The sequence below is a fragment of the Clostridia bacterium genome (assembly GCA_035628995.1).
In the GTDB taxonomy this organism is placed as follows: Bacteria; Bacillota; Clostridia; order Lutisporales; family Lutisporaceae; genus BRH-c25.
The window spans coordinates 57672-99571 of sequence record DASPIR010000035.1 but is presented as its reverse complement, the minus strand read 5'-3'; the positions used below and the strand labels follow the sequence as shown (position 1 = coordinate 99571).

Here is a 41900-nt window from a genome sequence, read left to right as displayed (position 1 = left end):
AGCCTTAGAAAAGTCGTATGCGAGGCAGGACGCCGAAGCAAGCCTTCCACGTCCACGGATGGATATTGGAAGGCGTTAGACTTTTCTTAGGCGGAGAGAATTAGTGCCATCAATTTTTGTATACTCATATGTGGCTATGACGTGGCTGTTCTTATTTTGGATAGCTTGTCATTAATAAAACATTAATAGTAAAGGAATAAATATCTCCCACTTACTAAGACTACTAGTATATTATTTTGAAGGGTGATGCTATGTTTACAGATAGAAAAGACGCTGGGAGAAAGCTGTTAAAGGAATTGGAAAGGTTCAGAAGCGAAAATCCGTTAATCCTTGCTGTGCCTAGAGGCGGTGTTGTAATAGCTCATGAAATGATAAAGGAGCTTGCCCTGGAATGGGATCTCATCATTCCTCGGAAGATTGGCGCACCCCATAACAAGGAAGTCGCCATAGGAGCAGTATCCTACGACGGGAGCTATTTTACCGATGAAGGCTATGTTGATATGCTCGGCGTCTCAAACAGATACATAGAGGAAGAAGCTGCATTTCAATTGGATGAAATCAAACGGCGGATGAGAGAATATAGGGGAACTGATGATTTTCCCAATGTGAAGGATAGAACCGTCATAATTGTTGATGATGGAATTGCGACTGGCTTTACTATACTCGCTGCGATAAAGTCTATCAAGAAGCAAGGGGCGAATAAGGTTATTGTTGCAGTTCCTGTAGCACCTCGGGATACAGTGGAAAAGCTTTCGAGGGAAGTTGATGAGGTAATATGCTTGGAAGTACCTGAAGAATTCTATGCTGTCGGTATGCACTATAAAAATTTCAGCGAGGTTAGCGACGAAGAGGTTGCAGAGATTATAAATGACTTAGGGAGGTAGACTATGCAATACAAGATGGTGGCTATAGATATGGACGGCACCCTGCTTACACCGGAGCTTAAGATATCCAGGGAAACAATCGAGACAGTACGGAAAGTAATAGACCTCGGAGTGATTGTAACACTTTCTACCGGAAGAATGTACCCTGCTGCACTGCCTTTTGCTCTTGAACTTCAGCTGGATGTTCCTTTGATAACCTGTAACGGCGCATTGATCAAGTGTTCAAGAACAGGCCGGGAATATCACAAAAAGGCTCTTTCACAGGCGCATTGTATGGAAATACTTGAATACTGCATTTCCAGCGACCTTAATTTAAGCTTATACAAGGATGATGAGATATACACGAGTGGATCTCATAACCTGCACATACATGAAGAGATTGACAAGTCGGAGCCCAGGATAATCGATGACCTGAAATCAGCAGTTGATGATTCTGTTATAAAAATAATGGTAAGCTGCAAGAATACATCAGCCCTCGAATATCACTCCGAAACTATTTATAAAACTTATGAGGATATTTTGAACATCTATTCCTCACTGCCCTGGTTTATCGAGGTAGTGCACAAGGAGGCCAACAAAAGCCATGCTCTTAAATTCCTTGCAACCCACTTTAACATCAAAAAAGAAGAAGTCATCGCAATAGGCGACAACTTCAACGATATGGACATGATGCAGTATGCGGGGCTAGGCGTCGCAATGGGCAACGCTCCCGATTACCTTAAGAAGTCAGCAGATTATGTTACCCGTTCCAATGATGAGGATGGAGTAAGGCATGTATTGGAAAGGTTCATATTAGGTGCTGCAAACTAGAGCTTTATTGTTAATACATAACTGTCCTTTGTACAGTTTGAAATATTCCATGTAGAGGTTTCCGGAAGACTCAATGTCACCCCGACCGCATTAAAGTCCTGCTTATTGATGTATTGGACAGAATAATTGCTGCCGCTGCTATCACTGAAGCTTATTACCTTGTTTTTCTTCAGATATTCTACATATTCCTCAAGACACATGTTATTTGCCTTCATGATCTCCGAATGAACGCTCCCGACATATCTGACATGCCAAGGCTCGTATATTATACCGGTAATCTTTGACTTATCTTCTGGATATCTGACTACGAAGCCATATTTCCAACTATTATCCTCCAGCCACTTGCCCTGCTTAGTATTTGCAAAATTACTGACCAACCCTACTCTCTCACTGCATATATCGGCAGCAAGACCTGTCTGGTGTTCGCTGGAGCCGGGTATTGCCACTACCTTCGAAGCCTCTTCCATTGCAGACTTACGATTCATTTTTCTGGACAGTATGCTTGTCTTATTATTAAAAAGGCTTGTCTGCTTGTCGAAGGTCCTAAAGGCGCTTGTTATTACCATCCCCGAAACTCCATCACGATAAGCAGAGTCCAGCATATAATTCAGCTGCTTCATTGCTTCTTTGTTCAGCCTCAAGTTGACGGTTGTCCTGCCTCTTAAAGGATTTGAATAAATCAGACCTGGAGGAAAATAGCTCTGGTCTAAGGTATTGTTCTTATTTACCAGAAGCATGGTATTATCCAAGTTACTGTCAACATTCTTCTTATTTATTGCATGGATGCTTGTCCCAGATTTTCGCACAACAAAATGTGCCGTACCATCTATAACCTCCATTGTAGCCTCAGCCAATACAGCGACAACCTCTTTGCCGGAGAAAAACACTTGTGGGTCTAGCACACTCTTGTATGAATCCTTCGCTGCATCCTGTCTGCCTATATATATGAAAGCCTTGAAGCGGTACGGAATAGACATGTCCATTCCCTTGATATTATTAAGCACAAAAGCCGTTTCATTGACCTCAATATTATCGTCCAGCACTTTAATAGAAATCCTGTATTTACCGTCCACTGCATATATAAATTCCGTATCCGGATTGTAGGAGAAGCTTAAGGAGCTCCCCCTGGACATCTCTGAAAGCTTTATTGTAATAGAATCACTTGCAAATTCGGGGTCTACTGAAAAGGCAGCTAAAATGTTCTCTTCTCCATTATTAACTGATTCATCTGCGAATACGATTGTATTAAATATCAAAAAAACTGTCAATAGTAGTATAAATACCTTCCTCATTCGCCCCTCCAACGATATTCGACATAAACCACCTACCTCTTCGATTATATCAAAAATTTCGCCTATTTACCATTGTTTTCTTGCCATATCCCCACCGGTTTTTTTGAAGAAATACAAGCTTGGAAGCAGTGCTGCTGCCGCGAAAGCACTGCATATTACAAAGGTCAGCTGTATTGACTGATTTGCTGATTTTCCAATTGCAAGGTTTATAACCACTGATACTATATCTATGGTCATTGCATATGCTGATAGAATTGTCGCCCTGTCCGAAGTGCTTATTGATTTGTTCTGAATGTCGGATGAAATGGGCATTATAATAGCATTGGAAAGACCGACAAAGGCAATAAGCAGTACGCTCAGCAAAGGGCTGTCAGTGAATACCAGCAATAATGTGCTTGCACAAATTGTACCTGCCATAATACCTACTGTTTTCCCCTGCCCGATTGCTTTGGTTATAATGTGTGTTTTGGCTGAAAGCATTGTAAGCAGCTGTATCAATGCCATGAATAAAATTCCAGAACTATGATACAAATTATTTCATATTATGCCAGCATTATATAATTTAGTCCTTTACCAAAAAGTTCTCTGCTGACTTTTTGAGTTTTCTCTTTGAAAATGCGGTTAACTCATATATAATCAATTATGTATGAGTTAAGAGAGCTTTCAAAGAGAGGAGTCAAAAATGAGCATACTTACAGTTAAAAATCTAAGCCATGGATTTGGCGACCGTGCGATATTCAATAATGTTTCCTTCAGATTGCTGAAGGGAGAGCATATCGGACTCATTGGTGCAAACGGAGAAGGCAAGTCCACTTTTATGAATATAGTCACAGGAAAGCTTGAGCCTGATGATGGTCAGGTGGAATGGTCAAAACGTGTCAGAGTCGGCTATCTTGATCAGCATACTACTTTAGAAAAGGGAATGACCATAAGAGATGTGCTGAAAACCGCATACAAATATCTTTTCGACCTTGAGGCAGAAATGAATGAAATATGCGACAAAATGGCCTCTGCATCACCAGAGGAATTGGAGCAGCTCCTTGAGGATATGGGAACCATACAGGAAACTCTGGAGCATAACGATTTTTATATAATCGATTCAAAGGTTGAAGAAACAGCACGTGGATTAGGCTTGGTGGACATAGGACTTGATAAGGAAGTGCAGGAGCTGAGCGGTGGACAGCGTACAAAGGTACTCCTTGCAAAGCTTCTTCTGGAGAAGCCTGATATACTTTTGTTGGACGAGCCTACCAACTATCTTGATGAAAAGCACATTGAGTGGTTGAAGAGATATCTTCTGGAATACGAAAATGCTTTCATACTTATATCCCACGATATTCCATTCCTCAATAGCGTAGTTAATCTCATATACCACATGGGGAACTTGGAGTTGAACCGTTATGTCGGAGATTATGATAATTTCATGCAGGTATATGAGGCTAGAAAATCTCAGCTTGAGGCTGCCTACAACAAGCAGCAGCTTGAAATCGCTGACCTCAAGGACTTTGTGAACAGAAATAAAGCCAGAGTCGCCACCAGGAACATGGCAATGTCCCGACAGAAGAAGCTGGATAAGATGGAAGTAATCGAGCTGGCCAAGGAAAAGGCAAAACCTGAGTTCTATTTTAAGGAAGCAAGAACCTCAGGCAAGCTGATTTTTGAGGCTCAAGATCTGGTCATCGGGTATGACGAGCCTCTGTCAAAACCTTTGAACCTGAAAATGGAGCGAGGTCAGAAAATAGCTCTTGTGGGAGCGAACGGACTTGGAAAGACTACACTGCTGCGAAGTATACTTGGTGAAATAAATTCAATCTCCGGCAGCGTAGAGCTCGGAGATTACCTGCACATAGGCTATTTTGAGCAGGAAATAAAGGAAGCCAACTACAGCACCTGCATCGAAGAGGTATGGAAGGACTTCCCGTCCCTCAACCAGTACGAGGTACGTTCAGCCTTGGCAAAGTGCGGCCTTACCACAAAACATATCGAGAGCAAGATTGTGGTGCTGAGCGGAGGAGAGCAAGCGAAAGTACGTCTATGCAAGCTGATAAACAAAGAGACTAACATACTGGTCCTTGACGAGCCGACCAACCACTTGGACGTGGATGCCAAGGAGGAGCTCAAGCGTGCTCTTATGGAATATGGCGGAAGCATGCTGCTTATATGTCATGAGCCGGAATTCTACAGCGATATTGTGAGTGAAGTATGGAACTGCGAGACCTGGACTACGAAAATAGTATAAATAGCTTGGCTCTGCTAGTTTTGCCTCGTGCTTCGTGCCGCGTGCCACGTGTTTTTTACGTAAGACTCTGAAGCAGGACAATAGGCAATGGAATTAAGTATCACTTCTTAGAGCTTTCTTGAATCGCGAAACTCGAAACTATACCCTATAGGAATACCAAAGAATGCACGAAGCACATAGCAAAAATATATCTATTGACCTATACAGCGTTTCATGTTATTATATTAAAAAGTTTAAATTTTCTAAATTCTATGAACAAGATTAGTATCTGCGATATTGAGTTTTCAGCGAGTCGGGAATAGTGCAAGCCCGGTAACAGGATATGCAGTGAATGGACTTGTGAGAAGTCAGGCGAACCTTCCGGAGCTTCCGGAGGAATTAGCCGAAGCCGGGGGATTCCCGTTACAGAATCGGGATATCGAGCTGAATTATAAGCTCCGTATCTAATAAGAGAGACAGATCTTTTGTCTAAACTGGGTGGTACCGCGGAAATATACCTTCCGTCCCTTTATAGGGATGGAAGGTTTTTGTTTTTTGTATTTTTATATTTTTATTAGGGGGTGAGTGCAATGTTGTGAACTTTTAATAATACCAGTAACAATATCAAATCAAATAAATTATTAAAAGGAGAGATATATTATGAATTTGAGAAAAAATATTCTTATAGCATTGCTGCTTTCCATAGGCTATATAATGCACCAGATAGTACCGGGTACAATAGGAAATATGAAGTTTGACCTAATGCTTTCCTTCATATTTGTTGCTCTGTTAATCAGCAGGGATTTTAAAAGCACAATACTTACCGCTCTTCTTGGCGGTTTCATCACTGCATTGACCACTACCTTCCCGGGTGGGCAGATAGCAAATGTTGTAGATAAAATAGTGACCTGCCTCTGTGTATACTTGATGATAAAGCTATTCGACAAACTGAAGTTCAAGCAGATATCAACAGGCATAATCGCCTTTATAGGAACTATAATAAGCGGCACTACATTCTTGTATACCGCACTGATTATGGTCGGGCTGCCAGCGCCATTCTCAGTACTCTTTGCAGGTATAGTGCTTCCTACTGCAGTAACAAACATATTTGTTACACTAGTTGTTTATAATACTGCGAAGCTCGCAATTAAAGCAACTGGAGCCAAATTCGTTCAATCGAAAGAACTATAAAATAATGTGATATAGAGAACGGGAGTACGGGTAACACTAAAGACACGAAAATCCACGGAACACACGGCGGGTAAAAATATAATAATTAACCGTGTTATTCCGTGAAATATCCGTGTGCCCAGTGTTACCCGTACCTGTACCTTTAATTAAAAAAGCTTTTCAATAATTAACGTCCCGCCAATTGCAAGCAGTTGTACTGCATTTATGATTAAAAAGTTCTTAACAGCTAATACAAATGTATCTTTCTTGCTCTGATTCTTATAGAAGCTGCTGATATTCCTGTTTACAGGTATGAAGGTAAGAAGCGTAAGCGCTGTTGCGGCAGGAGTTATACCCAAAAGCAAAAGTATTATCAAGTCATAATAGGTTATGTAATACAAGGCTTTAAATATTGATAGTGCTTTTTCCCTTCCCACATAGATTGGAAGAGTGTAACGCCTGTTCTCCAGGTCATCCTCAATATCGCATATGTTGTTTGCCAGCATAATGTTTGCAATACCGCTCACCGTAGGTATTGAAAGCAGAAAGATATAAAGCACTTCCTTCAGGTTGAAGCTTAGACCAAGCATACTTCCGTCAAAGGCTAAATTAACTAATCCCATATCATAAACATGTGCATATATGGATATGAATACAATTAAGAAGCCCATGAATAAGCCTGAAAGCATTTCTCCCAGAGGCGTCCTGGATATAGGTACAGGTCCAAAGGAGTATAGTATTCCTACAGCAAAGGACAAAGCCCCCAACAGCAAAGTAACAGGTGTGGTATTTAAGAACAGCAAAAAGCCGAATACAGAGGCAACAGCCAACAGCGAGAATATTGTAAATAAAACCGTTGACTCCTTCAAATTATAGCTTACTATGGCATTATGGCTCTCGTAACCATAGCCATGGGTTTTATGCGCTTTCTTGTAATCATAGTAATTATTTATTGCTGTTGTAACCATATCAAAGGATATCAGTGCTATAAACAGCATTATAAAATTCTTGGGATTGAACCTTCCAAAGCGGTAGACGGAATACAGCGTACCCAATGCAAAGGGTATAACACTTGCCACCTTCGTCGGTATTTCTACTAGCTTCAAAAAGCTTACCAATGACATTTTTATTCTCCTTTATGTAAATATCTCTATTGTTTTTCTGGTTCTTTGCTTTTCTTATCACTAAAAAACCTGTCATACAAGTATTTTATATCCTCATCAATAAACCTGTGCTTTGTTTCCTTAATATTGAACTTGAAGATTTTAAATGCAAACTGTACAAAATATCCGGCAGACAATGCCATAACAACAGTTCCTATCCCTACCGAGCCCCCAAGGACATAACCCATGGTAAGAACGCTGAATTCGATGCAATTTCTTAAGAACCTGACTGATTTGGTGGTCCTTTTTGTCAGGGCGACCATCAATCCATCCCTTGGACCGGAGCCCAGTCCGGCACTTATATAAAAGTAGCTCGCCATACCAATTGTAAACATGCCCAGAAGCATCTCAATAAACCTCGGAGCTAGCGACTGAAATACCGGAACCAAGTGGTTAAGCATTAGTATATCCAAAAAAACTCCTATAAATATCATGTTTGACAGTGTCCCCCAGCCCAATCTTTCTCCAAAGAGGCTGTCCAGTATCACAAATACTATTCCCACATATATGCTTGCTTGCCCCATTGTTATACCTATATTCTTTGAAAGCCCCTGGTGAAATACCTCCCACGGTGCGAGACCCAGGTTGGCATTGATAGTCATTACAATCCCCAAAGCATATAGAAAAAGTCCTAAGTACAGCTTTGCTATACGTTTTATTATCTTCTTCACTTGCATCCCCCTTCAAACGTGTTATATCTAGTTTACCGTAAAGTGAAAAAGATGTCTATGATTAGACATCTTTCTTATTAAAGGGCATCTATTCTATCTGTAGCTTTCTCGAATAATAAGCTCTGTAGGAAGTATGACCTTTTTGGCTATATCCCTTTTTTCCTTTATTCTCTCCAGCAGCAGTCCTACTGCAGTCACTCCCATGAATTCCGTATGTACTCTAACAGTGCTGAGGGGAGGTATCAGATACTTGGAAGTATGAATATCATTAAAGCTTACTATGCCGACATCATGAGGTACATTTAAGCCCGATTCGTACAACGCCTGTATGACACCCATTGCCATTGAATCACTGGCCACAAAAAATACAGTAGGGATTTCCCCTTTTTCAATGGCTTTCTTCATCATGCTGTAGCCCGCCTCCGTTGTAAAAGAACCAATATAGATATTCCTCTCGTCATATATGCCTTTATCCTTGGTAAAATCACGGTATGTCCTTTCCCGCTCATCCACTAAAGGTTCCTTTTGCTTGCCCACATACTCCCTTCCTCCGATAAAGCCTATCCTTCTGTGTCCGCGACCGAACATATGCTCCAGCACTTCCCTGGTTGCGCTCTTTATATCAACGACTACTGAATCATATACCTTTTCATTGGGTGAGGAATCAATAAAGACTATGTTCTTGGAAAACATTGAAAGTCCCTGTATATCCTCTTGACTGAACTTTCCTATAGCAATGAAGCCGTCCAGGTCATCAAGCTCACCTGTGGCATATTTTTCCCCATCTTTAAAAATAGAAGCAAATTCAACCTTCTTATTGAAGCATTCGTTTTCAATTCCCTTAGCCACAGAAAGATAATAGGGATCTCCAAGCTCGTCTTTTTGCGAATACCAGTGAATGACTCCTATTCTAATCCTCTTATTGAGGTTTCTGCTTCTTTGCCTCATAGTCTGGTATCCCAATTCTTCTGCTACTTCAAAAATCTTTTTTCTTGTATCATCAGAAACGTTGAGACTTGCATCATGGTTCAATACCCGAGATACTGTTGCCAATGATACTCCTGCCAGTTTTGCAATGTCTTTCAAAGTAGCCATTTAAACTCTTCCTTTCAAAGTTATCCTGCTCTCAAATGGTTTATATATTATATCGCCATACACAATTTCCCTATCAGTATGATTGCACATGATAAGCCACTCTTCCCCATCACAATCTCTTGTATAAGCTTCCAGCCCTTCCGGGGATTCCAAATGGCGGATGCCGCAATATGAAACTATTTCCTTGGCAATGCTCTTCAGTGTCTCACCATCTGCTCCACCGCCTATATAGTAAACCTTTCCCTTAATATACTCATTTACCGTTATACAGGCATTCTGGCTGTAAAATCTGTCAGAGTAATTATACAGAGCTTCTGCGGATTCAGTGGTTATTATATCACGCCATACCCGGCAGTATCCGCTCCTGCCATTATGCTTTCCCTGCCCAAGGATTTGCACTTCCTGTCCTGCCTGTAAGGATTCTGCTTCCTTTATACAAATTCCTGCAAAATCTCTTATATTACATGGAAATACTTGCCCAAAATTTATATTATTATTCCTGTCTTTAACTCCTGACCTGAAGGAAAATAGGACAGTGCCGCCCTTTGCCGCAAATTCCCTGAGGCGTTCGGAAAGCTCCTCATCTATAATCTGCATCACAGGTACGATAAGCACCTTATAGTCAGAAAAGCCTACTCTAGTGCTCACTACATCCATGCCTGCATTCAAGCTGTAAAATGGGGTATATAATCGCACCAGTTCATTGGTGAAATCAAATTCGGAAGACTGCTGCTGGCAATGCCAGGACCAGATATTATCAAAATCATACAGTACCGCAATATCTGATTTGATTTCACTCTGCAGCACCCTTTCATACTTACGCACATCTTCCATAAAGGACTGCACTTCATAAAACTTCCTGCCTGTCTCATTGTCCTGATCTATTATTCCTAGGCAGAACTGTTCCGCTCCCCGTGTCATTCCCCTCCACCTGAAGAAAAGCAGATTTTCACAGCCATGGGCCATTGCCTGGTAAGCCCACAGCTTAGCCTGCTCAGGTCGGGGCAGGTAGCCTATCACATTATGTCCTTGAGCACCCATGAGTTCTTCCACAATCCAGTAATTTTTCTTCTTTAACCCTCTGATATAGTCATGAGTCATGGCAATATGCGCCGGTGCCAGCGGTTCCATCAAGCCTCCCCAGACAGGGTAGTTGTCATAGGCTGCAAAATCCAGCTCCGCCGCCATTATATTCAGATCATACGACTTGTCAAAGAAACCTCCCGAAAAGTTATGAGTGACCTGCTGATGGGCTCCCTTATGCTCCTTTACCAGATTAATCTGGAGCTTTCCAAAGCTGTTTACTGAGTAACATCTAAATCTTGCCCAATCCAGTCTGAGTGAAGGATTATGGGTAGTAATTGTTGGCTGGGGCATCGGAATCTCATCAAAGGAATTATAGGTCTGTCCCCAGAAAATTGTTCCATAAATCTTATTCAGTGTTTCAACATCCTTGTATTTATCCTTCAAAAACTTCCTGAAACCGTCGCAGCACTGTTCACAATAGCACATATCACTGCCTTCATGACCGAATTCATTGTCAATCTGCCATGCAATTACAGCTTCCTCAGTTCTATAGTGAGAAACCAGCTTCTCTACAATTTTGCTGCTGTATTCTCTATAAGTCTGTGAATTAAAGCAATACTGCCTTCTGCCCCCAAACACCCTGATATGACCATATTCATCCTTTGATAGAATTGACGGGTGTTTTGCAGCAAGCCATGCAGGAAATGTGGCCGTGGGAGTCCCAAACATTATCTTGAGATTATGCTCCTTGGCCTTACTGATAACCATATCAAAAAATGAAAAGTCAAAGTGTCCCTCCGAGCTCTCCATCATATGCCAGGCAAACTCTCCGATACGGATGATATTAGCTCCCATTTCACCCATCCGTCTCATATCATCATCCACCATGTCTCTATCCCAATGTTCAGGATAATAATCCACTCCCAAGTACACTATAATACCTCCAGTTTGAACACCGTTCTTTCATTATAGCTGCTGCCCGCAGAAAGCACCGCTGAATTAAAACCCTCATGGTTAATACCATCCGGCTCATACTGGGTCTCAAAGCATATGCCGTCATACTTGCTTCCTGCTTTATCATACTTAAGCCTCTCATTATTAGCAAAGTTGTAGGTGTATATAACTACACATGGGTATGTAGTACTAACAGTCATCTTTCTGCCGCTCTGCTCATCATGCAATTCCACTTGTGCTTCCTTGCAGGAAAGCAGCCATGGGTGGTCATAACCGTTGGCAATTCGCAGCGGTAAATAATCACTCTCAATATCTCTCCCAATAAGCTTCTCACTGTTGAAGTCCATGGGAGTATCCTTAACATCCAGTATTTTTCCCGTAGGGACCAGATTGTTGTCCGTCTCAAGGAAGCTATCAGACTTTACCTTTAGATGCTGTTCCGTGACTTTTCTCTTATAATTCCCTGAAAGGTTGAAATAACTATGGTTAGTTAGATTGCAGATAGTGTCTTTGTCTGAAAGCGCTTGATATTCAATAATCAGCTCATTGTCTTCAGTCAAGGTATATATTACTTTAGCCTCAAGGTTCCCAGGATAGCCCTGTTCCATATCCTTACTGACGCATGTGAACTCAACGCTTGCTCTATCTTCCTTTTCGGATATGCTATAATCCCAGTTTTTGAAGCTGAATCCCCCTGAGCCCCCATGAATATTATTAATACCTGCATTTTTGTCCAATTGGTATTGTTCCCCGGAAAGCTTGAAGCTTCCTCCTCCAATTCGTCCTGCGGTCCTTCCGACTATAACTCCGAAATAAGGGATATTTTTGATATAGTCATCCATATTCTCATAAGTAAGTACGATGTTTTCAAGTCTACCTTCTCTATCAGGAGTGTGAAGCTCGACAATTGAAGCCCCATAGCTCATAAGCTTCAATTCAATGTTATTTTTGTTCCTCAAGGCTATCAGAGCTATATCCTTATCTTCCATTCTTTTGATACTCCCTATACAATACATTCAAAACACCTACCTTATTGAATTAATGAATCTTGAGAAAGCTTCCAGACCTTTGCTGTCCAGCTTGAATACCCCTGCATCCAGAAGCACCTTCTCAAATACCTTCCCGACTTCCGTTCTCAGCACTTTATCCATATCAATATCAGTATTGCCATATTTCTCCTTAAGCTGCAGGAACCAATGCCTATGCTGCTCCAGCTCTTCATGCTGCTCAATGCTTTCAGTTCCCATAAGGCAAGCTTCCAGAAGCTTCAGCTCATTTATAAGTCTGGCCGGCAGCACTGCAAGTCCCATAACCTCTATAAGTCCGATATTTTCCTTCTTTATGTGGTGAACCTCGCTGTGAGGATGGAATATTCCAAGGGGGTGCTCCTCATTGGTTCTGTTATTTCTCAATACCAAGTCCAGCTCAAACTTTCCCTTCGAATATCTTGCTATCGGCGTAATGGTGTTATGCGGCTCACCCTGTGTTTCCGCTATTATGTCAACACTTTCGTCACTGTATTTCCTCCAAGCTTCAAGGATTTTTCCTCCCAGCGCTGAGAGCCGTTCTCTATTACCACTTCTTATTCGTATAACTGACATCGGCCAATTGACAATACAAGCTTCTACGTCCTCATAGTCTTTGATGCTGACCTCTTTAAGGACCGATGCGGTTTCCATCGCAAACTTATAGTTGCCCCCCTGGAAATGGTCATGTGTAAGTATAGAGCCTCCTACAATGGGCAAATCTGCATTGGATCCTATGAAATAGTGCGGAAACTTTTCAATAAACTCCAAGAGCCTGTCAAAGGTGGTTTTAGAAATCCTCATGGGTTCATGACTATCCTTGAATACTATTGAATGCTCATTATAATAAACATATGGCGAGTATTGCAAAAACCATTTTTCTTCGCACAGCTCCAAAGGTATAATCCTATGGTTATGTCTTGCCGGATGATTCAACGTGCCGGCAAATCCCTCATTTTCCTTACATAAAAGACATTTTGGATAAGAAGTGGCTCTTATATTCTTTGAGGCGGCAATAGCTATAGGGTCCTTTTCCGGCTTTGAGAGATTTATTGTGATATCCAGTTCTCCAAAAGCTGTATCAGCTTTCCAGCTCGCGTTTTTGCTTGTACGCTCCGTTCTAATATAGTTTGATGCTATTGACATGCCATAGTAATTATAAGTAGCTGTCACCGGGGATTTTTCATAGTCGCTGTAGAACTTTCTTATCACCTCACTGGGTCGGGGCATGAAGCAGTCCATAAGTTTGGTATCCAGCAAGTCCCTATAAGTGACGGTATTTTCACCAAGCACTCCCTTTTCATAGGCATAGTCCAGGATTTCATCCAAAATCGGGTGTGGATTCGTAAGTTTTTCGGTATCTGCCTCAATATCCTCATACTCGTCAAGCTTCAAAATCTCCAGAAGTCTGTTGCGTACATATAGTTCATCTTCCTTATTTATCAAGCCTTTATCCAAACCATAGTTTATAAGGCGTTTTATCTGTTTGTATATGTTCAATTGAAAATCACCTCTATTTAAAAGATGCGGCGAAGGGAACGGGTACCACGGAACACACGGAATTTCCACGGATTCCTACGGAATATCACGGTTAAGTATTATATACGATATAGCTACATTAGTAAATTTCGATACATGCCTCGTTATCGAATATCATTTATATATAAATATTTTATTCGCCGTGTATTCAGTGGGTTTCAGTGTTTTTCCGAAGGAAATCCGTGGTACCCGTTCCTCTACCTGCAAGGAATACCCAAGCTTTGCAGTAATTTATTTCTTCTCAAACCCTGAGGGATTGTTCTTATGCCACTTCCAGGCTGAAGCTACTATATCATCTACCTTATTGAAGCTTGGCTCCCAACCCAGCTTCTCTTTGGCTTTTTTGCTGGAGGCAATAAGGGTGGAGGGATCTCCAGCTCTTCTTGGGCATAGTACTGCCGGTATCGGGTGATTCGTTACCCTCCTGGCTGCTTCTACCATTTCCTTTACTGAAAACCCTTCACCGTTTCCAAGGTTGTACACTGCACTTGCTGACCCTTCTCTCAAGCTGTTGAGAGCAAGGATATGCGCATCCACCAAGTCCATCACATGGATATAGTCCCTTATGCAGGTGCCGTCATTAGTATCATAATCATCGCCATATATAGCAATGCTTTCGCGCTTTCCAAGAGGTACCTGGAGTATAAGTGGTATCAAGTGGGTCTCAGGGTCATGATCCTCACCTATTATCCCATTTTCATGGGCTCCGGCCACATTAAAATATCTAAGCGCTATATATTTTATGCCATGAGCATTATCCGCCCACTTCATCATTTTTTCCATTGCAAGCTTTGTTTCTCCGTAAGGGTTGGTCGGCAGTGTCCTGTCAGTCTCAAGTATCGGAATGCTCTCAGGTTCTCCATAAGTTGCTGCTGAGGATGAAAAGACAATTTTATCAACCTGATGCTTGCTCATAGCCTCTAACAGGACTTGCGTGCCATGAACATTATTGTCATAATACGCCAGCGGCTCCTTCATGCTAACTCCTACCAATGAATTTGCCGCAAAATGAATCACAGCATCAATTTTGTTTTCTTTGAAAACCTTGTCCAGGAATTCCCTGTGCCTTATATCACCTTTATAGAATTTAGCTTTTTTGTGTACTGCATCACTATGACCTGTCTGGAGATTATCAACTACAACAACCTCTTCCTTTTTGTCAATAAGGCCATAAACACAATGGGAACCTATATAGCCTGCACCTCCGCATACTAAAACCGCCATAACAAAACCCTCCCTATAAAACCTTTTTAAATGTGCAACAAGAGGCAGTTTAAAGAAAAACCACCTCTTGCAAAAAACTTATATTTGTCTGGCTCCGTCACCTATTGAAGCCACATAGAAATCTGCCTTGTACCCTATTTTGTCCAAGTATTCCATACCAACCTTTTCAACGAAGCCGGGAATGCCCTCGTTGTGAACCAAACTTACAGTACAGCCCCCAAAGCCTGCACCTGTCATCCTTGACCCTATCGCACCGTTGCTCCATGCTGCCGACACCAAAGTGTCAAGCTCAACGCCGGTAACCTCGTAATCATCCCTTAATGAGATATGTGAAGCGTTCATCAGTTGACCAAAGCTCATTATGTCCCCTTCATCCAATGCCTTCACAGCTTTAATGGTTCGCTGGTTTTCATACACTGCATGCTTGGCACGCTTTCTTTGAGCTTCGTCGACTATCAAATACTTATTCTTCTCATACTCTTCTTCATCCAAATCTCCAAGAGAGGATATCTGGAGCTTCTGCTGCAGTGCAGACAGGGCACCCTCGCACTGGCTTCTTCTCTCGTTATATTTGGAATCCGCCAAACCTCGGCGTTTGTTGGTATTAGCTATGACTATGGATACGCCCTCCATGTTTACCGGAACATATTTATATCCCAAGGTAGTGGTATTCAAAAGCATTGCATGATTTTTTCTTCCCATGCCGCAGGCGAACTGATCCATTATTCCGCAGTTAACTCCATTGAACTTGTTTTCCGATCTCTGGCTAAGCTTTACCATTCCAATCATATCAACATTCAATTGAAATAAACTCTTTATAGCAACGCTGGTTGCCAGTTCAATAGATGCGCTGGAAGACAAGCCTGCTCCATTTGGGATATTTCCAAAGAACATTATGTCCAGTCCCTTATCAATGTTAAACCCTGCATCCTTAAAGGTCTTTACTATTCCCTTAGGGTAATTGGCCCAATCATGAGCTTTATCATAAACCAAGCTGCTTATATCGGCATCAATAATGCCCAGACTCTCAAAATTCTTTGAGAACAGCCTCAGCTTCGAGTCCTGCCTTTTATGAGCAATTGCATAGGTCCCAAAGGTCAAAGCACACGGAAATACGTGTCCACCGTTATAATCTGTATGTTCGCCAATCAAATTCACTCGACCGGGTGCAAAGAACTTATATACATCTTCTATTATACCAAATAAATCTTTAAATTCATCTATCAATACATCCACATTCATTGAAACACCCCTAAACAAAATTCCAGACTATGTTATCTCTTCTTAATATATTTCCTTGTGTCTATAGCTACTGCAGTTATTATGATCAGACCTTTTATAATATACTGCAGGTAAGGGTTAACCCCTATAAATGCTAAACCATAGTTGATTACCTGGAATATCAGAACCCCTATTACAATTCCACTGACTGTACCAATACCACCGCTGAAGGATACCCCGCCTACTACGCAGGCTGCAATAGCATCCAACTCATACATGTTACCGGTGTTGTTGGTAGCACTTCCTACACGGCCTGCTTCCAAAGCACCTGCAAATCCGTACATAGCCCCTGCCAGTGTATATACAATCAGTAAAGTCTTTACAAGGTTTACTCCGGATACAACAGCAGCTTCAGGATTGCCTCCAACTGCAAATATATTTTTACCGAAACGGGTCTTATTCCATAATATCCACATAAATATCGTAGCAATGGTAGCATAAATAACCAGGTATGGTATAAGAAAACCACCGATATTAAAGCTGCCCTGGGCAAAATGCATGAATCTTTCATCAAGACCGCCTATAGGCTGTGCCCCATAAGGAGGACGGTCAAAGTATATTGAGTTTACACCATATATGATAATCATTGAGCCTAATGTGGCTATAAATGGTGTAACATTAAGCTTTGCTACAACAAAACCGTTAATCAGTCCAAAAAATCCGCAAACAACCGCAACAACCAATATTGGCACTATTACTGGAAGCTGTGGCAGATTAGGATACATACGATACACGTATTCAGGTGCCTGCAGCATTGAAGCACTTATGACTGCTGCCAGACCTACCAAACGACCTGCCGAAAGGTCGGTACCCTGTGTGACGATGAGTCCGCCTATACCTAAAGCAATTATAATACGTGTCGATGCCTGGGATAATATGTTACGGAAGTTAAGTATTGTGACGAAATCCGGAGAGATGACAATTATCACTGTTAAAAGGAATAATAGTATAACAAAAATTGCATTGTTCATCACCCATGGCAGTATATCTTTTATCCTAATGTTCTTTACTTTATTAAAAAATGAGCCTAAAACTTTTTTTATTTTATTAAAAAACGAACCTAACACCTTTATCACTCCTTATCCTATAGAAACTTGGCTGTCAAGCGCAAAATCTCTTCTTGATCGGTATCCTTGGCTTCTACTATTCCGGCAACCCGGCCATTGCTCATTACAAGTATTCTGTCTGCAATGCCCAGAAGCTCCGGCATTTCTGAAGAAACCATTATAATTCCCTTACCCTTGTTGGCAAGGTCAATCATCAGCTGGTATATCTCATACTTTGCGCCAACATCAATACCTCGAGTCGGCTCATCCAGCATAAGGATTTCCGGCTCTGTGAGCAGCCATCTTCCCAGTATGACCTTCTGTTGATTACCACCGGATAATGAGTTTATCAATGTCTTTTGTGAAGGCGTTTTCACACTCATACTGTCAATTACCCACTTGGTATCTTCTTTGGCTTTGCTATCGTTAAATAAGCCGGTTTTGTTAATATACCTGTCCATATTAGCGATAGTTGAATTGAAGTTTACATTCAGCATTGCATATATGCCCGTTGTTCGGCGCTCTTCAGTAACTAATGCAAATCCGTTGTCTATAGCATCCTGTGAAGTCTGATTCTTAACTTCCTTGCCATGTATAGAAATTTTACCAGAGGCTTTATGTCTTATTCCGAATAAGGCTTCAACAATTTCGGTACGCTTGGAGCCTACCAGTCCCGCTATCCCCAGAATCTCTCCCTTTCGAAGATCAAAGGAAACATCCTGTATAGAGGGCTGATATGTCGCCGTAAGGTTCTCAACCTTCAGAATCGTCTCCCCCGGTCTATTGGTTTTCTCCGGGAAACGGTTGGTCAGGTCACGGCCTACCATGAGCTTTATAATTATATCTGTTGTTAGTTCACCAGCAAGCTTTGTTGCTACCCATTTTCCATCACGCATAATCGTGACCTCATCAGAGATCTTCAGTATTTCCTCCATCTTATGAGATATATAGATAATCCCTACTCCTTTTTCTTTCAAAGCTCTGATTATCTTGAACAGATGGTTAACTTCCCTTTCAGTAAGGGATGAAGTAGGTTCATCCATTACTATAACCTTTGAATTATATGAAACAGCCTTTGCAATTTCAACCGTTTGCATCTCCGAAACTGTTAATTTGCCTACCTTCATACGTGGGTCAAGTTGAATATCCAAATCTTCGAAAATCTTCTTTGTATCTACATACATCTTTTCTTCATCTATAAAAAGTCCCTTTTTAGGGTAACGTCCCAACCAGATATTATCCATGATATTACGCTGCTTTACCTGGTTCAGTTCCTGGTGCACCATTGATACACCGCTATCCAGCGCTTGTTTTGCATATAAGAAGCTGACTTTCTTTCCTTCAAGGTATATTTCACCGCTGTCAGCATGGTATATACCAAATAGACATTTCATTAGAGTCGATTTGCCCGCTCCATTTTCACCCATCAGAGCATGAACTGTACCCTTGCGCACTTTGAGCTGTACATTGTCCAACGCCTTTACGCCAGGGAATTCCTTGGATATGTTGATCATTTCAAGTAAATACCTATCATTACTATTCATAGGCTACACCCCATTCTATATGCTTCGGGAATCTCGGAGGCTCTGAGCCTCCTCATTTGGGTTTTATCGTTTGCGTCGAGGTCACCCAAATTTGTAAAAACAAGGATGCATGCTTATGCATCCTTGTTTTCATTATAATACTAATTGCTAATTTTTACTATTATTTATAAGCCTCTTCAGCTATGTTCAAGTTGTCCTTTGTGATCTGAACGTATGGTACACGAACAGCCTTTTTGTCGTCGAGCTTCCACTGTGTTCCATCCAATGGATCCTTGCCGTTAGCAGCATTAATAGCTAAATCAGCAGTAGCGCCGCCCTGGTTCTTAGCATCGTTAAGTACTGTACCGAGCATAAGACCGCTCTTTATCTGCTCTAATGCGTCAGGGATAGCGTCAACGCCTACTACAGGCATGTACTTGTCGCCAACGAAGTATCCGTTTGCCTTCAAGGACTGAACAGCACCAAGTGCCATTGCGTCGTTGTTGCAGATAACCATTTCTATCTTGTCGCCATGCTTAGCTATCCAAGCGTCCATTAATTCTTTGCCCTTTACGCTGTCCCACATACCAGTCTGGAGCTCAAGCTCTTCAATCTGGATGCCTGCGTTCTTAACTTCGTCAACTGCAAATTTAGTTCTAGCTTCTGCGTCTGGATGTCCAGGTTCGCCCTTTAAGAGAACATATGACATTTTGCCGTCGCCGTTCTTGTCAAGCTTAGCATTTGCTTTCCAAGCATCAACAATAACTTTACCCTGCATTACGCCGGATTCTGAAGAAGTAGTTCCAACGTACCAAGCTTTGTCATAGCTAGCCAATACATCAGCGCTTGGCTCTTTGTTGAAGAATATAACTGGGAGATTAGCAGCTTTAGCTTTTGAAACTATTGTTGAAGCTGCCTGTGGGTCAACCAGGTTGATTGCAAGTGCTTTTACACCCTTTGAAATCATCATGTCAACCTGTTCGTTCTGAGTTGACTGGTTGTTCTGTGAGTCATTCATTATAAGATCTGCTTTGTCCCCTGCACTCTTTTCTACTGCTCTTCTTACGAAGGACATGAAGTTGTCGTCATACTTATAGATTGTAACACCGATTGTAGGTTTTGTTGCTGCTGGTGCTGCTGCAGCCTCTCCTGGTGCTGCTGCTGGAGCTGGCTTTGGAGCACATGCTGCCAGTGAGAATACAAGAGTTAACGCAAGTACTAATGCAAGAATTCTTTTCACTGATACTTCCCCCTTTATATTTTGGTTACTCATGTTTGAGTGACCTTTCTAATTAAAAATCTACTAAAATTTTAGTTAATTGTCAATATATTTTTTCAATTCAATCATAGTCAAAATTTTTGTTTAAATTTGTGCTATTACAAGTTGACAAACGGCTAGATATCAGCGCATAATAGATAATGTAAAATATTTAAATGTAGTTTTTTCAAGCGAAATTTAGCAAATTATGAGTTCCACAAAATGGAATATTTCACATATATTAATAAAATTCAAGCTATATTTTTAGTAAAACTTTAGTAAAATTCTGTACTTTTTTATGATGATTGGGTAAAAATTTAAGAATACCTCTTCCACCTCATAATAATACCTATCAGCTAGCAACTAATTAATGCCTCTGCTACTTATTTAAGCAATTATTTCTATCCAAGCTTTTTCTTTCAAATTAATATATATGTAAGAATAATGTGTATGTGACGACAAGGAGGATAATTTCTATGTCAGAGGTGTACAAGAATTCTGCCTTTATGTCCTCAGTGAGGACGAAAGACCTGCTTGCAAGAATGACCATCGAGGAAAAAGTCGGACAAATGTGTCAGGTGGATGGAAGAACCGACCCTGAGATGTGGATATTCGAAAGACATATCGGATCATTTCTGCATGTTACTGGAGATGCCCCTATCCGTCTGCAAAAGCTGGCAGCCCAAACCAGATTAGGAATTCCAATATTATTTGGCATTGATGCCATTCATGGTCATGCTTTTCAGAGCGGAGCTACTGTATTCCCTTCACAGCTTGCAATGGCCTCCAGCTGGAACCCCGGACTTTTGGAGGAGGTCGCTCGCATAACAGCGCAAGAGGTCATACTTACCGGACTTCACTGGACTTTTTCGCCAGTTCTGTGCATTGGAAGGGACACTAGGTGGGGCCGTATAGACGAAACCTTTGGAGAAGATCCTCATCTTATTGGCATCCTTGCTTCAGCTATGATAAAAGGCTATCAGGGAAGCAGCCTCAAGGACCCCTTCAGCATACTTGCTTGCGCAAAGCATTATGCCGCCTATGGAGAGACCTTGGGAGGAAGGGATTCCTCAGAGGCAGAAGTCTCAGAACGAAAGCTCCGCTCCATATTCCTGCCTCCTTTCAAAGCAGCAGCAGAAGCAGGCTGTGCAACCTTCATGGCAGGCTATAATGCGATATCCGGTGTACCCTGTTCTGCAAACGAATGGCTGCTAAAGACGGTACTGAAGGAGGAATGGGGGTTTGAAGGCTTCGTAGTCACAGACTGGAATAATGTGGGCTGGCTTCATGCCACCCAGAAAGTTGCTTCAAACATGGAAGAGGCATGTGAAATAGCTGTACATGCAGGCAACGACATGATAATGTCAACGCCGGAATTCTATGATGCCGCATTAAAGCTCGTTAAAGATGGAATTATTAAGGAAGAATATATCGATGAAGCTTGCCATCGTATACTTGAGCTAAAATTCAAGTTAGGCTTATTCGATGACAAGCGTTTCCCTGATACAGCCACAGCCCATGAAATCATTGGCTGTGACAGTCATAAAGCTGCTGCTCGTAAAACTTCGCTCGAGTCAATAGTCCTCCTTAAAAATGAAAATAATATACTGCCGTTGTCAAAAGAAATCAAGAAAATAGCTCTAATAGGCCCTAATTGTAATGATGTACAGGCTCAGTTGGGGGACTGGTCTTTCGGCGCCAGGGATTTATCCAGGGCTGAGTCACCTATGCTGGATTACCATCCTGGATATGATATCAGTTCTATAGTTACTGTGTTTGAAGGTTTAAGAAAGCGCGCAGGGGATACCATAGAAGTGGTTTATGAAAAAGGCTGCGATATACACAGCGAAAATGACCGTCGCATAAAGCAAGCCTTGGAAATAGCTGGGGAGTCAGATGTAATTATTGCTGTTGTAGGTGATGATGTTACACTCAATGGGGAAACTCGCGACAGAGTGGAGCTGAATCTGACAGGAGCTCAGCTGCAGCTGCTTGAGGCACTTAAAAATACAGGAAAGCCCTTGGTAGTGATACTTATAAATGGCAAACCCCTTACTATACCCTGGGTAAAAGAGAATGCAGATGCAATCCTTGAAGCCTGGAATCCTGGAATGGAGGGTGGAAATGCAGTAGCATCCATACTCTTTGGAGATTATAACCCCAGCGGTAAATTGGCAATATCCTTTCCAAGGCATGTAGGCCAGCTGCCGGTATATTACAATCAGCTGCCGGGCTGGCATGGGAACAGCTACGTAGAGATGACAGCTGAACCATTGTTTGCTTTTGGTTTTGGACTGTCCTATAATTATTATAAGTATTCAAATCTTAAAGTTTCTTCATCCAGAATTACTGCAGCTGATGACCTCACAGTATCAGTTGAGGTTCACAACTCAGGAATATATGAAGGTTCAGAGATTGTGCAGCTATATGTCAATGATATTTATAGCTCGGTCACTACCCCCGCAAAGGAGTTAAAGGGCTTTACCCGTGTAACTCTGAAGCCAGGGGAAACAAGGACTGCTGAAATCACAATCCCCATATCCTTGCTTTCCCTTGTTAATAGTGATAACAAGATTGTCATAGAGCCCGGAGAGTTCAAGTTAATGATAGGCAGCTCCTCCAGAGACGAGGATCTTTTGAGTGCTATTATTGAAGTAATATGAAGGTAAGGTGAATAGCAAATGGATTTTGATGCCCATAAATACAGCTATCCTTCAAGAAGGAATATTATATACGGAAGAAAAGGCATGGTTGCTACCTCTCATCCCCTGGCAGCGCAAGCAGGTCTGGAAGTACTAAAAAAAGGCGGCAATGCCATAGATGCAGCTGTCGCGACTGCTGCATGCCTGACAGTAGTTGAGCCTACCTCCAATGGTATTGGAGGAGATGCTTTTGCTCTGGTGTGGTCAAAGGGAAAACTCTACGGATTGAATGCCAGCGGACCCTCCCCCGCCTCTATTCCTCAAGATGTCATTAATAAAGTAGAGAGTCGGGGGATACCCAAGCATGGTTGGATACCCGTCACCGTACCAGGCACCCCTTCTGCATGGGCTGCCCTGTCATCTCGTTTTGGAAGGCTCTCCCTTGCAAAAACCTTAACCCCAGCTGTGGCTTATGCTATTGAAGGGTATCCTGTTGCACCCACTGTTGCAATATCCTGGAGAAAAGCTTATCAGACGTATAAAATAGCTTTAAAAGATGAAATGTTCCAGCCTTGGTTTGAAACCTTCGCACCCATGGGTAGGTCACCCAGGGCAGGCGAGCTATGGGGTTCTCCTGCACACGGAAGAACCTTGCAAGCTATTGGTGAAACAAATGCAGAGTCTTTTTATCGAGGGGACTTGGCTGAGAGAATAACTGACTTCGCCAATAAAAGCGGAGGATATATATCAAAAGCTGATTTGCAGACTTTTGAACCAGAGTGGGTAGAGCCTGTAAGTATCAATTACCGCGGCTATGATGTGTGGGAAATCCCTCCAAACGGACATGGAATTGTTGCTTTAATGGCCTTGAATATCCTCAAGGGTTATGATTTTTCAGAAAAGGATTCAATCGAGACATATCATAGGCAGCTAGAGGCGATGAAGCTTGCATATGCCGATGGATGCAGATACATTGCTGACCGCAGGAATATGAGGGTATCAGTTAACCAGCTGCTTTCAGATGATTTTGCTGCCGCAAGAAGAGAATGCATTGGCAATGAAGCGGTAATGCCTATGCCGGGGCAGCCCGCAAAAAGCGGCACCGTATATTTGGCTGCGGCAGATGAAGAAGGCAATATGGTCTCATTTATCCAAAGCAATTATATGGGCTTCGGTTCAGGTATTGTAATACCGGGAACGGGCATAAGCCTGCACAACAGGGGCTGTAATTTTTCGGCGGATCCTTCCCATGAAAACTGCTTTGCCCCGGGCAAGAAGCCTTATCATACAATAATCCCCGGGTTCCTTACCAAAGGAAACAACCCAATAGGTCCTTTTGGGGTAATGGGTGGCTTTATGCAGCCTCAAGGTCATGTCCAAGTAATAATGAACACTGTAGACTTTCATATGAACCCTCAGGATTGTTTGGATGCACCTAGATGGCAGTGGATTAACGAAAAGAGCATAGACGTGGAGCAGGGTTTTTCACCTGAGGCAATAGAGGGCTTGATAAATAAAGGACATAATGTAAGAGTAATTTCTGATTCTGAAAGTTTCGGAAGAGGTCAAATAATCTGGCGCGATGGGCAGGGCGTAATGGTCGGCGGCACTGAGCCTCGGGCCGATGGTGCAATTGCGGTCTGGTGATTTTTAAAATAATATCAAAGGAGTAGATGAATTATCATCTACTCCTTTTTACTGCTATTTTAAGCTGTTTCGAATACTGGAAATATCGCCAATCAGCAAGTCCGCAAAACCTTTTTCAATCTTTATACCTGACTGTGCCTTGACCTGGTTAAGCAGGGCATTCAGAATATTCGACCTTGTTTTGTCATCTGCCGCTCCTTGAGCAGCTTCCACCTTTGCCATCAGTCCGTTGTATATTCCATTGTCACTGATGAGCTTTAGCTCCAAGCCTTTGTTCAGAAGCTCATCCAGGTGATTGGTATCCGTAATTACTTCCACTGTAATTGTTTTAATTGCCGCATTACCTGCCCTGTCTATTGCGGTCACATCAATTCTGTGGCTTCCAAGAGCAAGAGTCAGTGGTGCTGCAGTTATTTCCGCACTGACAGGATCTCCATCAAGGGTTACTGTTAGTTTCTGCAGTCCGCTAAAAGAATCAGCAGCTTCAATCCTTGTCTCCAGTGCTTCATAATGATAAATCTCAATTCTATCCGGTGCTGCAATGATTGGAGCAGTCTTGTCAATATTAACTATAACAGCCTGTGTTGCCTCCTCGTTATATACCTTATCTATTGATTTAAACTCCAATACGTTTCTTCCCTCAGCAGCAACAACAGCTTCTATGCCTTCAGCCCATTCACCGCCATTTTGCCGATACAATATGTTCTTAACACCAATGCCTGTATCCGCAGCAGCAAAGGAGATCCTGACATTCTGATTGTTATATATGCCCTCTCCAACTGCTCCTTCTGGCACTATATAGGTTGTAACAGGCGCTGTTAAATCTGTGCTCATTCTTCCATCCGCTTCATAGCGAATAGGGTCAGTAAAACTCTTCGCAAATTCAACAGTGGCAGTAATATCTTCAGGACCTTGCTCAAAATTCTGTCCATATATCTTTATCAGCTTGTATTTATTTGTTGTCTGAGTATACATGTAATTGTTTACTACCAATGAGTATGTTGTATCTGGATCAAGCTTTTTCCCGTCTTCATCATACAAATTAACTATCTTGTTTGTTGCTGTACTCCAGGTATATCGGGCGCCTCCAATAAAGGAATCGGGACCGTAGCTGGGACTAATCATAGCATTTAATATTTCCTCAAGCTGCTGTCCCGTCACGTCTACTTTCACCAGAGTATTTCCAAAGGGCTGGACATTAAACAATTCTCCCCATGTGACAGGTCCGGCATCAATATTATCTCGAACGCCCCCGCCATTCATAAGTGCAAAATCAGCATTCATGACATATTTCATCCCATCTGCTATGAAATTTCCAAGTGCCATGTCACCTATTACTCCCTTTGTAGGGTATCCCTTCAGCATAGGAAAATCCGATGTTGCTACTTCTGCATTTACTTTTGACGCTACTTCCTGTTCATATTTTTCGAGAATAGCAGCAACTTCATTGTCAGGCTCTATCTGCCCCTGTATTACTTCAACAATCTCTGCGGATTTACTCACTACATCCTTTGTAACCGGGTCTATTTCCAGATCGATGTCTGCAAATGCATTGCCATATTCCCATGCCTGAACTATGAGCTTGCTGTCCACCAAACCGTCCACTCTCGTATGGCTGTGGCCTGAATAAACGACATCAACTGCATCACTTATACTATTCGCAATTCCAGAAATTACCCCCTTGACCGAATCCCCATCCTGTTCACCGGAAACATGTGCAATCACTATAATTGCTTCTATTCCCTGGGCTTGAAGCTCAGATACATATTTATCAATAGCATCTGCCTCATCGGTGAAGACCAGGTTTGCTATGCCCTCGGGCATTACATTCGCTGGAGTGGCGGTTGTGGCAACTCCTATGAAGCCTATCTTTACTCCGTCCACTTCTTTTATTTCATAGGGTTCAAAAACCAGCTCGCCACTGTCTTTATACTCAATATTAGCCGCAATTAACGGGAAATTCATTCCATCATAGTCGTCAGTTCCATTCTCATGTTCCCCACCATTAACTATTCGCAGCAGCTCATCTATACCTTCATCCAGCTCGTGATTACCTATTGTTCCTACATCAAATCCAATAGACTCCATTATTTCCACTGTGGGTTCATCCTGCAGCAGTGCCGATACAGGAGAGCTTCCGCCTATCATATCGCCGGAGTGGATGATAAAGGTATTGGGATTGTCAGCTTCTCTCTGCCGCAGGTAAGCTGCAAGATAATCCGCTCTTCCGAAGCTTACGCCCGGACGAACTGTTACCGTTGATGTAACATCTATCTTACCGTGCAGGTCATTTGCTCCCAAGATTTGAACCTTGATATTTTCCTGCACCTCATCTCCCATTGGTGCATACCCATTCGCCTCTGCTTCTTCAGCAGATACGAAGAATACTCTTGCCTCGACAGGTATCTTTGCCCACTCCTCTGGGACTACATACTTCCCGGTATAATAATTGCCCACATACCTCAACAGGCCCTTTCCCTGCTCCCTTGCCCTGAATACGAAAGGCAGCTCCAAGAGAGGATTTGTCTCATTCCAAATTCCCAGTCTTGCATCATAGGCAGTCTTGGCAGCCTGCGAATATACTTCATAATCATCGCCTATAGGCCATATGAAATAGCTTGATGCATAGCCTTCTTCCACCATTTCAAGGTTTATATTCAAGCCATCGGATTTTCTTATTACTTGGGCTAATAGACGCCCATAGTCATCTGTGGCTTCTTCTCCAACCTTTATTATTACTTCATCTCCGGCTTCTAAAAGCGTATTTAGATATGCCTTTGCTGCTTCACCATGTTCCTTCTGACTTATGTCAGCATCCGTTGCCAGAGGATAATCGTATGTCTCCGGTGCATCCACATTTACGAACCTTACCTTAGTTATACCAAGCACCGGTGTTGTCAGATGAAGAGTATCACCATCCACTATACTGGCAATTGCTGAGTTATATTCCCCTGAAGCAGACGGATCCTCCGGTTGGGGATTTGAGGGCACAAGGTCATCAGCTTTTCTTGGGATCAATTGATAGGTATTATACTGGCTTAGAATCCCAATAATTTCATACCAATCATTCAGTTGAATATTGCTTACATCAAGTGAGCCTTCCATAACTCGAAGCGTCGTTCCATTAAAAGCTTCATCTATTATGGAAATGTTGTAGCCGCCTCCCGCTGGAGCTGCCGGTACTTCTTCAATGTATCCCGACACTTTCACCAGCTGGCCTTCCAGGGGCTCTGCCAAAGCGGCATCATTCAGGTCTGCAATGGTGATTTGGCTTACTTCCGGGAGCGGTTGACCAGTTTGAAGCACTTCTATTCCGTCTATCTCAGGAACTATCTCGGTTAGCTCCTTGTATTCCTGGATTTCACCCGTGACACGGATCAGGTCTCCCTCTAGAAGGTCAGGGTAACCAGAAGGGTCATATGCAAAAACATTAATACCTGCGGTCTCATCCTGTATGTAAGTGGAAAGCTTCCCTCCTCCGATTGCTGAATTATCTGCAGTCACTACCCCTTTTACTATAACAGTCTGCCCAACCATGGCTTTTGCATCGACAATCGAAACCTGTTCCGGATCTTCTGGAGGTTCAACGTCTCCGACAAATTCCATTGCAGTTGGATTTTTGAGTCCCGGCACGGAATTATACGCCAGTAAATCTCCGGTGACAAGAATCTTTTTCCCGATATTTCCGGGATTGCTCAATAATCCAAACTCTGCTCTAAATGCTGTTGTTAGTTGAACTGATAAAAGTTTTGCAGTATCATCCTCTGTCGAAGAATCTGCCAAAGCAACATTGTAGTCATTGGCAAAGGGTGCTGTGAAATCAAAGCTCTTGCTTCCTGACGTATGGGCTACAATATAGCCCTCCACCGTTGCTGTACCCGAATTGTTTGCAATGGCTTCTGCAACTGTTATTACTTCCCCCTCAGCCTGTGCAATGTTTAGAGGTGCGTAAAGAAAGGATGCCAATAGGAACACAAACACCATAAACATGCAGATTTGCTTTCTGATTTTTTGGCTCACTGTTATATACCCCCTTATATGTATTTATTTAGGTATTACCTATATTTTATTACATGCCAATCCTTAATTCTATAAAGGTCTAAGGATAATTTTTCGACTTAAACCGCAAGGTGTATAAGTCATATATATGCTTATACCAGCGAATAATGGATAATAAAAAAATATGATGGATATACTCTTCCATCATATTTTTGCACTCAGTCCGAATATCGTATTTTTTTTCTTGTCAAAAAGTCATGAAGCCTTTCAAATAAAAGCCCTCCCAAAAACCAGAACGGAATAAAAGAAAGGTTTATTAACCCATCAATCGTATACGGCCCCATGCCATAATTCCACGGGCATCTCCCTATAAGCCCTCTAAGCATCCAACCGGTTGTGTATTCTATCCCAAATATAAGAATGGTGTAAACACCTCCCCTAAGTACAACCGGTAAATTCCTTATTCGGTTGTGTACCGGCTCGAGCAGAACCATAAGACCATATATAGGGAACATCCATATATAGGTCCAAGCTCGCATAGTCAAGTCCCCCCTAAGCAGGGAGCCGAATCCCGTAAATAACGTCTCTGCTACCCATCCAGTCAGTCCATATATAAAAAATCTTATTTTCATGTAGTTATTTTCTGCATACACATAAAAATAATTCGCGGCAAACAAGTAAGTTTACCGCGAATTATTATTTCAGTTCATCCAACTCAGGCTGATCAAATATAAACTTTTCACCATAATTAATCATTATAAACGGTATACCTACCCTGCCACTCTTTTTTATTTCATCAAATTCAGATCTGCTATCCCGCAGCTTGAGATATATCTTCAGGTCCCTCATACTATCTGTAATATCAATATATTCAAAGTTAACGCCATTATTTGAAAGAAACTCTTTCAAAGGTTCACAGTCCGGTCAATGTTTGCTCCCAAACACACTAATTCTTTTCATAAAAGCCCTCCTATATATAATTAACTTAATTTGCTTATCAATCTATCAAGGTACACAGACTTCATTTGCCTGCTTGCCATGACCTGCTTTAAAGGCGGAAGCTTCAGTATCGCAGACAATATTGCAGCCATGGCTCTATGACTTGCAAATGCGTGGTTGTCAAAAATCAGGTTTTGAAGCGTGCCTTTTTCAATAGCCATTAGGACTATTCTATGCACGGAGTTGACAGGTGTGATAATTTTTTCTGTGCGTCTTTCCAATTCAATAGCACTTCTTGGGCAAGACCTCGCACATATACCACAGCCCAGGCACACCTCTTTGTTTATACTGACTTTGCTATTTGCAGCATCAGCTTCAATTACCCCGATAGGGCAGGCTTTGATGCATTTGCCGCACTCGATGCATTTGTCTCCGCTTACGCTGGGTATAAAGCCTGTGGTCTGGACCGGATGAAGCATGCCGAACTTGCGTGCTGCTACCATCGCCTCGCAGCAGCAGCCGCAGCAATTGCATATGAAGGTAACGCCACTTCTTACATTTTCGCCGCATTGCACAAGCTTGCTTTCATAGGCTTGGTGCAAAAGCTCCATGCATTCAACCGCATCAACCTTTCTTGCATGATTATGCTTAATCAGTGAAGCTGCCGTATTATCGAAGGTCATGCATATCTCCATAGGCGCGTCACATGCCCGTCCTACATGCTGCATTTTGTGACGGCAGTAGCAAGTGCTTATGCCAATGTGAGAGGCGCTATTGATTATATGACTGGCTCTTTCAAAATCCAATATGTTAACTTCATTATCCCTTGAAAGCACTTCCTCTAGTACAAAAACTCTTCCGAGCTTGGTTTCGGTACCAAAAAACAGTTCCTTTATGAAATCCTCTTCCACGTTCAAATACTGATAGTATAGTTCGCCTAAAAGCTTCTGGTCTATGTCACCTCTGGTCCTCATCAGCGAAAATTCTATAAAGCCTGCCATGGGTGGGGGAAGCACATACTTCAGAACTCCCTCATGTTCAGTATCAAGAAGTATAGCCCTACTGGCCAGCTCTTCCAGAATCAGCTGGGCCTGAACCTCATTGATTTTCCATATTGCTGCGGCAGCTTTCGCTGTAAAGGGCTTTATAGGCAGTTGCGCTGCAAGCTCCGCCTCTTTTTCACTAAACAGCATGCTTAGGATTTTATATAGAGTTTCAGAGGGTGGTGCTCCCTGGGGAAACCTGTTCAGTCTCTCCTCCAAGCTCTTATATGCAGACTTCCCGACCACGTGAGACATATAATCACCCCAATACGTTTTGCTATCCAAATTATATCATATTATTTTAAAAATTATTCCATTAAACTTGTAATACGTAGAAAGTATAGGGAGATAATAAAATCATTATTCTATACCGTAATCCCATCTGAAAGGAAGAATTTGAATTGAAAGTAAAAGAGTCTCTAACCTGCACAAAGTGCAATGGCACCCATTTCACCGTAAAACGTGAAGCAACCTATTTGTACAGCTACAACCTTGACACTCCTGATACAGGACAATGGAGCATAGATCCCGAAGCGCTGCCTTTTTTGTTTGACAATAGAGAGCTTATGCAAAGTCATGAGTACCTAAAGTGTGAGCAATGCGGAGCAACCTTTCCCTGCAGCTTGGACGACCGCAACAGTACAATAAATTTTACTATTGAACGTAAAGCCATAAGGGCTGACAATGTGACTAACCCTGACTTTCTTGGATGATAACTCCTACTACAGAAAAAGAGCCTTAAGGCTCTTTTATTGCTTTTTGCTTATAGCTGCTCTGCAAACTAGAATGCAAAGTTGCCATTCCTAAATACAGGCACTTCTTTTCCCTCTGTTGTAGTTCCTGTTATTTCAAGGTCCCGTGATCCAACCATAAAGTCTACATGCATAAAGGAATCATTTACTCCTGCATTCTCCAGCTGTTCCTTTGTCATGCCATCACTGTTCTTTATACATATTGGGTATGCCTTTCCTATTGCCAGATGACAGGACGCATTTTCATCGAAAAGTGTATTGTAGAACAATATTCCTGATTTTGATATCGGTGAGTCATATGGAACCAATGCAACTTCCCCAAGATAATGGGCTCCTTCATCTGTTTCGATAATGCTTTTTAAAGTATCATAACCCTTCTCCGCAGTATAATCCACAATTCTTCCGTCTTTAAAAGTAATTGAAAACCTGTCAATGATACTGCCATTGTAGCTAAGAGGCTTGCTGCTTACTACTCTGCCATTAATCCCTGACTTTTTGGGTAAAGTGAATACTTCTTCCGTTGGCATATTGGCAATGAATTCAAGGTTTTCGGGTGTGTACTCGGAGCCACCCAGCCATACATGACCATCAGGAAGCTCAACTGTCAAATCAGTACCTAATGAATTTTTATAACGCAGCAGCTTAAAGTTATTGGTATTTAAAAAGCCTAAACTGCGCTTAAGATTGCTTTTATGCTCTTCCCACGCAGCAACAGGGTCTTCTGTATCTGCCTTGACTGTCTTAAATATCTCCTGCCAAAGTCTCTCTACCGCTTCCACTTCTGAAACTTCCGGGAAAACCATTTTAGCCCATGCTGCTGAAGGAATTGCTACTACACACCATGGATTTTTGTTGCTCATAAGTCTATCCCTATATTCTTTTACTGCTGTTTGAGTTGTTCTGATGTTCTTCATTATTCTCTCAGGGTTTACATCCTTCATTACCTCTGGATCATCATCCTCAATTGTCAAAAATGCAGCGCCTAACCTGGCATAAGATACATAGAACTCCTTTCTCCACTGAGGAAACTCTTCAAAAACCTCCTCTGGAGCATGTAAGAACCTGATTCTTGAGAATAAATCATCTCTCCAATTAATTACTACATCCTTTGCCCCTTCCTTGTAGGCGATTTCGGCTATTTCCCTTGTAAAATCCGCGCAACTTACGGGTGTACTGATTACGAGTATCTGCCCCTTCTGAAGATTTATCCCGGCCTTTACAATAAGGCGGGCATACTTTTCTAGCATAACTTTATTCATAGCTTAACTCCTTCTATTATTTAATATGGTCTTTTAAAACATACTGTCGGCTTCTCGAATATAGCTTGTCAATATCTTAGCAGATTTAACCAGTAGCTCTTTCTCATCTTCAGACAAATCCAAAATATTCACCTTTTCTATTCCCCTTTTGCCTAGTTGAACAGGGACACTTAAAAACACATCACTTAACCCATATTCCCCCCTCAGCATCGTAGAAACAGATACTATATCCTCTGAAAAGCCCAGAATGCATTCAATGATTTTAACGGCAGACAAGGCTATTCCATAACAGGAATGCACATTGCCAAGCCTTATGTTCCACCCTGCCCTTTCAGTTTCTTTTGCAATTTCCATCTTGTCTTCAGCGCTTATAAGCAGTCCCTTCATATCCAGGTAATCCTCCAACGGAGTGCCACCGACCTTTACCCTGCTCCATAACGGAATCATAGAATCGCCGTGTTCTCCTATTACCTCTGCTTCAATGGTGGAGGAATCAATTCCGAGCTTACTGCTGATTATATGTCTGAACCGCATGGTATCCAATAATGTCCCAGAGCCGATAACCCTTTCAGGTGGAAAACCAGAGAGTTTATATGCCACATAGGTCATCGCATCCAGAGGATTTGTCACTATTATGATTACCGCTTTGGGGCTGTATTTTGCCACCTCCGGAATAATTTCCTTAAATATATTTATATTATTTTTAAGCACATCCATTCTGGTTCCATTCTTGTCTGCCATCGCTCCCACAGTTATAACAACAATTTCCGAATCCTCGGTCGCCTCAAAGCCCCCATATCTTACTTTGATACCTCCTGCAAGGGGTCCGCAGTGGGATAGGTCTGAGGCCTTTGCCGCACCTTTTGTCGCATCTCTGTTCACCAATACGATTTCCGATACCAACTCTTTAAGCATGAGGGCATATGCTACCGTCGGACCTATAGTACCGGCTCCGACTATAGTAACTTTACCTGCTTTATCTGCCACAAATATCACCCCAAAACAACTTTATTAAAAGACCAATCCACTCATTATTATAATTGATTTATATGTGCATGCCTACCAGAAATTCAAGTTTGTGCCAGGCCTTACTCCTTCTTTTTCAAAAGTAACTATATAAATATCTTCCTCAACTTCAGCTTCATCTAATTTCCTGAAGCCCAGCTTTAAGTATAAGCTCACAGCCGGCTGGTTCTTCAATCCGGTGGAGACAATTATCCTTTCTATTCCCTTATTCATATCCTCAATGAACTCTATCATTTGTCTGGCTATGCCTTTTCTGAAATACTCCGGGTGTACTGCAACTCTATAGATGTCCAGCAAGCCTTCCTCCAGCTTATACGAGATCAAACCTGCCAGCACTTCATCCTCATAATAGCCGTAGAAAACTTCATCGCACTGAATTATTGTGTCTATAGTATCCTTCAAGGGAGGAATATCATAAAAGTCAATGAGCTCTGCCTCCATTATATATGACCTTTTCTGCAAATCTACTATTTGTTCTGCTATTTTGCTATCCTTGGTATCTAATCGCTTTATCACTGTATCTCCTCCTTCTTGCTTTTTCTTCTTTTCAATTACTTTACTTCTATGTATACAGTACAAGCTTTTTCCCAAGCTGTCTATAAAAAAAAGATAAGAACTCATAGTAAGCTATTTATAATATAGTGCAGTTATGTAAGTTAAAGAAATATCAATTGTTGTAATATTCGGACTGAATTTATATAATTAAGTTAAGTGAATTAAGATTGACCCAAATGAAAATGGCGAGAGATATCTATAAGGATAGCCGAAGAAGCAATATGAAGAGCAAGCCTTCTTTTTATAGACACTTTCAGGCAAATGGATCGCCATTGGATGGACCTCTGAAGAGTCCGCTAAGCGGCGCCGTAGGAGAAATACATTTTGAGTGTAGAAGCTCTCAGGCAAATAGACAGAGGGATATAATGGCAGGTTTAATTATTATGCTATTATATCCCTTTTTTATTTGCATAATATATAACTATCCATGACATTAATTGATATAAGCAGCATGGATTATTGAACTACACAAAATTAAAAGGAGGAGCATGCTAATGAGTGACCCAAAAAAGACAGCCCTTTACAATGCCCACGGAAAATACGGTGGAAAAGTCATCGATTTTGCAGGATGGGCCCTGCCGGTGCAGTATGAAGGCCTTACAGCAGAACATGAAGCTGTAAGAAACACTGCAGGACTTTTCGACGTATCCCATATGGGTGAAGTTGAAGTCAGGGGAAGCCAGGCAACAGATTTTGTCCAGAATCTGGTCACCAATGATGTGTCAGTAATGAATGAAACCCAAGTTATTTACGGCATGATGTGCTACCCTAGCGGAGGTATTGTTGACGATCTTCTGGTCTATAAGCATACTAATGATTTTTATTTGCTTGTAATCAATGCCAGCAACGTTGATAAGGACTTCCAATGGATGAAGGACAATGTAGGAAACTATGATGTTGAGCTTAAGAACATTTCCCCAGACGTATCGGAAGTTGCTCTGCAAGGACCAAAAGCACAGGAAATACTGCAGGAGCTCACTGATACAGACCTCAATGAAATTGCTTTCTTCTACTTCAAAACTAATGTTAAAATAGCAGGCAGGAACTGTCTGGTATCCCGTACCGGCTACACCGGAGAAGACGGCTTTGAAATCTATATGAAGCATGAAGATGCTGAACAGGTATGGGATAGAATACTTGAAGCAGGTAAAAATAAGGGCGCAATGCCAACAGGACTTGGTTGCAGGGATACACTCAGATTCGAAGCCAATCTGCCCCTTTATGGAAATGAGCTTTCACCAGAAATCACACCTTTGGAAGCAGGCTTCGGCAACTTTGTAAAGCTCAACAAGCCTAATTTCATAGGTAAAGATGCACTTGTAAAACAAAAATCAGAAGGCTTGAAGAGAAAGATAGTTGGATTTGAGATGGAAGGCCCTGGAATAGCGAGACATGGATATGATGTATTATCCAATGGCAAGGTTATTGGCTTTGTGACAACCGGTTACAACTCTCCCACAGTAAAGAAGTCTATCGGTCTGGCAATGGTTGATATCGAATATGCTGTGCTTGGTGGCCCATTAGAAATTCAGATAAGAAAAAATGCAGTGAAGGCCAAGATTATAAGCAGGAAATTCTATAGTAAGAACTACAAAATGTAAAAAAGGCATCAATTAAATATTTTAACGACTAAGGTAGCCTTTTTTGAAACTCGTTTACGGAGCGTGACAGATTAATGTGGAATAAACGCTCCTACTCGTTATAATACAAAATAATAATTTGGAGGAATGTAAAATGGAAACAAAATCAGGATTGCTTTATTCAAATGATCACGAATGGGTTAGAATCGAAGGGGAAAAAGCCTATGTAGGAATTACAGATTACGCACAACACGCTTTAGGTGAAATCGTTTATGTAGAATTACCAGCAGTAGGTGACCAAATCAATGCCGGAGACGTTTTCGGAGTTATCGAATCCGTAAAAGCAGCTTCTGACTCATACCTCCCGATTTCCGGTAAAGTACTTGAGGTAAATGAAGCGTTATCAGATTCACCACAGCTTATAAATGAGGATCCATATGGAAACTGGATTGTAATAGTAGAATTAACAGACAAAGCTAGTATCAATACCCTCATGAACGAGCAGGAGTACAAGGAATTCTGCAGTAAGGAGGCATAATATGCATAGGTATATGCCAAATACCGAATCTGATGAAAAGCTGATGCTTGATAGCATCGGAGCAAAGTCAGTTGAAGATTTATTCATAGATATACCAAAGGAACTCCGTCTTGGGAGAAAGCTTAATATCCAAAGCGCTCTTTCAGAGTTGGAGCTTTCCAGCCATATGAAGAGCCTCAGTGTTTCAAATAAAAGTACTGACGATTTAGTCTGCTTCCTTGGAGCAGGCGCATATGACCACTATATTCCTTCTATTGTAAGACACCTGGCAATGAGATCAGAGTTTTATACTGCATATACTCCCTATCAACCGGAAATAAGCCAGGGTACCCTACAAATCATTTTTGAGTATCAGACAATGATTTGCAGCCTGACCGGCATGGATGTCACCAATGCCTCAATGTATGACGGAGCAACTGCCTGTGTTGAAGCCGCTATGATGGCAGTAGAGCAGGCAAGGCAAAGTTCAATAATTGTATCAAAAACAGTACATCCGGAAGTCAGAAAGGTACTGAAGAGCTACATGAGATTCCGTGATGTAAATGTTATTGAAGTTGATATGGCAGACGGTGTGACTGATGTTGAAAAGCTGAAGACTCTTGCAGCTGCAGGTACCGCCGGTGTTATTGTACAGAACCCCAACTTCTTCGGAATAATTGAGGATTTGACAGAAGTTGAAAAGATAACCCATGAAAACAAAGCAGTGCTAATAGATTATGTAGACCCTATCTCTCTGGGAATACTGAAAAGTCCCGCAGAGTCAGGAGTGGACATAGTCGTTGGCGAAGGGCAGTCCCTGGGTAACACCATGAGCTTTGGAGGACCTTACTTGGGATTCCTCGCCACCACCTCCAAGCTGATGAGAAAGATGCCTGGAAGAATTGTAGGCCAATCTGAAGATGTTGATGGCAAAAGAGCTTTCGTACTGACGCTGCAGGCTAGAGAGCAGCATATCCGCAGGTACAAGGCAACCTCGAACATCTGCTCCAATCAAGGACTTAATGCTCTTATGGCTACAATTTATATGACTACCTTAGGCAAGGAAGGCATTAAGGAGGTAGCAGAGCAAAGCGCAAAGAAAGCGCACTACGCAATGAAGCAGCTTACGAAAAACGGGAAATTCAAGCCGATGTTTAATAAGCCTTTCTTCAAGGAATTCGCGGTAGTTGGCGAAGCTTCCGGCAGCAAGGTTAATAATGAGCTACTGAACCAGAACATCCTTGGAGGCTTTGAGCTGGATAAGGAATATCCTGAACTAAAGAACGGATTACTTCTATGTGTTACTGAAAAGAGGACAAAAGAACAGATTGACAAGCTAGCCCAGGCAATGGAGGTAGTAAGATGAAGAATTACAATAAGCTGATTTTTGAGCTTTCAAAAGAAGGAAGAAAAGCCTATAGCCTACCACCTTGCGATGTTCCGGAAGCTGGACTGGACAGCATAATTCCTGCTTCATTCTTAAGAGAAAAGGAAGTTGACCTGCCAGAGGTTAGCGAAGTAGATGTGGTAAGGCACTTTACAAACCTCTCCAATAAGAATTATGGCGTTGATACAGGCTTCTACCCTCTGGGTTCCTGTACAATGAAGTATAACCCCAAAATAAACGAGGATATAGCAGCCTTTGATGGATTCAGCAATATTCATCCTCTCCAGCCTGTGGAAACTGTTCAGGGAGCACTTGAACTTATGTATAATCTTGATAATATGCTTTCTGAGATAAGCGGGATGGAAAGGGTCAGCCTTCAACCTGCGGCCGGAGCTCATGGAGAACTGACAGGATTGATGATTATCAAGGCATACCACGACAGTCGCGGAGACAGCAAAAGAAACAAGATAATAGTTCCTGACTCCGCCCACGGAACAAATCCAGCAAGTGCAGCTGTTGCCGGTTTTGAAATTGTGGAAATAGAATCTAATGAAAACGGAGCTGTTGACCTTGAAAAACTCAAGGCCGTACTAAGTGATGAGATTGCCGGCTTAATGCTGACAAATCCGAGCACCCTTGGTCTTTTCGAGCAAAACATAAAGCAAATAGCTGACCTGGTTCATGAAGCAGGAGGACTGCTTTATTATGACGGAGCAAATGCAAATGCAATCATGGGAATAGCAAGGCCCGGAGATATGGGCTTTGATGTAATTCACCTCAATTTGCATAAGACCTTCTCTACTCCTCATGGCGGAGGCGGGCCAGGAAGCGGACCGGTAGGAGTCAAAAGTAATCTCGTTAAATTCCTCCCTGTCCCTGTTGTAGAGAAAAAGGGTGACTCCTATGTACTTGACTATGACAAACCTTATTCCATAGGCAAGGTCAAAAACTTCTATGGTAATTTCGGAGTGGCAGTAAAAGCCTATGCCTACATACTCTCTATGGGCGGAGAAGGCTTGAAGGAAGTAAGCCAGAAGGCAGTACTCAATGCAAACTATATAATGAGCAGGCTGAAGAACCATTACGATGTGGCAATAAAACAGATATGCAAGCATGAATTTGTTTTGGGCGGACTTCTGGAAAACGAAAATCATCTTTCTACACTGGATGTTGCTAAACGTCTTCTCGACTATGGCTATCATCCTCCGACAATTTACTTCCCGCTCATAGTACATGATGCTATCATGATAGAGCCGACAGAGACTGAAAGTCTGGAAACTCTTGATACCTTCATCGACATAATGATTAAAATTGCCGAAGAAGCCAAAGTGAATCCGGAAATATTAAAAACGGCTCCCCACGATACAATGGTAAGAAGAGTTGATGAAGTTAAAGCAGCAAGAAATCTTATAATAAAATGGGACGGCAATAAACAATAGACGTTGCAATAATTGCAGAACGATATGAAGGAGGTACGGGAATGCTATTTGCACATGATGGAAATATCGAAAAAGCTCTGAAAGACAGTATCGAAGCATCTGTAATAGAAAGAATAGCAAAACTCTGTGATACCTGAGACGCTGCAAGCGTGCTTGCACATGCCTGGGGCGTGAAAGAGATGGTAGATCCAAGCCAAGCTGCCGAGGTTAAAAAATATATGGAGAGCGCAGCAGGCTCCAATATAACCCTTGACGACAACAGGGTGGCAACCCTGCTTAAGGGCGACGTTAAAGAAAAGGACAATGAAGCGATATTGATTTTCCGTTATCAGTTAATAAGCTAAGTTAAAGTCATTGCGAGCTGCCATATGGCAGCTCGCAATGACATATACGGCTATAAAGGAGTTGGGGGTAATGAAGTTAAATGTATTGCATTTAGGAAGATGCGATTATAAAGAAGCCTGGGATGTGCAGCATGACATCCTGGAAAAAAGGCAAAAATGTGAGATTGGGGACACCCTAATCCTGGTTGAACACCCCCCTGTCATAACACTGGGAAGGAACGCAATAGAGTCTAACGTAGTTGTGCCTGAGAAATATCTTAAAGATAATGGAATCGGAGTATATAATATTGAGCGGGGCGGAGATGTAACCTACCATGGCCCTGGCCAGATTGTAGGATATCCTATAGTCGGATTGAGAGATAAAGGCATCGGCATCAGAGAATTTGTAGAAAGACTTGAGAATACCTTTATTAAACTGCTCAAAGAAAACTATCACATCGATAGTGGAATAAACCCTGAGTTCCCCGGAGTATGGGTAGGAAGCAACAAGATTACTGCTATTGGCTTGGCAGTGAAGCGTGGTGTCACTATGCACGGCTTTGCTTTTAATGTGAACACAAATCTGGAGCATTTCAAGCTTATTGTACCTTGCGGAATATCCGGAAAAGGCGTTACCTCCCTGCAGCGTATTACAGGGAACGATATAGACTTTGATACTGCTAATAAAATGGTACTTGATTACTTTTATAAGACTTTTGATTATGATAGCTTCGAAGAGCTATCCCTTTAATTATACATTGCCCTTCCAGGCAAGGCTTTGCCTGTCAGCGATGCGGCTTCAACCCACGACTGGGTAATATTAAGGAATGTTTTAATACATTAAAACTAGGGGGTGAATTCTGTGGAAATGAAAAGAAAGCCTGAATGGCTTAGAATAGATTTGAACAAAGGACGCAGCTTGGATTATGTAAAAGAGATTCTTCAACGCTTCTCCTTAAACACAGTATGTGAAGAGGCAAATTGCCCGAACAGAATGGAATGCTTCAGCAAAAAGACTGCAACCTTTATGATACTGGGCAGCCAATGCACCAGAAACTGCCGCTTCTGCAATGTTACTCATGCAGAACCACAAGTTGTTGACCCGGATGAGCCGCAGAATGTTGCTAAAGCTGCCCTTGAGCTTGGGCTAAAGCATGTTGTTATAACTTCTGTGACGAGGGATGATTTGCCCGATGGGGGAGCAAAGCACTTTTCCAAAGTGATTAAGGCAATAAAGGCACTAAAAAGTGATATGGTTGTAGAGGTGCTGATTCCTGATTTACGGGGGAGCTTTGAAGCATTGGAGACAGTTGTAAAAGCAAAACCGGAAATATTGAACCATAATGTTGAAACAGTGCCGAGATTATATTCGGAAGTACGTCCCTCAGCCCTATATGAGCGCTCTCTGGAGCTTTTAAAGAGGGTAAAGTCAATAGACAGCAGTGTGTTGACCAAATCAGGAATCATGGTAGGCCTTGGGGAGAAGGAAGAAGAAGTCATTGAGGTATTTAAGGACCTGCGCTTGGCAGGCTGCGATTTCCTGACCGTCGGACAATATCTGGCTCCAAGTGCAAAGCACTATCCGGTCGTAGAGTATATATCACCGGATGTTTTCAAAATGTATAAGGAAAAGGCTCTGAGTCTGGGCTTTTCCTTTGTTGCTTCAGCTCCTCTTGTAAGAAGCTCCTATAATGCAGCTGAGATGCTTGAAGGAAAATAGAAAACTGCGACATAAAGGAACGGGGAGTACTGGAACCACTGATTTCCTTCGGAAAAACACTGAAACCCACTGAATACACGGCGGAAAAAATATTCTGAGACATTAATGATAATCGATAATGAAGTAACCATCAAAATTCTCTATTGTTGCAATATATTATATAAAATTAACAGTGTTATTCCGTAGGAATCCGTGGAACATCCGTGTGTTCAGTGGTACCCGTTTCCCCGTTGCTTTAGACGCATTATTTATTAAATGTAAATATACTTAACTTGGACTTATTTCTTAACGACCGGTACCCATACTTCACAGCGGTAATCTTCAGCCGTAGTATCTCCCAGAGGATAGACCTCAAGTTCGGGCGCTTCCGCATGCTCGTAGCCTGTTGCCGGCAGCCATTCCTGATATATTTTTTCTATTACCTTTTGTATAGCTCCGGGCAGCGGTCCGACAGAGGTAAATACAGCCCAGGTTGCAGCTGGTATTGTTCTCACTGCTAGATTGCTGTCCTTTGTGATATCATTACCCTCTACAGCAATCATATAGGTAAACTGTTCCTTTTCAAACTCCATATCCATACATATACCCAGCAAATCTTTGCCCCCAGAAGCGACACACAGTTTTTCGACTGTGCCATCCTCGTAGCATTCCCCCCAGAATTCAGGAATGCGTCTGAGGTTCTCTCCATCCTTGCAAGAAACCTTTATAACTTTGCCTACTACCTCATATTCGTTTCTCTCTACTATCCTATAATCCATGTCTCTATCTCCTTTTCGTTTCATGCTTCAATAGCAGCAGCTGCTTAACATCGTTGAGTTGCAAATCACTTTTCACTTGAAGCATCAACCATAAAGTCCCGTTAAAGGGCTTTGCAGTTCTAACTTTCTGAAGGG

35 protein-coding genes, 1 pseudogene, 2 riboswitches and 1 other annotated feature (1 of these 39 only partly in view) are annotated in these 41900 nt (G+C 42.0%); of the genes and pseudogenes, 14 read left to right on the top strand and 22 right to left on the bottom strand.

Annotated features, from left to right (window positions below; translation table 11 throughout):
• The first annotated feature begins 251 nt into the window (after positions 1-251).
• Positions 252-884, top strand: a complete 633-nt coding sequence (locus tag VEB00_17395; GenBank protein HYF84781.1) for a phosphoribosyltransferase family protein — start codon at positions 252-254, stop codon at positions 882-884.
• Between the two features lie 3 nt (positions 885-887).
• Positions 888-1694, top strand: a complete 807-nt coding sequence (locus tag VEB00_17390) for a Cof-type HAD-IIB family hydrolase (GenBank protein HYF84780.1) — start codon at positions 888-890, stop codon at positions 1692-1694.
• On the opposite strand, the gene VEB00_17385 is transcribed toward VEB00_17390, so the two are convergent.
• Both VEB00_17385 and VEB00_17380 read right to left on the bottom strand, forming a co-directional pair.
• Positions 1691-2986, bottom strand: a complete 1296-nt coding sequence (locus VEB00_17385) for a M15 family metallopeptidase (protein ID HYF84779.1) — start codon at positions 2984-2986, stop codon at positions 1691-1693. The two genes, VEB00_17390 and VEB00_17385, sit on opposite strands and share 4 nt — an antisense overlap.
• Positions 2987-3052: 66 nt before the next feature.
• A complete protein-coding gene (locus tag VEB00_17380) occupies positions 3053-3490 on the bottom strand; it encodes a hypothetical protein (GenBank protein ID HYF84778.1) in 438 nt (145 codons plus the stop codon).
• 178 nt (positions 3491-3668) lie between these two features.
• Here VEB00_17380 and VEB00_17375 point away from each other — a divergent pair, with 178 nt between their 5' ends.
• The gene (locus VEB00_17375; GenBank protein HYF84777.1) at positions 3669-5225 is read left to right on the top strand and encodes an ABC-F family ATP-binding cassette domain-containing protein; all 1557 of its coding nucleotides are present in this window, start codon (positions 3669-3671) and stop codon (positions 5223-5225) included.
• A 242-nt stretch (positions 5226-5467) separates the two neighbouring features.
• Positions 5468-5736, top strand: a binding site (T-box leader).
• Positions 5737-5864: 128 nt separating this feature from the next.
• Complete coding sequence (locus tag VEB00_17370) at positions 5865-6395, top strand: tryptophan transporter (GenBank protein ID HYF84776.1); 531 nt, start codon at positions 5865-5867, stop codon at positions 6393-6395.
• A 146-nt stretch (positions 6396-6541) separates the two neighbouring features.
• Here the strand turns inward: VEB00_17370 and menA are convergent, their stop codons facing one another.
• The 11 genes from menA to mglB form a co-directional block, all read right to left on the bottom strand.
• On the bottom strand, positions 6542-7498 hold the full coding sequence (gene menA, locus VEB00_17365) for a 1,4-dihydroxy-2-naphthoate polyprenyltransferase (GenBank protein ID HYF84775.1): 957 nt from the start codon (positions 7496-7498) through the stop codon (positions 6542-6544).
• Positions 7499-7524: 26 nt separating this feature from the next.
• Positions 7525-8208: a hypothetical protein gene (locus tag VEB00_17360; GenBank protein HYF84774.1), complete on the bottom strand. Its 684-nt coding sequence runs from the start codon at positions 8206-8208 to the stop codon at positions 7525-7527.
• Positions 8209-8301: 93 nt separating this feature from the next.
• Entirely contained in the window at positions 8302-9303 is a 1002-nt protein-coding gene (locus VEB00_17355) for a LacI family DNA-binding transcriptional regulator (GenBank protein ID HYF84773.1), read from the bottom strand.
• Positions 9304-11262: a beta-galactosidase gene (locus VEB00_17350; protein HYF84772.1), complete on the bottom strand. Its 1959-nt coding sequence runs from the start codon at positions 11260-11262 to the stop codon at positions 9304-9306.
• The gene (locus VEB00_17345; GenBank protein ID HYF84771.1) at positions 11262-12272 is read right to left on the bottom strand and encodes an aldose epimerase family protein; all 1011 of its coding nucleotides are present in this window, start codon (positions 12270-12272) and stop codon (positions 11262-11264) included. Before VEB00_17345 ends, VEB00_17350 begins: the two co-directional genes overlap by 1 nt.
• Before the next feature lie 36 nt (positions 12273-12308).
• Positions 12309-13808 (bottom strand): UDP-glucose--hexose-1-phosphate uridylyltransferase, encoded by a 1500-nt coding sequence (galT, locus tag VEB00_17340; protein HYF84770.1) that lies wholly within the window; start codon positions 13806-13808, stop codon positions 12309-12311.
• A gap of 270 nt (positions 13809-14078) precedes the next feature.
• On the bottom strand, positions 14079-15071 hold the full coding sequence (galE, locus tag VEB00_17335) for a UDP-glucose 4-epimerase GalE (GenBank protein ID HYF84769.1): 993 nt from the start codon (positions 15069-15071) through the stop codon (positions 14079-14081).
• A 78-nt stretch (positions 15072-15149) separates the two neighbouring features.
• Positions 15150-16313, bottom strand: coding sequence for a galactokinase (locus tag VEB00_17330; GenBank protein HYF84768.1), 1164 nt, complete (start codon positions 16311-16313; stop codon positions 15150-15152).
• 32 nt (positions 16314-16345) lie between these two features.
• Entirely contained in the window at positions 16346-17353 is a 1008-nt protein-coding gene (mglC, locus tag VEB00_17325) for a galactose/methyl galactoside ABC transporter permease MglC (protein ID HYF84767.1), read from the bottom strand.
• An 83-nt stretch (positions 17354-17436) separates the two neighbouring features.
• Positions 17437-18942 carry a galactose/methyl galactoside ABC transporter ATP-binding protein MglA gene (mglA, locus tag VEB00_17320; protein HYF84766.1) on the bottom strand — a complete coding sequence of 502 codons (1506 nt, stop codon included), beginning with the start codon at positions 18940-18942 and terminating at the stop codon, positions 17437-17439.
• A gap of 160 nt (positions 18943-19102) precedes the next feature.
• Positions 19103-20161: a galactose/glucose ABC transporter substrate-binding protein MglB gene (gene mglB / locus VEB00_17315; protein HYF84765.1), complete on the bottom strand. Its 1059-nt coding sequence runs from the start codon at positions 20159-20161 to the stop codon at positions 19103-19105.
• Positions 20162-20655: 494 nt separating this feature from the next.
• Between mglB and VEB00_17310 the strand changes: the two genes are divergently transcribed.
• Both VEB00_17310 and VEB00_17305 read left to right on the top strand, forming a co-directional pair.
• Entirely contained in the window at positions 20656-22842 is a 2187-nt protein-coding gene (locus VEB00_17310; protein ID HYF84764.1) for a glycoside hydrolase family 3 N-terminal domain-containing protein, read from the top strand.
• An 18-nt stretch (positions 22843-22860) separates the two neighbouring features.
• Positions 22861-24468: a gamma-glutamyltransferase family protein gene (locus VEB00_17305; GenBank protein HYF84763.1), complete on the top strand. Its 1608-nt coding sequence runs from the start codon at positions 22861-22863 to the stop codon at positions 24466-24468.
• 54 nt (positions 24469-24522) lie between these two features.
• Here the strand turns inward: VEB00_17305 and VEB00_17300 are convergent, their stop codons facing one another.
• The 4 genes and pseudogenes from VEB00_17300 to VEB00_17285 all read right to left on the bottom strand — a co-directional run bounded on the left by VEB00_17300 (position 24523) and on the right by VEB00_17285 (position 30704).
• Positions 24523-28488, bottom strand: a complete 3966-nt coding sequence (locus tag VEB00_17300) for a 5'-nucleotidase C-terminal domain-containing protein (protein HYF84762.1) — start codon at positions 28486-28488, stop codon at positions 24523-24525.
• Between the two features lie 197 nt (positions 28489-28685).
• Positions 28686-29099: a hypothetical protein gene (locus VEB00_17295; GenBank protein HYF84761.1), complete on the bottom strand. Its 414-nt coding sequence runs from the start codon at positions 29097-29099 to the stop codon at positions 28686-28688.
• Positions 29100-29163: 64 nt separating this feature from the next.
• Positions 29164-29379 (bottom strand): annotated as a pseudogene (locus VEB00_17290) (hypothetical protein).
• A gap of 68 nt (positions 29380-29447) precedes the next feature.
• Positions 29448-30704: a 4Fe-4S dicluster domain-containing protein gene (locus tag VEB00_17285; GenBank protein HYF84760.1), complete on the bottom strand. Its 1257-nt coding sequence runs from the start codon at positions 30702-30704 to the stop codon at positions 29448-29450.
• Between the two features lie 146 nt (positions 30705-30850).
• Here VEB00_17285 and VEB00_17280 point away from each other — a divergent pair, with 146 nt between their 5' ends.
• Positions 30851-31162, top strand: coding sequence for a hypothetical protein (locus VEB00_17280; protein ID HYF84759.1), 312 nt, complete (start codon positions 30851-30853; stop codon positions 31160-31162).
• 68 nt (positions 31163-31230) lie between these two features.
• Here VEB00_17280 and VEB00_17275 read toward each other — a convergent pair whose 3' ends face one another.
• From VEB00_17275 to VEB00_17265, 3 genes are all read right to left on the bottom strand, one after another.
• Positions 31231-32460: an aminopeptidase gene (locus tag VEB00_17275; GenBank protein ID HYF84758.1), complete on the bottom strand. Its 1230-nt coding sequence runs from the start codon at positions 32458-32460 to the stop codon at positions 31231-31233.
• A 33-nt stretch (positions 32461-32493) separates the two neighbouring features.
• The gene (locus VEB00_17270) at positions 32494-33447 is read right to left on the bottom strand and encodes an L-lactate dehydrogenase (protein HYF84757.1); all 954 of its coding nucleotides are present in this window, start codon (positions 33445-33447) and stop codon (positions 32494-32496) included.
• A gap of 72 nt (positions 33448-33519) precedes the next feature.
• Entirely contained in the window at positions 33520-34002 is a 483-nt protein-coding gene (locus tag VEB00_17265; protein HYF84756.1) for a GNAT family N-acetyltransferase, read from the bottom strand.
• 215 nt (positions 34003-34217) lie between these two features.
• Positions 34218-34320, top strand: a riboswitch (glycine riboswitch).
• A gap of 2 nt (positions 34321-34322) precedes the next feature.
• Positions 34323-34400, top strand: a riboswitch (glycine riboswitch).
• A 135-nt stretch (positions 34401-34535) separates the two neighbouring features.
• Between VEB00_17265 and gcvT the strand changes: the two genes are divergently transcribed.
• The 7 genes from gcvT to lipA all read left to right on the top strand — a co-directional run bounded on the left by gcvT (position 34536) and on the right by lipA (position 41007).
• Positions 34536-35642 carry a glycine cleavage system aminomethyltransferase GcvT gene (gcvT, locus tag VEB00_17260; protein ID HYF84755.1) on the top strand — a complete coding sequence of 369 codons (1107 nt, stop codon included), beginning with the start codon at positions 34536-34538 and terminating at the stop codon, positions 35640-35642.
• A 133-nt stretch (positions 35643-35775) separates the two neighbouring features.
• Positions 35776-36159, top strand: coding sequence for a glycine cleavage system protein GcvH (gene gcvH, locus VEB00_17255; GenBank protein ID HYF84754.1), 384 nt, complete (start codon positions 35776-35778; stop codon positions 36157-36159).
• 1 nt (position 36160) lies between these two features.
• The gene (gene gcvPA, locus VEB00_17250) at positions 36161-37504 is read left to right on the top strand and encodes an aminomethyl-transferring glycine dehydrogenase subunit GcvPA (GenBank protein HYF84753.1); all 1344 of its coding nucleotides are present in this window, start codon (positions 36161-36163) and stop codon (positions 37502-37504) included.
• Positions 37501-38964, top strand: a complete 1464-nt coding sequence (gene gcvPB, locus VEB00_17245; GenBank protein HYF84752.1) for an aminomethyl-transferring glycine dehydrogenase subunit GcvPB — start codon at positions 37501-37503, stop codon at positions 38962-38964. The genes gcvPA and gcvPB overlap by 4 nt, the downstream gene beginning before the upstream one ends.
• A gap of 179 nt (positions 38965-39143) precedes the next feature.
• On the top strand, positions 39144-39308 hold the full coding sequence (locus VEB00_17240; GenBank protein ID HYF84751.1) for a hypothetical protein: 165 nt from the start codon (positions 39144-39146) through the stop codon (positions 39306-39308).
• Between the two features lie 70 nt (positions 39309-39378).
• Entirely contained in the window at positions 39379-40038 is a 660-nt protein-coding gene (gene lipB, locus VEB00_17235) for a lipoyl(octanoyl) transferase LipB (protein HYF84750.1), read from the top strand.
• Between the two features lie 117 nt (positions 40039-40155).
• A complete protein-coding gene (gene lipA / locus VEB00_17230; protein HYF84749.1) occupies positions 40156-41007 on the top strand; it encodes a lipoyl synthase in 852 nt (283 codons plus the stop codon).
• A gap of 278 nt (positions 41008-41285) precedes the next feature.
• Here lipA and VEB00_17225 read toward each other — a convergent pair whose 3' ends face one another.
• Positions 41286-41765: a GyrI-like domain-containing protein gene (locus VEB00_17225; protein ID HYF84748.1), complete on the bottom strand. Its 480-nt coding sequence runs from the start codon at positions 41763-41765 to the stop codon at positions 41286-41288.
• A gap of 4 nt (positions 41766-41769) precedes the next feature.
• A protein-coding gene (locus VEB00_17220) for a DUF3788 domain-containing protein (protein HYF84747.1) crosses the window boundary here: on the bottom strand, positions 41770-41900 show its end. Its footprint extends 313 nt past the window's final position; 131 of the gene's 444 nt are visible here — the last part of the coding sequence; its start codon lies off the right edge, out of view; the stop codon is at positions 41770-41772.

Excerpts from the sequence above, each read along its gene's own strand:
- VEB00_17395 (HYF84781.1), top strand. The coding sequence starts at position 252 with ATGTTTACAGATAGAAAAGACGCTGGGAGAAAGCTGTTAAAGGAATTG.
- VEB00_17390 (HYF84780.1), top strand. The coding sequence starts at position 888 with ATGCAATACAAGATGGTGGCTATAGATATGGACGGCACCCTGCTTACA.
- VEB00_17385 (HYF84779.1), bottom strand. The coding sequence starts at position 2,986 with ATGAGGAAGGTATTTATACTACTATTGACAGTTTTTTTGATATTTAAT.
- VEB00_17380 (HYF84778.1), bottom strand. The coding sequence starts at position 3,490 with ATGGCATTGATACAGCTGCTTACAATGCTTTCAGCCAAAACACACATT.
- VEB00_17375 (HYF84777.1), top strand. The coding sequence starts at position 3,669 with ATGAGCATACTTACAGTTAAAAATCTAAGCCATGGATTTGGCGACCGT.
- VEB00_17370 (HYF84776.1), top strand. The coding sequence starts at position 5,865 with ATGAATTTGAGAAAAAATATTCTTATAGCATTGCTGCTTTCCATAGGC.
- menA (HYF84775.1), bottom strand. The coding sequence starts at position 7,498 with ATGTCATTGGTAAGCTTTTTGAAGCTAGTAGAAATACCGACGAAGGTG.
- VEB00_17355 (HYF84773.1), bottom strand. The coding sequence starts at position 9,303 with ATGGCTACTTTGAAAGACATTGCAAAACTGGCAGGAGTATCATTGGCA.
- VEB00_17345 (HYF84771.1), bottom strand. The coding sequence starts at position 12,272 with ATGGAAGATAAGGATATAGCTCTGATAGCCTTGAGGAACAAAAATAAC.
- galE (HYF84769.1), bottom strand. The coding sequence starts at position 15,071 with ATGGCGGTTTTAGTATGCGGAGGTGCAGGCTATATAGGTTCCCATTGT.
- VEB00_17330 (HYF84768.1), bottom strand. The coding sequence starts at position 16,313 with ATGAATGTGGATGTATTGATAGATGAATTTAAAGATTTATTTGGTATA.
- mglA (HYF84766.1), bottom strand. The coding sequence starts at position 18,942 with ATGAATAGTAATGATAGGTATTTACTTGAAATGATCAACATATCCAAG.
- VEB00_17310 (HYF84764.1), top strand. The coding sequence starts at position 20,656 with ATGTCAGAGGTGTACAAGAATTCTGCCTTTATGTCCTCAGTGAGGACG.
- VEB00_17305 (HYF84763.1), top strand. The coding sequence starts at position 22,861 with ATGGATTTTGATGCCCATAAATACAGCTATCCTTCAAGAAGGAATATT.
- VEB00_17295 (HYF84761.1), bottom strand. The coding sequence starts at position 29,099 with ATGAAAATAAGATTTTTTATATATGGACTGACTGGATGGGTAGCAGAG.
- VEB00_17285 (HYF84760.1), bottom strand. The coding sequence starts at position 30,704 with ATGTCTCACGTGGTCGGGAAGTCTGCATATAAGAGCTTGGAGGAGAGA.
- VEB00_17275 (HYF84758.1), bottom strand. The coding sequence starts at position 32,460 with ATGAATAAAGTTATGCTAGAAAAGTATGCCCGCCTTATTGTAAAGGCC.
- gcvT (HYF84755.1), top strand. The coding sequence starts at position 34,536 with ATGAGTGACCCAAAAAAGACAGCCCTTTACAATGCCCACGGAAAATAC.
- gcvH (HYF84754.1), top strand. The coding sequence starts at position 35,776 with ATGGAAACAAAATCAGGATTGCTTTATTCAAATGATCACGAATGGGTT.
- gcvPA (HYF84753.1), top strand. The coding sequence starts at position 36,161 with ATGCATAGGTATATGCCAAATACCGAATCTGATGAAAAGCTGATGCTT.
- gcvPB (HYF84752.1), top strand. The coding sequence starts at position 37,501 with ATGAAGAATTACAATAAGCTGATTTTTGAGCTTTCAAAAGAAGGAAGA.
- VEB00_17240 (HYF84751.1), top strand. The coding sequence starts at position 39,144 with ATGGTAGATCCAAGCCAAGCTGCCGAGGTTAAAAAATATATGGAGAGC.
- lipB (HYF84750.1), top strand. The coding sequence starts at position 39,379 with ATGAAGTTAAATGTATTGCATTTAGGAAGATGCGATTATAAAGAAGCC.
- lipA (HYF84749.1), top strand. The coding sequence starts at position 40,156 with ATGAAAAGAAAGCCTGAATGGCTTAGAATAGATTTGAACAAAGGACGC.
- VEB00_17225 (HYF84748.1), bottom strand. The coding sequence starts at position 41,765 with ATGGATTATAGGATAGTAGAGAGAAACGAATATGAGGTAGTAGGCAAA.